60 protein-coding genes (2 of these 60 running past the window's edge) are annotated in these 57,671 nt (G+C 40.9%); 57 read left to right on the forward strand and 3 right to left on the reverse strand.

Annotated elements, in window-relative coordinates; genetic code table 11:
• From galT to ACWPVL_RS10795, 35 genes are all read left to right on the forward strand, one after another.
• Positions 1 to 690, forward strand: partial view of a UDP-glucose--hexose-1-phosphate uridylyltransferase gene (gene galT / locus ACWPVL_RS10625; RefSeq protein WP_454388835.1) — the final stretch only. The gene continues 795 nt to the left of window position 1, outside the view; 690 of the gene's 1,485 nt are visible here — the last part of the coding sequence; its start codon lies beyond the left edge, outside the window; its stop codon occupies positions 688 to 690.
• Positions 691 to 767: 77 nt separating this feature from the next.
• Positions 768 to 1,769, forward strand: a complete 1,002-nt coding sequence (gene galE / locus ACWPVL_RS10630) for a UDP-glucose 4-epimerase GalE (protein WP_454388837.1) — start codon at positions 768 to 770, stop codon at positions 1,767 to 1,769.
• Positions 1,770 to 1,902: 133 nt separating this feature from the next.
• Positions 1,903 to 2,826 (forward strand): bifunctional riboflavin kinase/FAD synthetase, encoded by a 924-nt coding sequence (locus tag ACWPVL_RS10635; RefSeq protein ID WP_454389032.1) that lies wholly within the window; start codon positions 1,903 to 1,905, stop codon positions 2,824 to 2,826.
• A gap of 119 nt (positions 2,827 to 2,945) precedes the next feature.
• A complete protein-coding gene (locus ACWPVL_RS10640) occupies positions 2,946 to 3,344 on the forward strand; it encodes a Spx/MgsR family RNA polymerase-binding regulatory protein (protein ID WP_005590248.1) in 399 nt (132 codons plus the stop codon).
• A gap of 3 nt (positions 3,345 to 3,347) precedes the next feature.
• Positions 3,348 to 3,626, forward strand: a complete 279-nt coding sequence (locus ACWPVL_RS10645; RefSeq protein WP_045497230.1) for a UPF0223 family protein — start codon at positions 3,348 to 3,350, stop codon at positions 3,624 to 3,626.
• Entirely contained in the window at positions 3,616 to 4,386 is a 771-nt protein-coding gene (locus ACWPVL_RS10650) for an inositol monophosphatase family protein (protein WP_454388840.1), read from the forward strand. Before ACWPVL_RS10645 ends, ACWPVL_RS10650 begins: the two co-directional genes overlap by 11 nt.
• A gap of 1 nt (position 4,387) precedes the next feature.
• The gene (locus tag ACWPVL_RS10655) at positions 4,388 to 5,701 is read left to right on the forward strand and encodes an RsmF rRNA methyltransferase first C-terminal domain-containing protein (protein WP_454388842.1); all 1,314 of its coding nucleotides are present in this window, start codon (positions 4,388 to 4,390) and stop codon (positions 5,699 to 5,701) included.
• Between the two features lie 96 nt (positions 5,702 to 5,797).
• A complete protein-coding gene (locus tag ACWPVL_RS10660) occupies positions 5,798 to 6,682 on the forward strand; it encodes a phosphate ABC transporter substrate-binding protein PstS family protein (RefSeq protein WP_454388844.1) in 885 nt (294 codons plus the stop codon).
• Positions 6,679 to 7,596 carry a phosphate ABC transporter permease subunit PstC gene (gene pstC / locus ACWPVL_RS10665; protein WP_454388846.1) on the forward strand — a complete coding sequence of 306 codons (918 nt, stop codon included), beginning with the start codon at positions 6,679 to 6,681 and terminating at the stop codon, positions 7,594 to 7,596. The genes ACWPVL_RS10660 and pstC overlap by 4 nt, the downstream gene beginning before the upstream one ends.
• Entirely contained in the window at positions 7,586 to 8,470 is an 885-nt protein-coding gene (pstA, locus tag ACWPVL_RS10670) for a phosphate ABC transporter permease PstA (protein WP_454388848.1), read from the forward strand. Before pstC ends, pstA begins: the two co-directional genes overlap by 11 nt.
• Before the next feature lie 10 nt (positions 8,471 to 8,480).
• On the forward strand, positions 8,481 to 9,284 hold the full coding sequence (gene pstB / locus ACWPVL_RS10675; RefSeq protein ID WP_061909075.1) for a phosphate ABC transporter ATP-binding protein PstB: 804 nt from the start codon (positions 8,481 to 8,483) through the stop codon (positions 9,282 to 9,284).
• Positions 9,285 to 9,311: 27 nt separating this feature from the next.
• On the forward strand, positions 9,312 to 10,070 hold the full coding sequence (gene pstB, locus ACWPVL_RS10680; RefSeq protein WP_048763927.1) for a phosphate ABC transporter ATP-binding protein PstB: 759 nt from the start codon (positions 9,312 to 9,314) through the stop codon (positions 10,068 to 10,070).
• Positions 10,071 to 10,081: 11 nt separating this feature from the next.
• The gene (gene phoU / locus ACWPVL_RS10685) at positions 10,082 to 10,735 is read left to right on the forward strand and encodes a phosphate signaling complex protein PhoU (protein ID WP_005591940.1); all 654 of its coding nucleotides are present in this window, start codon (positions 10,082 to 10,084) and stop codon (positions 10,733 to 10,735) included.
• Between the two features lie 299 nt (positions 10,736 to 11,034).
• Entirely contained in the window at positions 11,035 to 11,703 is a 669-nt protein-coding gene (locus tag ACWPVL_RS10690) for a hypothetical protein (RefSeq protein ID WP_454388850.1), read from the forward strand.
• A 122-nt stretch (positions 11,704 to 11,825) separates the two neighbouring features.
• Positions 11,826 to 12,389, forward strand: a complete 564-nt coding sequence (locus tag ACWPVL_RS10695) for a hypothetical protein (protein ID WP_454388852.1) — start codon at positions 11,826 to 11,828, stop codon at positions 12,387 to 12,389.
• A 266-nt stretch (positions 12,390 to 12,655) separates the two neighbouring features.
• Complete coding sequence (locus tag ACWPVL_RS10700) at positions 12,656 to 13,246, forward strand: hypothetical protein (RefSeq protein WP_454388854.1); 591 nt, start codon at positions 12,656 to 12,658, stop codon at positions 13,244 to 13,246.
• Between the two features lie 159 nt (positions 13,247 to 13,405).
• Positions 13,406 to 14,014 (forward strand): hypothetical protein, encoded by a 609-nt coding sequence (locus ACWPVL_RS10705; RefSeq protein ID WP_454388856.1) that lies wholly within the window; start codon positions 13,406 to 13,408, stop codon positions 14,012 to 14,014.
• Entirely contained in the window at positions 14,001 to 15,401 is a 1,401-nt protein-coding gene (locus ACWPVL_RS10710) for a hypothetical protein (protein WP_454388858.1), read from the forward strand. The genes ACWPVL_RS10705 and ACWPVL_RS10710 overlap by 14 nt, the downstream gene beginning before the upstream one ends.
• A gap of 10 nt (positions 15,402 to 15,411) precedes the next feature.
• Positions 15,412 to 15,708: a hypothetical protein gene (locus ACWPVL_RS10715; RefSeq protein ID WP_125379524.1), complete on the forward strand. Its 297-nt coding sequence runs from the start codon at positions 15,412 to 15,414 to the stop codon at positions 15,706 to 15,708.
• A gap of 8 nt (positions 15,709 to 15,716) precedes the next feature.
• A complete protein-coding gene (locus ACWPVL_RS10720) occupies positions 15,717 to 16,043 on the forward strand; it encodes a hypothetical protein (RefSeq protein WP_454388860.1) in 327 nt (108 codons plus the stop codon).
• 241 nt (positions 16,044 to 16,284) lie between these two features.
• Entirely contained in the window at positions 16,285 to 18,825 is a 2,541-nt protein-coding gene (locus ACWPVL_RS10725; protein ID WP_454388862.1) for a M1 family metallopeptidase, read from the forward strand.
• Positions 18,826 to 19,420: 595 nt separating this feature from the next.
• Positions 19,421 to 19,567: a CRISPR-associated endoribonuclease Cas6 gene (locus tag ACWPVL_RS10730; protein ID WP_149555552.1), complete on the forward strand. Its 147-nt coding sequence runs from the start codon at positions 19,421 to 19,423 to the stop codon at positions 19,565 to 19,567.
• Entirely contained in the window at positions 19,564 to 21,087 is a 1,524-nt protein-coding gene (locus tag ACWPVL_RS10735) for a hypothetical protein (RefSeq protein WP_454388864.1), read from the forward strand. The genes ACWPVL_RS10730 and ACWPVL_RS10735 overlap by 4 nt, the downstream gene beginning before the upstream one ends.
• 12 nt (positions 21,088 to 21,099) lie before the next feature.
• Positions 21,100 to 22,053 (forward strand): FRG domain-containing protein, encoded by a 954-nt coding sequence (locus ACWPVL_RS10740; RefSeq protein ID WP_454388866.1) that lies wholly within the window; start codon positions 21,100 to 21,102, stop codon positions 22,051 to 22,053.
• Positions 22,044 to 22,295, forward strand: coding sequence for a hypothetical protein (locus ACWPVL_RS10745; protein WP_454388868.1), 252 nt, complete (start codon positions 22,044 to 22,046; stop codon positions 22,293 to 22,295). The genes ACWPVL_RS10740 and ACWPVL_RS10745 overlap by 10 nt, the downstream gene beginning before the upstream one ends.
• Before the next feature lies 1 nt (position 22,296).
• A complete protein-coding gene (locus tag ACWPVL_RS10750) occupies positions 22,297 to 23,880 on the forward strand; it encodes a Cas10/Cmr2 second palm domain-containing protein (RefSeq protein WP_454388870.1) in 1,584 nt (527 codons plus the stop codon).
• Complete coding sequence (locus ACWPVL_RS10755) at positions 23,881 to 25,977, forward strand: RAMP superfamily CRISPR-associated protein (RefSeq protein WP_045497267.1); 2,097 nt, start codon at positions 23,881 to 23,883, stop codon at positions 25,975 to 25,977.
• A 1-nt stretch (position 25,978) separates the two neighbouring features.
• On the forward strand, positions 25,979 to 27,343 hold the full coding sequence (locus ACWPVL_RS10760; protein ID WP_045497270.1) for an RAMP superfamily CRISPR-associated protein: 1,365 nt from the start codon (positions 25,979 to 25,981) through the stop codon (positions 27,341 to 27,343).
• Positions 27,315 to 27,860, forward strand: coding sequence for a type III-D CRISPR-associated protein Csx19 (csx19, locus tag ACWPVL_RS10765; RefSeq protein WP_045497272.1), 546 nt, complete (start codon positions 27,315 to 27,317; stop codon positions 27,858 to 27,860). Before ACWPVL_RS10760 ends, csx19 begins: the two co-directional genes overlap by 29 nt.
• The gene (locus tag ACWPVL_RS10770; protein WP_454388873.1) at positions 27,850 to 29,628 is read left to right on the forward strand and encodes a hypothetical protein; all 1,779 of its coding nucleotides are present in this window, start codon (positions 27,850 to 27,852) and stop codon (positions 29,626 to 29,628) included. Before csx19 ends, ACWPVL_RS10770 begins: the two co-directional genes overlap by 11 nt.
• A 353-nt stretch (positions 29,629 to 29,981) precedes the next feature.
• Positions 29,982 to 30,419 (forward strand): hypothetical protein, encoded by a 438-nt coding sequence (locus ACWPVL_RS10775; RefSeq protein ID WP_454388875.1) that lies wholly within the window; start codon positions 29,982 to 29,984, stop codon positions 30,417 to 30,419.
• A 120-nt stretch (positions 30,420 to 30,539) separates the two neighbouring features.
• A complete protein-coding gene (locus tag ACWPVL_RS10780; RefSeq protein WP_045497279.1) occupies positions 30,540 to 31,214 on the forward strand; it encodes a response regulator transcription factor in 675 nt (224 codons plus the stop codon).
• Complete coding sequence (locus ACWPVL_RS10785; protein WP_454388878.1) at positions 31,204 to 32,583, forward strand: sensor histidine kinase; 1,380 nt, start codon at positions 31,204 to 31,206, stop codon at positions 32,581 to 32,583. Before ACWPVL_RS10780 ends, ACWPVL_RS10785 begins: the two co-directional genes overlap by 11 nt.
• 74 nt (positions 32,584 to 32,657) lie before the next feature.
• Positions 32,658 to 33,044 (forward strand): lactoylglutathione lyase, encoded by a 387-nt coding sequence (gene gloA, locus ACWPVL_RS10790; RefSeq protein ID WP_149555542.1) that lies wholly within the window; start codon positions 32,658 to 32,660, stop codon positions 33,042 to 33,044.
• An 89-nt stretch (positions 33,045 to 33,133) separates the two neighbouring features.
• Complete coding sequence (locus ACWPVL_RS10795; RefSeq protein WP_454388880.1) at positions 33,134 to 34,531, forward strand: polysaccharide deacetylase family protein; 1,398 nt, start codon at positions 33,134 to 33,136, stop codon at positions 34,529 to 34,531.
• Positions 34,532 to 34,613: 82 nt separating this feature from the next.
• On the opposite strand, the gene ACWPVL_RS10800 is transcribed toward ACWPVL_RS10795, so the two are convergent.
• Both ACWPVL_RS10800 and ACWPVL_RS10805 read right to left on the reverse strand, forming a co-directional pair.
• On the reverse strand, positions 34,614 to 35,702 hold the full coding sequence (locus ACWPVL_RS10800; protein ID WP_454389035.1) for a DEAD/DEAH box helicase: 1,089 nt from the start codon (positions 35,700 to 35,702) through the stop codon (positions 34,614 to 34,616).
• The gene (locus tag ACWPVL_RS10805) at positions 35,695 to 36,675 is read right to left on the reverse strand and encodes a Gfo/Idh/MocA family protein (protein WP_454388882.1); all 981 of its coding nucleotides are present in this window, start codon (positions 36,673 to 36,675) and stop codon (positions 35,695 to 35,697) included. Before ACWPVL_RS10805 ends, ACWPVL_RS10800 begins: the two co-directional genes overlap by 8 nt.
• 104 nt (positions 36,676 to 36,779) lie before the next feature.
• Between ACWPVL_RS10805 and udk the strand changes: the two genes are divergently transcribed.
• The 19 genes from udk to ACWPVL_RS10900 all read left to right on the forward strand — a co-directional run bounded on the left by udk (position 36,780) and on the right by ACWPVL_RS10900 (position 53,775).
• Complete coding sequence (udk, locus tag ACWPVL_RS10810) at positions 36,780 to 37,415, forward strand: uridine kinase (RefSeq protein WP_005591973.1); 636 nt, start codon at positions 36,780 to 36,782, stop codon at positions 37,413 to 37,415.
• Between the two features lie 40 nt (positions 37,416 to 37,455).
• Positions 37,456 to 38,124: a YoaK family protein gene (locus ACWPVL_RS10815; RefSeq protein ID WP_454388885.1), complete on the forward strand. Its 669-nt coding sequence runs from the start codon at positions 37,456 to 37,458 to the stop codon at positions 38,122 to 38,124.
• A 505-nt stretch (positions 38,125 to 38,629) separates the two neighbouring features.
• Positions 38,630 to 40,195, forward strand: a complete 1,566-nt coding sequence (locus ACWPVL_RS10820; RefSeq protein ID WP_454388887.1) for a 2-isopropylmalate synthase — start codon at positions 38,630 to 38,632, stop codon at positions 40,193 to 40,195.
• Positions 40,196 to 40,207: 12 nt separating this feature from the next.
• Positions 40,208 to 41,245 (forward strand): 3-isopropylmalate dehydrogenase, encoded by a 1,038-nt coding sequence (gene leuB, locus ACWPVL_RS10825; protein ID WP_454388889.1) that lies wholly within the window; start codon positions 40,208 to 40,210, stop codon positions 41,243 to 41,245.
• The gene (locus ACWPVL_RS10830; RefSeq protein WP_454388891.1) at positions 41,242 to 41,508 is read left to right on the forward strand and encodes a DUF1294 domain-containing protein; all 267 of its coding nucleotides are present in this window, start codon (positions 41,242 to 41,244) and stop codon (positions 41,506 to 41,508) included. Before leuB ends, ACWPVL_RS10830 begins: the two co-directional genes overlap by 4 nt.
• 1 nt (position 41,509) lies before the next feature.
• The gene (gene leuC, locus ACWPVL_RS10835; RefSeq protein WP_454388893.1) at positions 41,510 to 42,892 is read left to right on the forward strand and encodes a 3-isopropylmalate dehydratase large subunit; all 1,383 of its coding nucleotides are present in this window, start codon (positions 41,510 to 41,512) and stop codon (positions 42,890 to 42,892) included.
• Between the two features lie 9 nt (positions 42,893 to 42,901).
• Positions 42,902 to 43,492: a 3-isopropylmalate dehydratase small subunit gene (leuD, locus tag ACWPVL_RS10840; protein WP_454388895.1), complete on the forward strand. Its 591-nt coding sequence runs from the start codon at positions 42,902 to 42,904 to the stop codon at positions 43,490 to 43,492.
• A 99-nt stretch (positions 43,493 to 43,591) separates the two neighbouring features.
• Positions 43,592 to 44,371, forward strand: a complete 780-nt coding sequence (locus ACWPVL_RS10845) for an L-threonylcarbamoyladenylate synthase (protein ID WP_454388897.1) — start codon at positions 43,592 to 43,594, stop codon at positions 44,369 to 44,371.
• Between the two features lie 188 nt (positions 44,372 to 44,559).
• Entirely contained in the window at positions 44,560 to 45,003 is a 444-nt protein-coding gene (locus ACWPVL_RS10850) for a MarR family winged helix-turn-helix transcriptional regulator (protein WP_454388899.1), read from the forward strand.
• A 3-nt stretch (positions 45,004 to 45,006) separates the two neighbouring features.
• Complete coding sequence (locus ACWPVL_RS10855) at positions 45,007 to 45,771, forward strand: nuclear transport factor 2 family protein (RefSeq protein ID WP_454388901.1); 765 nt, start codon at positions 45,007 to 45,009, stop codon at positions 45,769 to 45,771.
• 14 nt (positions 45,772 to 45,785) lie between these two features.
• Complete coding sequence (locus tag ACWPVL_RS10860; RefSeq protein WP_454388903.1) at positions 45,786 to 46,748, forward strand: zinc-binding dehydrogenase; 963 nt, start codon at positions 45,786 to 45,788, stop codon at positions 46,746 to 46,748.
• A complete protein-coding gene (locus tag ACWPVL_RS10865; RefSeq protein ID WP_454388905.1) occupies positions 46,745 to 47,473 on the forward strand; it encodes an ABC transporter ATP-binding protein in 729 nt (242 codons plus the stop codon). The genes ACWPVL_RS10860 and ACWPVL_RS10865 overlap by 4 nt, the downstream gene beginning before the upstream one ends.
• Positions 47,466 to 48,986: an ABC transporter permease/substrate-binding protein gene (locus ACWPVL_RS10870; RefSeq protein WP_454388907.1), complete on the forward strand. Its 1,521-nt coding sequence runs from the start codon at positions 47,466 to 47,468 to the stop codon at positions 48,984 to 48,986. The genes ACWPVL_RS10865 and ACWPVL_RS10870 overlap by 8 nt, the downstream gene beginning before the upstream one ends.
• A gap of 137 nt (positions 48,987 to 49,123) precedes the next feature.
• Positions 49,124 to 49,441 (forward strand): TfoX/Sxy family protein, encoded by a 318-nt coding sequence (locus tag ACWPVL_RS10875; RefSeq protein WP_454388909.1) that lies wholly within the window; start codon positions 49,124 to 49,126, stop codon positions 49,439 to 49,441.
• Between the two features lie 96 nt (positions 49,442 to 49,537).
• Positions 49,538 to 50,203: a SatD family protein gene (locus tag ACWPVL_RS10880; protein ID WP_454388911.1), complete on the forward strand. Its 666-nt coding sequence runs from the start codon at positions 49,538 to 49,540 to the stop codon at positions 50,201 to 50,203.
• Positions 50,200 to 50,937 carry a DUF3307 domain-containing protein gene (locus ACWPVL_RS10885; protein WP_454388913.1) on the forward strand — a complete coding sequence of 246 codons (738 nt, stop codon included), beginning with the start codon at positions 50,200 to 50,202 and terminating at the stop codon, positions 50,935 to 50,937. Before ACWPVL_RS10880 ends, ACWPVL_RS10885 begins: the two co-directional genes overlap by 4 nt.
• Before the next feature lie 74 nt (positions 50,938 to 51,011).
• Positions 51,012 to 51,593: a GrpB family protein gene (locus ACWPVL_RS10890; protein WP_454388915.1), complete on the forward strand. Its 582-nt coding sequence runs from the start codon at positions 51,012 to 51,014 to the stop codon at positions 51,591 to 51,593.
• A 180-nt stretch (positions 51,594 to 51,773) separates the two neighbouring features.
• Positions 51,774 to 52,625 carry an alpha/beta hydrolase gene (locus ACWPVL_RS10895; RefSeq protein WP_454388917.1) on the forward strand — a complete coding sequence of 284 codons (852 nt, stop codon included), beginning with the start codon at positions 51,774 to 51,776 and terminating at the stop codon, positions 52,623 to 52,625.
• Positions 52,626 to 52,794: 169 nt separating this feature from the next.
• Positions 52,795 to 53,775 carry a DUF1002 domain-containing protein gene (locus ACWPVL_RS10900; protein ID WP_454388919.1) on the forward strand — a complete coding sequence of 327 codons (981 nt, stop codon included), beginning with the start codon at positions 52,795 to 52,797 and terminating at the stop codon, positions 53,773 to 53,775.
• Between the two features lie 59 nt (positions 53,776 to 53,834).
• Here ACWPVL_RS10900 and guaA read toward each other — a convergent pair whose 3' ends face one another.
• Positions 53,835 to 55,394 (reverse strand): glutamine-hydrolyzing GMP synthase, encoded by a 1,560-nt coding sequence (gene guaA / locus ACWPVL_RS10905; protein WP_125379498.1) that lies wholly within the window; start codon positions 55,392 to 55,394, stop codon positions 53,835 to 53,837.
• A 240-nt stretch (positions 55,395 to 55,634) separates the two neighbouring features.
• Here guaA and ACWPVL_RS10910 point away from each other — a divergent pair, with 240 nt between their 5' ends.
• The 3 genes from ACWPVL_RS10910 to ffh all read left to right on the forward strand — a co-directional run.
• On the forward strand, positions 55,635 to 56,333 hold the full coding sequence (locus ACWPVL_RS10910; protein ID WP_454388921.1) for a GntR family transcriptional regulator: 699 nt from the start codon (positions 55,635 to 55,637) through the stop codon (positions 56,331 to 56,333).
• A gap of 116 nt (positions 56,334 to 56,449) precedes the next feature.
• Entirely contained in the window at positions 56,450 to 56,782 is a 333-nt protein-coding gene (locus tag ACWPVL_RS10915) for a putative DNA-binding protein (RefSeq protein ID WP_005590307.1), read from the forward strand.
• Between the two features lie 55 nt (positions 56,783 to 56,837).
• Positions 56,838 to 57,671 carry the 5' portion of a signal recognition particle protein gene (gene ffh / locus ACWPVL_RS10920; protein ID WP_454388923.1) on the forward strand. The gene runs 735 nt beyond the window's last position, so only the first 834 of its 1,569 coding nucleotides appear in the window; it begins with the start codon at positions 56,838 to 56,840; the stop codon falls past the right edge of the window.

Here is a 57,671-nt window from a genome sequence, read left to right on the forward strand (position 1 = left end):
GACCACTATCAGGGCGGACGGCATACTTTTCCTATGGAAATAGCAGAGCTGGATTGCAGTTTTGCTTTTAGCGGATTTGAAGAGGTAGAGGCAGGCATTGTCAAGTGGCCTATGTCGGTCATTCGTCTGAAGTCTGATAAGAAGGAACAGTTGATTGAGTTGGCTGACAAGATCTTGCAAGCTTGGCGGACTTATTCTGATCTAAGTGTGCAGGTGTTGGCAGAGTCTGAGGGTGAGCCTCACCATACCATCACACCGATTGCCCGCAAAAAAGATGGATGTTTTGAGCTAGACTTGGTCTTGCGGGACAATCAAACTTCCACGGAACATCCAGACGGCATTTACCATCCTCATAGGGATGTGCAGCATATTAAGAAAGAAAATATCGGCCTAATTGAGGTTATGGGGCTGGCTATTCTGCCGCCTCGGCTCAAGGAAGAACTCAAGCAGGTGGAACTTTTTTTGCGGGGAGAAGACTGTCAGGTCGATGCCTATCATCAGGAGTGGGCCAATCAACTCAAAGACCAAAATCCAAATGTTTCTGCTGAAACGGTGGAAGGAGTAGTTCAGGCTTCAGTTGGACAAATTTTCAGCCGTGTGCTGGAAGACGCGGGAGTTTACAAGCGAACAGAGGAAGGGAAGGATGCTTTCATGCGCTTTGTACGATCTGTTGGTTTGAAAGAGGAATAATTGCAGTGAGAGTTTTCATTTGTCCTTATTTTTGATAAAATAGTTAAAGTATAAATCAAGACAAGAAAGAGAGAAACATGGCAATTTTAGTATTAGGTGGAGCTGGTTATATCGGCTCGCACATGGTAGATCGTCTGGTAGCAGCAGGCAAGGAAGAGGTAGTCGTCGTTGATAATTTGGTGACTGGTCATCGGGCAGCCGTTCATCCGCAGGCAGTCTTTTATGAGGGGGATTTGGCGGATAAGGATTTTATGCGTGATGTCTTTACCAAACATCCATCTATCGATGCAGTCATTCACTTTGCTGCTTTTTCACTGGTTGCAGAGTCTATGGCGGACCCGCTCAAGTATTTTGATAATAACACAGCTGGCATGGTTTCTCTTTTGGAGGTCATGCAGGAATGCGGCGTTAAAAACATTGTCTTTTCTTCGACTGCGGCGACTTATGGCATTCCTGAGGAAGTGCCGATTCTGGAAACAACTCCGCAAAAGCCGATCAATCCGTATGGTGAGAGCAAGCTTATGATGGAGACCATTATGCGCTGGGCAGACCAGGCCTATGGTATCAAGTTTGTAGCCCTGCGTTATTTCAATGTGGCCGGTGCCAAACCTGACGGTTCAATTGGTGAGGACCACGGTCCAGAGACACATCTCCTTCCTATTGTGCTTCAGGTGGCTCAGGGCAAGCGCGGGAAGATTTCTGTCTTTGGCGACGATTACGATACTCCAGACGGGACTAATGTTCGCGATTATGTCCATCCTTTCGACTTGGCTGATGCCCATATTCTGGCTGTTGAACACTTGCGTGCTGGACAACCTTCGGATGCCTTTAACCTTGGCTCTTCGACTGGTTTTTCCAACCTGCAGATTGTAGAAGCAGCACGCAAAGTGACCGGACATCCTATTCCTTTGGAAATAGCAGAGCGACGCCCAGGGGATCCAGATACGCTGATTGCTTCCTCTGAGAAAGCAAGAGAAGTTTTGGGCTGGCAGCCGAAATTTGACAATATCGAAACCATTATCGAAACTGCTTGGAAATGGCATTCCAGTCATCCAAACGGCTATGATGATCGCCAGTAACCAGTGTAGTTTTAAATATTTACAGAGACACTTTGTTAGAGATAGCAAGGTGTTTTCTTGGAGCGATAGAAGTTCTTTTCATGGGATTTAATTTGTTGTAAAAAAAGCGTATACATAGTAAAATAGAAAAATGATGAAAATAAGACGAATAAATAATGAATTAGAGATAAATCAGGAAGAAGATACAGTCTTGGTTCTGGGCTATTTTGACGGCCTGCATAAAGGGCATCAGACACTTTTTAAGGAAGCTAGGAAAATAGCGACTGAGCAAGGACTGAAGATTGCTGTCCTTACCTTTCCTGAGTCGCCTAAATTGGCTTTTGTTCGCTATCAGCCAGAGTTGATGTTGCATTTGAATCATCCAGAGGAACGCGCTGCTCACTTAGAAAATTTGGGTGTGGACTACCTTTACTTGATTGACTTTACTAGCCATTTTTCTAAAAATACGGCCCAAGAATTTTTTGATAAGTACGTTGCTGCGCTTAAAGCAAAGGCAGTTGTAGCAGGTTTTGATTACCATTTTGGATCTGACAAGAGAAAGGCAGAGGAGCTTGCAGACTATTTCGATGGTCAGATTGTCATCGTCTCATCAGTCAATCAAGATGAGGAAAAAATCTCTTCTACTCGGATTAGAGAAACCATCCAAAATGGTGATGTTGCCAAGACGCATCAGCTATTAGGCTATCCTCTCTCTACTCGGGGCATTGTGGTTCATGGCAATGCTAGAGGGCGTACCATTGGCTATCCAACGGCTAATCTAGCTCCTTTGGATCGCGTGATTTTGCCAGCAGATGGCGTCTATGTAGTAGATGTTGAGCACAATGGTAAGATTTATCGAGGTATGGCTAGTGTCGGAAAAAATGTAACCTTTGAAGGAGATGAGCTTCGTTTTGAAGCCAATCTATTTGACTTTGCGGAGGAAATTTATGGCGATACGATTCGGATTATCTGGCTGGACAAGATTCGTGATATGGTCAAATTTGATGGTATTGAAGAACTGGTTGGTCAGTTAAAGAGTGATGAAGAAGTGGCAAGAAATTGGGAATGTTCGGAATAAATGTCAGTTTTTGATATTTTTCTTAGTATTTCAGGCCGATTCTCAAAAATATCTAGTCAAGATAGATAAAATTTAGTATAATAGAGTTAGTTACTATATAAAAATAAGAAGAGAACAGCATGATTACATTATTTTTATCGCCTAGCTGCACTTCCTGTCGCAAGGCGCGTGCTTGGTTGATTGGTCATGAAGTTCCATTTACGGAGCATAATATCATGACGAGCCCTCTGTCTGCTCCAGAATTGCAACATATTCTTTCATTGACAGAAAATGGCACTGATGACATCATCTCAACCCGCTCAAAAATTTTTCAAAAACTAGATTTAGACGTAGAGGATTTATCGATTTCAACGCTTATTAAGCTGATTGAGGAAAATCCTAGTCTTTTGCGTCGCCCAATTATACTTGATGGTAAACGAATGCAAATCGGCTTCAATGAAGATGAAATTCGTGCTTTTTTGCCTAGAGGTTATCGGAAAGAAGAACTCAGAGCCGCAACTATGCGTGCTGATATTTAAAATATGGAAAAAAATTATAGTTACCCACTAGACTTATCGTGGAGCACTGAAGAGCTTGCTTCAGTGCTTTCTTTTTTTAATGATGTAGAGCAAGCCTATGAACAGAAGATTCAAGCGGAGAAACTGCTTCAGTCCTATACAGTCTTCAAGAAAGTTGTTCCCAGCAAGGGAGAAGAGAAGCGACTTGGCCGTGAGTTTGAGACGGTCAGTGGCTATTCTCTTTATCGCGCTGTTCAGGAGGCAAAAAGAAAAGGGAAAGGAATGATTTCTCTTGGAAAATAAATTTCATTTTGCAAAAGAAATAGTGTATCAGGCAGGTGCTTTTTTAAGAGACCATCTCTATGATGATTTGGATGTCCTACAAAAGAGCAGTCCGACTGACTTGGTGACTCAAATGGACCGGCTCATCCAGGATGACTTGGTTGGGAAAATTTTAGCTCGGTATCCGAACGATGCGATTTTGGCTGAGGAAAATGACCTGCGACACGACATCGCGGATGGTAATGTCTGGGTGATTGATCCCATTGATGGCACCAATAATTTCATCACCCAGCGGGCTGATTTTGCTATTATGTTGGCTTATTTTGAGAATGGTCAAGGCAAGTTCGGCTTGATTTATGATGTGACAAGGGACCAGCTTTTTCATGGAGGCGGGGCTTTTGATGTTTATTGCAATGACAGAAAGTTGTCTGCTTTTATCGATAAACCCTTGCAGCAATATCTGATAGCTTCAAATGCTAGTATGCTGGAGCATAATCACTGGGGAGTGGCTGACTTATCTCGTGCTTGCCTAGGCGTGCGTGTCTATGGCAGCGCTGGGATTAGTTTTGGCAAGGCTCTGGCGGGTGGTTTGGCGGCCTATTTCTCTTATAATTGGCCTTGGGACTACGCAGCTGCTTATGTGATGGCTGACAAACTGGGCTTTGTCATTCAGACCCTAGATGGCAATCAGCCGAATTTTCAGACTCAAGAGCCGATTATGATTGCACCAAAGTGTAAATTAGACGAATTACAAGAGTATTTACGAAAGGGAAAAGGCTAATATGGACTTTCCAGTAGGTTTTAAGGAAAAGTATGATAAGCTTTTGGGGCAGGAAGCAGAGGCTTTTTTTGCGACTTTTGATCAAGATCCGATTTCAGCCTTTCGCAGTAATCCTTTAAAAGAGAATCAGAAAAATTTTACAGATGCGATTCCAAATACAGACTGGGGTTATTACGGAAAAGTGTCTGGGAAGTCAGTGGAACATGTCACGGGGCTGGTTTATTCTCAGGAGTCTGCAGCACAAATGGTTGCCCAAGTTGCAGCACCGCAAAAGGGCATGAAAGTTCTGGACTTGGCCGCCGCACCAGGCGGGAAGTCTACCCATTTACTCTCTTATTTAGATAATACAGGTGTGCTGGTTTCTAACGAAATCAATGCCAAACGTAGTAAAATTTTAGTAGAAAACATTGAGCGTTTTGGAGCGCGAAATGTTCTTGTTACAAATGAATCTGCGGATCGATTGGCTAAGGTCTTTCAGGGCTATTTTGATCTCATTGTTCTGGATGCTCCTTGCTCTGGCGAAGGAATGTTTCGCAAGCAGCCAGATGCTACTCAATATTGGAGTCCGGAATATCCTGCCCGGTGCGCGCGTCTGCAACGAGAAATTTTAGAGGACGCTGTCAAGATGTTGGCGACAGGCGGGCAGTTGGTTTATTCAACTTGCACTTGGGCGCCAGAAGAAAATGAAGAAATTGTTGCTTGGCTTTTAGAGAATTTTTCTTTGGAATTGCTGGAAATACCAAAAATCAATGGCATGGTGGCAGGGATTGATTTCCAAGAAACAGCTCGTATGTATCCCCACCATTTCAAAGGAGAGGGGCAATTTGTAGCGAAATTTCGCTTTACAGGCAGTCAGTCTGCTAAAAAAATCAAGGCGACCAAAAATAAATTGACAGCTGAGCAAAGAAAACTCTGGCAAGATTTCCAGAAAAAGCATCTAAAAATTGAGCTAGAAGGACATTTAGATACTTTTGGGGACAATCTTTATCTGCTGCCAGCTGGACTGCCAGATGTCTCCAAGCTGAAAATTGCTCGCAATGGCTTGCATCTGGGTGAATTTAAGAAAAATCGCTTTGAGCCGAGCTTTGCCTTAGGTTTAGCCTTGAGGCCTAGTGAAGTCGTCTCAGTCCTTGAGATTGATGATGAGGCCTTTAGCAAATATGTAGCAGGAGAGACGGTTCAACTCTCACAAAACTATCCAAATGGCTGGTATCAAGTGCTTGCCCAAGGCAACGGTTTGGGTTTTGCAAAAATTACTGGAAATACCTTGAAAAATTATTTCCCAAAGGGGCTTCGCTTTCGTTCAAAAGACTAGGCAAAGCCCTCTTTCTATGTTATAGTGGATACAGTGGGATTTTCAGATTCTTACGACAGACCTCCCACTATTATTCTCAAGATTTCGAGGAGAAAAATGGTAAAGAAAAAATATAAGCTGATTTTGTCAGCAGTTCTAGTGCTATTTGCAGTTAACCTTTCTGCTTGCTCCAGCTGGATTGACCGAGGGGAGTCCATGACTGCCGTTGGTTCGACAGCCCTTCAGCCACTCGTTGAAGCTGCAGCGGATGAGTTTAGTTCAACCAACATTGGAAAAACGGTTAATGTTCAAGGTGGCGGATCAGGTACTGGCTTGTCCCAGGTTCAGTCTGGTGCGGTGGAAATTGGCAACTCAGATGTATTTGCTGAGGAAAAAGAAGGGATTAATGCTTCAGCCCTTGTTGACCACAAAGTAGCCGTCGCTGGAATTGCCGTGATTGTCAATAAAGAAGTATCCGTCGATAATTTAACGGCAGAGCAGCTGCAGAAGATTTTTACTGGTGAAGTGACCAACTGGAAGCAGCTGGGTGGGAAAAATCTAGAGATTTCCATCATCAACCGTGCGGCAAGCTCTGGTTCCCGAGCTACTTTTGACAGTGTCATCATGAATGGTAAATCAGCCGTTCAAAGTCAGGAGCAGGATTCAAATGGGATGGTTAAGTCCATTGTTTCTCAAACACCGGGAGCCATTTCTTATCTGGCCTTTGCTTATGTGGATGATTCGGTCAAGACTTTGAAGCTCAATGGCTACGAGCCTACGGCTAAGAATGTTGCGACCAATGCTTGGCCACTTTGGTCTTATGAGCATATGTATACATTGGGTAAGCCGACTGGTCTTGCAGCAGAGTTTTTGGACTACATGCTGTCAGACGAAGTTCAGGATGGGATTGTCTCAGGAATGGGCTATATTTCCATCAAGGAAATGCAGGTCAGCAAGGATGCTGATGGAAATGTTACGAGCTTAAAAGGAGATAGCAAATGAGAAATGAAGAATTAGCAAAAACATTACTATCCCCTTCGAAAAACTCTCGTCTGGAAAAATTTGGTAAATATATCTCCTTTGCTTGCCTGTCTTTAATCGTACTGATTGTAGCCATGATTTTAATCTTCGTAGCACAAAAAGGGCTGTCGACTTTCTTTGTAAACGGAGTCAATGTGTTTGAATTTTTATTTGGCTCCACTTGGAATCCGTCAGGTAAGGAATTCGGTGCCCTGCCCATGATCTTGGGGTCTTTCATTGTTACCATCTTGTCAGCACTGATTGCAACGCCATTTGCTATTGGGGCAGCTGTCTTTATGACTGAAGTGTCGCCTAAAGGGGCCAAGATTCTTCAGCCTGCGATTGAGCTCTTGGTTGGGATTCCGTCTGTTGTGTATGGATTTATCGGCTTGCAGGTTGTGGTTCCTTTTGTTCGGACTGTTTTTGGCGGTACCGGATTTGGGATTCTGTCTGGTATTTTCGTACTTTTTGTCATGATTTTGCCGACGGTGACTTTTATGACGACAGATAGCCTTCGTGCTGTACCTCGTCACTACCGTGAAGCTAGTTTAGCTATGGGTGCAACACGCTGGCAAACTATTTGGCGGGTAACACTCAAGGCTGCTCGCTCGGGTATCTTTACAGCGGTGGTCTTTGGAATGGCACGTGCCTTCGGTGAAGCCTTGGCTATCCAAATGGTTGTCGGTAACTCTGCGGTGATACCAACCTCTTTGACAACACCTGCGGCGACGCTGACTTCCGTTTTGACCATGGGAATCGGAAATACCGTTATGGGAACAGTGGATAATAACGTTCTTTGGTCTCTGGCTCTGGTGCTCTTGATGATGAGCTTAGCCTTTAACAGTGTCATTAAACTGATTACAAAAGAAAGAGGTAAGAAAAACTATGCACGCTAAGAAATTAGATAAATTGGCGACTGGTGTTCTCTACACAATAGCGAGTATCATTGTTGCCATCCTTGCCTCTCTCATCCTCTATATCTTAGTTAGAGGTCTGCCTCATGTTTCCTGGTCTTTCTTGACAGGGAAATCCTCTTCTTACCAAGCTGGCGGTGGTATCGGGATTCAGCTATACAATTCCTTCTTCCTGCTGGTAATTACTCTGATTATCTCTGTGCCTCTTTCTATGGGGGCTGGGGTTTATCTGTCAGAATATGCTAAGAAAGGCCCAGTGACCAACTTTGTCCGTACCTGTATTGAAATTCTGTCTTCACTGCCTTCGGTAGTAGTCGGACTTTTTGGTTATTTGATTTTTGTTGTACAGTTTGAGTATGGCTTCTCAATCATTTCTGGTGCTTTGGCGCTGACTGTCTTCAATCTGCCTCAGATGACTCGTAACGTCGAGGATAGCTTACGCCATGTTCACCATACACAGCGTGAAGCAGGACTGGCACTCGGAATTTCCCGCTGGGAAACAGTGTTGCATGTGGTCATTCCAGAGGCTCTGCCAGGGATTGTGACAGGGATTGTCCTTGCTTCTGGTCGGATTTTCGGTGAAGCTGCTGCCTTGATCTATACTGCGGGTCAATCTGCGCCGGCTCTGGATTGGTCTAACTGGAACATTTTCAGCATTACCAGCCCGATTTCGATTTTCCGGCAGGCGGAGACACTTGCTGTCCATATCTGGAAGGTCAATAGTGAGGGAACCATTCCTGATGGCACTGTGGTGTCAGCAGGATCAGCAGCGGTGCTTCTGATTTTTATCTTGATTTTCAACTTTGGAGCCCGCCAACTCGGTTCTTACTTGCACAAGAAATTAACCTCTGCATAAAGGAGAAGCAATGACAGAATATAATTGGAATGAAAAACATATCATTACTTTTCCTGAAGAAAAGGTAGCCCTTTCGACCAAGGATTTGCATGTTTACTACGGTAAAAAGGAATCCATCAAGGGCATTGATATGCAATTTGAAAAGAATAAAATCACAGCTCTGATTGGTCCGTCTGGCTCAGGGAAATCGACCTATCTCCGCAGTCTTAATCGTATGAATGATACGATTGATATTGCTAAGGTAACAGGGCAAATTCTTTACCAAGGAATAGACGTCAATCGTCCTGATATCAACGTTTACGAGATGCGTAAGCACATCGGCATGGTCTTTCAACGGCCTAATCCATTTGCTAAGTCTATTTATCGCAACATTACCTTTGCCCATGAACGTGCTGGTGTAAAAGATAAAAAGATTTTGGATGAGCTTGTTGAAACTTCGCTCAAGCAAGCCGCGCTTTGGGACCAAGTAAAGGATGATCTTCATAAATCAGCCTTGACCTTGTCAGGCGGCCAGCAGCAGCGGCTCTGTATTGCCCGAGCTATTTCGGTCAAGCCTGATATCTTGCTTATGGACGAGCCGGCTTCTGCGCTGGATCCGATTGCGACCATGCAGCTAGAAGAAACCATGTTTGAGCTCAAGAAGGACTATACGATCATCATCGTGACGCACAATATGCAGCAGGCTGCCCGGGCCAGTGACTATACCGGCTTCTTTTATCTGGGGGATTTGATTGAGTACGACAAGACCGCCAATATCTTCCAAAATGCCAAACTGCAGTCTACCAATGACTATGTTTCTGGTCATTTTGGTTAGAGGTGAAGAAACTAAAGGAATGAATTTATGACAGAACCTATTTTGCAAGTCAAGGACTTGTCGGTTTATTATAATAAAAAGAAAGCACTCAATAGTGTCTCCTTGGACTTTATGCCTAATGAAATCACTGCCTTGATTGGACCGTCAGGTTCAGGGAAATCCACCTTGCTCAAGGCTATTAACCGTATGGGTGATTTGAATCCAGAAGTAACAACAACAGGCACGGTCATCTACAACGGACACAATATCTACAGTCCTCGGACAGATACGGTGGAGTTGCGCAAAGAGATTGGCATGGTGTTCCAGCAGCCTAATCCCTTCCCCATGACCATTTATGAAAATGTTGTCTACGGACTGCGCATCAACGGTGTCAAGGATAAACAAGTTTTAGATGAAGCGGTGGAGCGTTCCTTGATTGGGGCTTCTATTTGGAACGAAGTGAAAGACCGTTTACATGATTCGGCTATTGGTCTCTCTGGTGGTCAACAGCAGCGGATTTGTGTAGCACGCGTTTTGGCTACCAGCCCGAAAATTATCCTCTTGGATGAGCCAACGTCAGCGCTAGATCCAATCTCTGCGGGTAAGATTGAGGAAACTCTCTATGGACTTAAGGACACCTATACCATGCTCTTGGTGACGCGCTCCATGCAGCAGGCTTCCCGGCTTTCGGATAAAACAGGCTTCTTCTTGGGTGGTGATTTGATGGAGTTTAATGATACTAAGGAGATGTTCCTCAACCCACAAAATAAGGAAACAGAAGATTATATTACAGGAAAATTTGGATAAGGAGTTGAATGATGTTACGATCTCAATTTGAAGAAGATTTGGAGAAATTGCACAATCAGTTCTACGCAATGGGACAAGAAGTGCTCTCACAAATCAACCGCACCGTGCGTGCTTTTGTCACACATGACCGTGACTTGGCAAAGGAAGTCATCGAAGATGATGCAGAAGTAAATGAATATGAAGTGAAATTGGAAAAGAAATCATTTGAAATGATTGCCCTCCAGCAACCTGTTTCTCAAGACCTTCGTACAGTCTTGACTGTTCTCAAGGCTGTTTCAGACTTAGAGCGTATGGGAGACCATGCGGTATCCATTGCAAAAGCGGCTATTCGTATGAAAGGTGAGCAGCGTATTCCAGCTGTTGAGGACGAAATTAAAAAGATGGGTCGCGATGTGAAAAATTTCGTTGAAGCTGCCCTTGATCTCTACCTGAATGGTTCTGTAGATCAGGCCTATGAAGTAGCAGCTATGGATGAAAAAATCAATCATTATTTTGATAGCATTCGTGACCTGGCTACGGAAGAAATCAAGAAAAATCCTGAAGCCATCGTTACAGGCCGTGATTATTTCCAGGTTATTTCTTTCTTAGAACGTATCGGCGATTATGCCAAAAACATCTGCGAGTGGGTCGTTTACTTTGAAACGGGTAAAATTATCGAATTATAATATATGTTAAAAAGACAGGCTAAGCTTGTCTTTTTGTGTTTTTGGGAGGAGAAAAGATGAGATGAGACGAATTTAAAAGATAGATATTTAGACTTCATGTAGATAACAGGCAAATTGGGATTTCAATGGATTAAAAGGTCTAAAACAAAAAGATAATTTATCGATATGACCTAAGTACTCCCCTTTTGGTTGAAATGATTGAAAAAGAAATGGAGGATAATGCTAAAAATTATGCTACAATGTAGGAAAGTGATAGCTGAAAGTCTTGTTTTATAGAATACTGTAATGGAGGTATAATCATGAGAAAAAAGGTTATTGTCGTTCTGGCAATTTTGTTCGTTCTAGTTTCAGGAGGGGGATACTGTATGACAAAATGGATTGAATATCAAAACTCACCGTATAATGTTAGTGACGTTTTAGACGATAAAGAAGTAAAACTTTACAAACGCGGATTTCGTTTGTTGGAAGAACAGTTGTCAACTTATATCAAAGAGCACTATTCAGGAGTCAGTAAAATAGAGTTTTCGCCAATTTTTGTTCAAGGTGGGGATGGACAGACAATGTTTGATGCTAGTATAATCGCAGCTATAACTGATTCAAATGGAAATAAAACTTATTTAGGGAAAAAAATAGGAGACACTACCTATGCTGCCTATGGTGATTCGTGGGATTTGCTTCTAGGATTTGATGGAGCGACTGGTGAAGAAGCCATTGACCTGAGGGTTGATGAAAATACAACAGTAGAAGTGTCTAATCATAAACATTTGCCTGAATTTGCTAAATTGTCTTCCCTACCTAAATTGGATAAGAATATTGAGGTGCTTATCCAGAACGGTCAGTTGAAAGGTGTAAAGAAGAGTGAAAGTGGTAGTCCAAAAGCAAAGATAGAGTATAATCTTGAAATCAGAAGAGGAAACTACTCAGAATGGGAATGTTCCTTGATTAAACAGGGAAATTTATTCTTATAGATAATATGACAGAAAAAAATTGAACCGTTTTCATGTAGATATAGGGGTGACAGGTAATGAAGAAAAAACAACTTGCAATTATAGCTGTAATAATAATCTTAGTTTTAGGAGGGGGCTACTGTATGACAAAATGGATTGAACATCAAAACTCGCCGTATAATGTCAGTGACGTTTTAGACGATAAAGGAGCAAAACTTTACAAACGAGGATTTCGTTTGTTGGAAGAACAGTTGTCAACTTATATCAAGGAGCACTATTCAGGAGTCAGTAAAATAGAGTTTTCGCCAATTTTTGTTCAAGGTGGGGATGGGCAGACTATGTTCGATGCTAATATCGTTCCCGTAATTTATGACAATCATGGGAATAAGGCTTATTTAGGGCGGAAAGTTGGTAAGCATGGATATGCAAGCTACGGTCTTTTAGGAGATCTACGGTTAGATTTTAATGGATTTGATGAGGAAGTGATTGAAATTGATGTAGATGGTAAATTTCTTGACATAACGAATTACAAAAGCTTGCCTCCAAAAGCTAAATTAACAATCAACCCCTCAATAGATGAAAATATTGAAGCGCTTGTCAATGCTGGTCACCTAAAAGATGTGGTTAAAAGTGAAATTGGCAGTCCAGATGCAGAAGTTGTCTATAATACAGAAATTAGGAAAGGAGACTATTTGGAATGGCGTTGACAGAATGACATTGTTTATATTAATAACATTTAGTAAGGCTAAAAGACGTTAAGAAATCAGATGTAGGAAGTCCGAATGCTGAAATAGACTACAACTTATAAATTAAAAGAGGGAGTTATTCAGAATGGGAATAATCTTTGATTAAATGGGGAGGTTTCTGTTTATGAATAATATGACAGAAATACTCGGCAAAAAATACAATATTGTGATATGCTATAAGCAGAAAAAATGGATTCGTTTTCATATAGATGTGAGGAGGTATACTTGTGAAAAAAAAGATTATTACGGGTTTAATAATTCTATTCGTTGTAATTTCGGGAGGTATCTATATGTATAACAAATTAACAAAACCCAACCTTAGCCCCAAAACAGCTAAACTCTATCAGCATGGCTTTCGACTTCTGGAAGAGCAACTAGGAACTTATATAAAAGAGCATTACTCAGGGGTTGAAAAGATTGAGTTTTCCCCAATCTACATTACTGAGGAAGGGTCAACTTTCTCAAATGCCTATGTACGTCCGACAATTTATGATAAATATGGGAATAAAGCCACTCTTGGCACTAAAGTTAATAATGTGTATCCAAGTAGCTTTGGTATCGTCTCACATATAATTCTTAATTTTGATGGAGGTGGAAATGAAGCTATAGATTTAAAGGACTCAAACGGGAATAACATTGATGTTTCTAACGCGCAACATTTACCTGATGAAGCTAAACTCACAAGAGCTAAAGGGATTGATTTGAATATGGAATTATTAGTTGAATACGGTCAGTTAAAGGATGTTATTAAGGATGAAAAAGGAAGCCCAAAAGCTGAAATCATTTACAATGTTAAGCTAAGTAAAGAGGAAGGATGATATTACATTAACTCATTAAGGAATGAAACTTTTATCGATGTAACAGAGTATTTTTAGCGGAAGTGATAAAAAATTTTATATTACAAAGGCGAGACACTATGATAAACTGTTAGAAAAACATGTGAGCATTTTTACGGATCGGTGTAAGGGGGTATACTTGTGAAAAAAAAGATTATAATCGTCTTAACAATTTTATTCGTTGTAATATCAGGAGGAATCTATATGTACAATAAACTTACAAAACCGAACTTTGGCCCTAAAACAACCAAGCTTTATCAGCATGGATTTCAACTTCTTGAAGAGCAAATTGGAACCTACATCAAAGAACATTATAAAGGAATTAAAAGAATTGAATTTTCTCCCATTTATGTTACAGGGGATGACGGATCTTCTATGTTGAATGCGGAAATTGTTCCAATTGTTTATGACTCTCACGGAAATAAAGCGAAATTTGGAGGATTATATAAAAACTTTCAACATCCTGCTTATGGTACTATAGGTTATTTACGTCTGAGTTTTGATTATTCAGGGAATCCTTATATCGAATTAAGCACAGACTCAGGAGAATTTAAAGATGTGACTTACGGACAATCATTGCCAGAAGAAATAAAAGGGAAGAAAATAAAGGATATTGATTTTAATTTTGAAACCTTAATAAAAGAAGGGAGGCTAAAAGGTGTTGAAAAATCAGATGTTGGAAGCTCAAATGCTGAAGTTATTTATAATCTAGAACTAAAAAAGGGGGTACTTCCGCATGACACTGAATGATAAGGAAATTCAAGAATTGCAAGGGATGATTAAAAAAGAACTAGGAGCTACTGAGGGTACGGTATTTCAAATACCTAATCAAGACAAGTACTACCAAATTGTTTATCGACAAAATAGTACAACTCAAGCAATGGCAGTTGTACCTGTCGATAATGAAAAAGGGGAGAATCCTAATTACCAAGAAACAGCTATTGTAGTAGCAGGGACTCAAGTTCCAGGTGAAAATTTTAAAGATTTTGGGAATCAACCCTATTACTGGAAGAAAAATCGAGATATTGTTGATTCAAGTGAAAAAGCATTCTTTGCTAGTGGGTCATTTGGAATATTTCCTGGAATGCTGACTCCCCAATCAGATGATATTGATGTGTTTTATCAAATTACTGAAGAAAAGATAAAATCCCATAACGGAATTATTTCTAATATGTCTGGGCACAGTCAAGCTGGGCCTGGTGTAGCTTATACAGCCTCAAAGTACGGCCTTAAACAGAACCGTACAATCAAAGTGACAAATTTTATGGATTTTGCGGCTAAAAAAGCTGTTGATACAGGCGGTATTTCAAAAGAACAAGTAGCTTATCTTAATAAAAACGCCACTATCTATAGAGATAGTCGAGGCGATGTTGTTTTCTTAGACGGGAATAGTGGTTATGTTCCCTATGGACAAACTATGAGATTTGAAGTTCTTGAAGGGGAAGACGGACATTCACCAAGAACTCCAGTAATGAAGGGAAACAAGTTAGATGTAGATTATTATTATAAAAGAAATCTATTCGCTACTGGCATGACAGAAAAACAGGTCCGAAAGATTGCTGAATATAAAGCAAAAACGTACAAAGTAAATGTAGCAATCGCAAATTATGGTTTAGAGATGGACAAGGTGACTCCTGAATACTATGTTCGTGAGTATTTAAAGGAATATGGAGACTTTGCTCCAGAACCTTCTAAGCAAGAATTACTCACTCTAAAGAGACGACGCATTGATGAACTGCACGCTTCTTTGAAAACGACTACAGGCAGTCAAATGATTAGATTGAGAGAGGAACTTGTTCGTACAAGTGCGCAAACGGCTCAGTTACAAGCTGAAGTATATGAGCAGGCGATCAAAGATAAACTTGCAAATGCCAAGGAAAGTGTCTCTCAGCATATAACAGAACTACGATCAGCAGCGTATACGCTGGCTCATAACCTTTCTGGTGGAGAGATAGAGGGTTTACTGTCTGAGTTGAGCTTTGAGCTAGCTTGGAATACTGGAATAGAAGCAGCAACTCTTTCTTCGGCCAACTCATATCAGAAGGAAATGACAAGTATAGCAGGTAAATTAAACAAGGCAGCTGATAGAATTGTAGAAATCGACCAAAAAGGTAGCCAGATTTTTGGGGAATTATAGGAGGAAGCGTATGATTGAACCAATGATAGAGGATCGAGCGGAAGCAGAACGTATCAAAAAAGAGTATCTGAGGATACAGGAACGTCTGGCTATTCGAGGTTTAATCTCAGCTAAAAGAGCCACTCTCCTTGAAGAAAGTCGCCTATTGCAAGAATGGCTCACCAATCAGGCTGAGACAATGAAATCATTCTCATCAGTTCAGGTTCCTGCCGATTTGGAAGGTGCTTTTTCAGGATTAGCAGCCGAATCTATCAAGAATGTCTTAAATGAAGTCTCAACGCCTAATTTGATAAGTCCAATTCTGTAGGAGGGATTATGGATACAAAAAAGCAGATAGCACAATTAGATGATGAACATCTAGCATTTCGTAGAAAAGCCAGTGAATTGGAATGGGATTATCACGATATGAAACGGGAGGCTAGAAATTTTTCGGAAGAAATGAGCAATTGGGTTATATCATTCTGTCGTCACAGTTCGCCTGCTGATTCATCTTATATATTACACCAAATTGAGGAAAATCGAGAAGATTGCGAGCGGAAAATAAGGCGTTACGAAGATCGACTGAATGAAGCCTGTCAAGAAGAAAATCGCTTATACAATAAAAAATTGAACGAACTGAAGAAAGAAACAAAGCAAACATGAACTTCACTTTTCCTTCGGACGAATCCATCAGACAGGCTAAGCTTGTCTTTTTTGTTTTGAGGAAGAGAAAAGCTAATGACAGGATGGCTTTAAAATGATTACTTTATGTTTGAAGTCAAAAATCAATTTTGGGTCAGTTGGAATGAGTATAAAGTCACTAAATATGGTAGAATAGTAAGAGATGAATCTTGAATGGAGGTTGGTTTAATACCAGCCCCTTCAATTAGATGAGGAGAAAAACATGCAAGCAGTTGCACATTTTATTGATACTTTTGTTCCAGAGCACTATGATCTCTTTTTGGATTTGAATCGTGCGGATAAGACTTTCTCAGGGAAAGTTACCATTACCGGTGAAGCTAAAATGGAGAAAATTTCCTTGCACCAAAAGGATTTGACGATTGAGGCAGTAGAAGTGGCTGGACAAGCTCGTCCCTTCACTCTTGATAATGACAATGAAGCTCTTTATGTTGAATTGGCATCAGCAGGTCCTGTGGAAGTGACCTTGACCTATACAGGTAAGATTACAGACAATATGACGGGGATTTACCCATCTTACTATACTGTAGATGGAGTGAAAAAAGAGATCATTTCCACGCAATTTGAGAGCCATTTTGCCCGTGAAGCCTTTCCAAGTGTAGATGAGCCAGAAGCTAAAGCGACTTTTGATTTGGCATTGAAATTTGACCAAGCAGAAGGCGAACTAGCTTTGTCTAATATGCCTGAAATCGACGTTGAAAATCGGAAAGCGACTGGCATTTGGAAGTTTGAAAGAACACCTCGCATGTCTTCCTATCTATTGGCCTTTGCTGCTGGGGATATGCAAGGTATTACTGCTAAAACTAAAAACGGTACTTTGGTTGGTGTTTATGCAACTAAGGCTCATCCAGCCAGCAATTTAGAATTTGCTTTGGACATTGCGGTTCGCTCGATTGAATTTTACGAAGAATATTATGGTGTCAAATATCCGATTCCTCAGTCGCTGCACGTAGCCCTGCCAGACTTTTCATCTGGTGCTATGGAAAACTGGGGTCTGGTGACCTACCGTGAGATTTATCTCTTAGTAGATGAAAATTCTACGGTATCCAGCCGTCAAGATGTAGCACTTGTCGTTGCTCATGAGTTGGCTCACCAATGGTTTGGAAACTTGGTCACTATGAAGTGGTGGGATGACCTTTGGCTCAACGAAAGTTTTGCCAACATGATGGAGTATGTCTGTGTAAATGCGATTGAACCAAGCTGGAATATCTTTGAGAATTTCCAAACAACAGGTGTGCCTTTGGCGCTTAAGCGCGATGCGACAGACGGAGTTCAGTCTGTCCATGTGGAAGTGAAGCACCCTGACGAAATCAATACCTTGTTTGATCCGGCTATCGTTTATGCTAAGGGAAGCCGCCTTATGCACATGCTTCGTCGTTGGTTGGGTGATGAGGCCTTTGCTAAAGGATTGAACGCTTACTTTGCTAAACACCAGTATGGAAATACCATCGGTCGTGACCTTTGGAATGCCTTGGGAGCTGCTTCTGGTCGTGATGTAGCAGCCTTTATGGACTCTTGGTTGGAACAGCCAGGCTACCCTGTTTTGACAGCTACAGTAGAAAATGATACGCTCAAACTCTCTCAAAAACAATTCTTTATTGGGGAGTACGAAGATAAGAAACGCACTTGGGTCTTGCCTCTAAATAGCAACTGGAAAGGTTTGCCAGATACACTGGAAACAGAAACGCTGGAAATTCCAAATTACTCTACCTTGGCTGCTCAAAACCAAGGTGCCCTGCGCTTTAATACTGAAAATACAGCTCACTATATCACGGACTATCAAGGTGTCTTGCTTGAGCAGATTTTAGATACCATTACAGACTTGGATAGCACCAGCAAGCTTCAAGTGGTGCAAGAGCGCCGTCTCTTGGCTGAAGCAGGCAGTATTTCATTTGCTGATTTGGTTCCAGTTATTGAAAAACTGACAGAAGAAACCTCCTATTTGGTTGTTTCAGGAGTTAAAGCCGTTCTGAATGGCCTCAAGCTCTTTGTGGACGAAGGAAGCGAGTGCGAGAAAGCATATAACGAATTGGTTGTTAAACTTATCAAATTCAACTTTGATCGTCTAGGCTTTGAAGCAAAAGAAGGGGAAAGTGATGAAGATGAGCTGGTTCGTCAGATCGTTGTAGGAAGTCTGATTGCAGCCGATGATCAAGCAGCAAGTCAAGAAGCAAGTCGTCTTTTTGCTGCTCATCAAGAAGACTTGGAGAAATTGCCTGCAGCTATTCGCTTGCATATTCTCATCAACCAAATCAAGCATTATGAGAGCAAAGAATTGGCCGACCAATACTTGAATGATTATGTTTCAACAGTCGACGGTAGCTTCAAACGCCAATTGGCAGCTGCTTTGGCTTACACTAAGGACGCAGAAACTCTTGCTCGTATCTTGGAATCTTTGAAAAACAAGGATATCGTAAAACCACAAGATTTGGCAATGAGCTGGTATTTCCCTCTCTTGAATCATCAATTTACTCAAGCTACTGCTTGGACTTGGGCGCGTGAGAATTGGGATTGGATTAAGGCTGCTCTGGGTGGCGACATGAGCTTCGACAAATTCGTCATTTATCCAGCTAATGCTTTCAAGACAGAAGAAAGACTAGCAGAATACAAGGCTTTCTTTGAGCCGCAGCTGGACGATATGGCTATCAGCCGTAATATCAGCATGGGAATCAAAGAAATCGCAGCGCGTGTTGACTTGATTGCCCGTGAAAAAGCAGCGGTTGAGAAAGCTATTCAAGAAAGATAATAAATAATTAGGGAACTATATAGTTATAAAAGACGAATATCTGCTCATCCTGAGTACTAGATATTCGTCTTTTTCTTATTCTCAAAACATATTTAAATTGGAAACGCTAACATTTTGTGCTATAATATAACTAAAAATAATTTAATTTATTTGTATAATAATATCGGAAGGAGTTTTAGAATAGATGTTAGATGGAGTGCCAAGTCCCTATTCCTACTTTAATATTAGTAAAACTAAATTTTAGAAATGTAGTTAAGGAAACATATCGTTAGATAGCAGGTATTAGGAAGTTTTATGTTTCATCTTCAGTTGTTTATTGGGATATTTTAGTATCCATAGTTCAAGTCAGATTATAATTTTTTGAAACTTATATTTTTACGTTTTTAATCCCAATGAGCGATTGAGATATATTCTTAAGAAGAGTTTACTATATGGTGTTCTCTTTTATGAAGAAAGATTTACATGTCAGCTGAGTTTATAGAAGGAGGGTTGGCTCCTGTAAGATCAGTCAAAATAAGATTAGATAACAATTGAGGTTATAAGCTTTATGCAAGTTATATATCACTATTTCCTAAGAATTAAAAGAATAAACTAATTGTATAAGAAAACTTCTATCAAAGCTTATATGAGAAACCTTCACCTGTTTGCCAATCCTGAACCTATGCACTTGCTTTACAATATTAGTCTTGGTGAAAAGAATTCTCAAGATTTTGGAATATTTAGAATTGAGGAAATGAAATGACAGAAGGAATTTTAGTTGCTTTTTTAGGTGCGATTAGACCTACAGAAGATCAAATTAAAGATGAAGACTCTATTAAAGACAATAAGTTCGGTTACACTAAAACGAATTATTATGACCCTATCTCAAAAAACGAAGTGATATCAAAATTTACTTATGAATACTATCTCACAAATCAGACTGAAATCAATGTCAGTAAGGTTTTGTTGGTTGGAACTGCTACATCTTCTTGGGAAGAGATATATAGACATTTTGCTATAAAAAATGGATCTTTTTCAATGAAGGATTATCAGGATTTTCGAAATGAGTTCTCCGATACCAATAAAGTCAGTCTAAAGGAAGATTTACTAAAAAAAGCTATTGAACCAGCAACTTACTATTTCACAAAGTTAAGAGATAACTCAGTCACATTTCATCCTGTTATAATAACTCTTGGTTCAACTAACCAAGAGTTAAAGCAAACATTTGAAGACATTAAAACAAAGTTAGTTAAGGAGGCAGCTAATCTTTTCGATAATAAGCAAAAAAACAAAATTATTTGTGATATTACAAATGGATTTCGTTCGTTTCCTATCTTTACCTATATGTTGTCAAACTATGTATCTAAGGTCTTGAATTGGAAGGCGGAGTTTGAAGTATTTTATGGTATGTTTGAGGATAAAACATACCCAGATAAGACACCGATCGTCAATCTTAATAGCGTAGATAATCTAATGGCATGGATCAATGCAGCTAATGAATTTCGTTCCTATGCAAGTGTCAAAACTCTTCTGGAACTATTAGATAAAAGGACTAATGATCCGAACTACGAAAACCTAAGAGAAAGCTTCAACCAGTTTGAGTATGGAACAAATCGTAATGATCTTTACCATTTGCACCAAGCAATTACACGCTTAGTGGAAGATACTAATCTTTTACAAGGAATTGAGGATCCAGCAGTAACATTTATAAGGGATGAAATTGCGAAAGATTTAGGAGTGCATTTCAAGGAATCTTTATCTATTTCAAAAGATGAAGAAAAAATGAAACGCCTTGCCTACTTTCAATTTGAACTAGGAAAATGGTACGCTAGACAAGGACGTATTGGTCAAGCAGCTGTGACAACACAAGAAGCTTTAGTAACACTATTAATCTGGTTAGTAAATAATGATATCAAAGAAGATGATTTATTTAAACATAAGTTTAGAAATTATTTTAAAAATACTGTCATAGGAGAAATGGAATCCGAAATTTATGAACCGATAAAAAAAGCTGAAGAAAGTGTTAGAACAAAAATCCGCAATACCTTTTCTCATTGTAATTTCAACATATCTGGAGATATAGACAATTTACAGGAAAAAATAACACAGCAAGAGAGTTATTTACTTAAGCTTCAAGAAGAGATTGAGAAGCTACTAAGCCACGATGAATCTATCAAAAATATTGTAGCTGATATTAAAAAGCGTCTAGCAAGACTGTTTTCAAATAATAAGAGATCTACAAAATTTTTTGAAGCACTAAATTTTACTTCTAGAGATGATTGAGAGGATTAAGAAATGCCAAATGAAATTAGAATTACAAACTTCAGAGATTTTGTCGAAAAAGTTCAAATGCTAGAAGCGGATACCTATCGTCATCGATATGTTTTTCGTGGAGAAGGAAAATATCCTGGCTTTGAAAAATGGAAGCTCACTCCCAAGATTTTTCGTCAGATGAAAGATAGTTGCGGAGATAAACAAATTTATCGGGAAAGTGATCTAATTGATGCTGTTATAAGTCGCTATCCAAATATTTTTAAAGAATGTAAAAGTAATCTAGAAATTTTACTCCTCATGCAACACTATGGTTTGCCAACAAGACTCTTAGATATTAGTTTTAATCCCTATATCGCTTTATTTTTTGCCTTGTCTGGGGACTCCAGCATAAAGGAACACTATGTCTATGTTATTGATACAGAAAAGATTAATGAAGAGAATAATAAATCTGAATCTAAGCTGGGAGCAAGACAGAATAAAGGCTGGGATGCTCAAAAAAGTGTTTTTGACAATACCGTTGCTGTTATAGCTGCATTATCCAGATTATCTACAGCAGAACAGGATGAAATTAAAAATTTAAAAAATAACTATGAATCTATGAAGAAAGAACTTCAAAAATTTGTAGAGGGTGATTCATCAATCAAACCAAGCACTTATATGAATTTGATGAACTTTATAAACAGCAAAAGAAATAATATAGATCCAATTCCTTATATTAATAATTATAAAAATATGCAAGCGGCCTTTAATGCTAAAACATTAAATAAAGAAGCGTGGGATTTAATCCTCATAGATGTCCTAAATTCTGTTATTGAGAATTATGATGTTATGAAAAATCTAGCTAATAAAACCAAGTATTATAATCCTGGATTTGATCAAAAGATAAAATTTGAAGATTTAGATAATGATTACATTATTCGTCCTCATTTTTCGAATGATCGCATTAAAAATCAAAATGGGGATTTTTGCTATTAAATGCTCTAGATAAATCAAACAATAATAATGTACCAGAGAAATACATAGATACTGTTTGGATAATAGATTTGGAAAAAGGAGATGATGATAAAGCTTCCGAAGTATCTCGTCAGGAATTTTTAGAGCAGTTACGCTACATGGGGATTGATCAGAGTTTTGTTTATCCCGAATTAGAAAATTTTATTTGTACAGATTATCTTGAAGTAGTAGATAGTACTTTAAACAATGTAAAAGGAGAGTAGTATGACACAGTGTATTGCAATTTATGATATTAGTGGTATTCAGAGCTTCATATTCTCGACAAATAAGTTACGTGAAATGGTAGGCGGATCGAAAATTGTACACAAGATATTGTTTGAACTACTACCTAAAAAATTAGGATATGGAAACAATAATTGGGAAGATGAAGATTTTTCAAAAGACATTCCTCAAGGACGTTCTGGAAATGTTATTTACATTGGTGGTGGTAATGCTCTTGTACTGTACGAGAATGAAGAAAGTTATAAATCAGTAACTATTGAATTACAAAAAGAAGTTTTTGAACTTTCTGGTGGAGGTATCCGTCTTTGCCATGCCAAAATTGAAATAGACCATTTAGATCAAAAGGGAAGCTTTGTAGAAAAAATTCAAAAACCATTAATGCAAGCTCTAACAACCTACAAACAAAACACAGCTCCAATTCAGACTGCTCGCGGTTTTTCATTTGGTGCACAGGATAATGAAACCAAAGAGCCGATAGTATTAGTCCCAACATTGAAAGATAGTCCTTGCAAGTATGCTAGTTATGGTCGATTTAAAAAAAATGAAATTTTTTATTCAGCGAGAGATGAAGAAAAAAGCAGCGAGGAAATTAGCCAATATTATGCGGATAATTTTGAGCAGTTTCGAGACGAGGAGGAAAAAAGTTTTGTTGCTGTGATCCACATTGATGGAAACACAATGGGAAAACAGATAATTGATTTTGCAAATAAAAATCAAGAAGAAGAAGAGACATTATTTGAACAACTGAAAGCAATGCGTGAGCTCTCTAAAGAAATTAGCAAAATATACAGAGATACTTTAGATAGCACGGTTAATGAGATATTCAAAAAAGAAATTAAAACTGAAAAAGCTTACAGGGCAGCTCAGCAATTGACTAAGAATATACCTTATCGAGAAATTATAGCAGATGGAGATGATATTACTGTTATAATAAAATCACAGAAGGCCTTACAATTTTGTGATTTATTTGTGAAAACATTAGAAAAGGAAAAAGAAGGTGGAAACTATTCTCATCTCAAAGATTTTCATATTTCTGTTGGGATAGGTATTGCCTTTGTTCACGATAAATTCCCTTTCAGCACGGCTTATGACATAGCAGAACAGCTATGTAAGAATGCTAAAAAACGAGGATTAGAATATCCATTTAGTAAAAATAATATAGATGTTACTCATTCGAGCATGGATTTTCAAATTATCAAAAGTGGTATGCCTACAGACATAAAAAATTTCCGTGCCTCTAATTACTATTTGGACAAAAATAATCAAAAGCCCAAATGCTTATTAAGAAGGCCATATTTGTATATAAAAGAAAATGATAAAAATATTCCTAAAGAATATACTTATACAAATTTTATAGATACCTATGAGGAATTAGTCAATCTCGGAATTGCTAATAATAAGCTTAAAGCTTTGCAACACGCCTACGCAACGAGCGAGATGGAAATTGATTATGTGATACAAATGATTAAGGCTAGGAAAAAGTGTGAGTTGCAACCTTGGATGGGAAATAAAGCGACATATTTTGATATATTGGATGTTTGGGATTATTTAAAAGGGGGCAAATAGATGAAAATCTTACAACTGACGATTGAGTTAAAATCTGATATGTGCTGTGGTACAGGTACAGGTGATGGTGTCCAATTTGATACAGTTTCTGCTTATAATGATTATGGATTGCCCTACATTCCGGCTAAACGTCTGAAGGGGTTGCTGCGAGAACAAGCAGAATTTCTGATAGCTTGTGATCCTGAAAATAAGAATTTTGTTGAAATATTGTTTGGAAAAGGAGAACAGGCTGGTGCTCTCATCGTCAATAACGCAGAGATTAAAGATGTGAGCAATCTAAAAGAGGATTTAGATAAGCTTTTTAAGAGTCAGCCGTCCTTATATAATCCGTCCGCGGTTGCTGAGTATTATACAGTAGCTAGACACGCTACTCAAATGAAAAATGGTGTTGCTAAACCCAAATCTTTACGAACAATTGGAGCTGTACCAAGTGGCACAATATTTGAAGCGACACTATACTTAGATGATAGTTCAAGTAGTGAAAAAGTAGAATTTTTGAGAAAATGTGCCAAGCTTCTTCGACATATCGGACTCAATCGTACAAGAGGTTATGGGGAAGTCGTTTGTACTTTAGAGGAACAGGAAAATGCTTTGAAGGAATATACCAATGATTCATATGGAGAACGTCAAACATCTACTATTTTTCGTTATAATATTAGCTTGGAGACAGATTTAGTCTCAGAGAAAGATTATATTACAGGTACAGCTTTGCAAGGCTGGTTTGCCGGTAGAATTGAACAGGAAAATATTCAAGAGTTACTTACTAAAGTAAAATTTAGTAACGCTTATCCTTGCATAGATGACAAGTTTTTTTACCCAATGCTTTTAAGTTATATCAATGTGAAGAATGAAGAGGAAATTTACTCTCAAGCAGATGGTTATAGAAGATGTGAAGGGAAGCAATACACCCAAAAAACAGGTTTTGCTTATTTTGGCTATGAAAAGTCCAAAGAGGGTACGAACATTCTGTCTTATGATTCTTATGAAATGCAAAAGAGCATTAGTTACCATGTCACAACAAAAGGAGATAATGACCTTTTCACTCTTCCTTTATTGAAAGCTGGACAGTCTTTCGCAGGCTTTATTGAAGGCGATCAGAGCATATTAAATAAATTGAAAGAGATTCTTGCCAAATATAACGGAGAAATCCGTCTGGGAGGCTCAGCTAATATTCAGTTTGGAAAATGTGTTTTGACGCTTGTACCTAACAGAAATATGGAAGGTGACTTGAATAATAACACTAGTAAGGATGCTAGCCCATCAGGCGAAGAAACACACGTTTATATTGTCAATCTCTTATCAGATACCATTCTCTGTGATGAATATGGCTTAAATTCTGTCTCGCTAGATGTTCTAAAAAGATCCGTTGAAAAATTGTTTAATATAGATGAGGGAACTGAACCTAATAAAAGTAAGAAACCAATCATTGGTGACATCTATACAGGCACAACAACGACAGGAGGCTATAATGGTAAATGGAAGATGCCACGCCGTCGGTTTAGTGCCTTTTCAATGGGAACACAAATATGTGTTGAATCAAAGATTGAGCCCAAGCGTTCTGAAGGCTTTATGGGTTTACTTCAGGCAGAAGGCTACGGACAGTACCGTATACAAAAAGTTAATCCTGAGTTGTCCAATATAGGATTTAAAAAGTCTGAAAACCAAGAAAAAAATGTAGAAGGTGAAGTTGGATTTGAACTCACTTCAGCTGGTAAAGACTTAAAAGATCAGATTGATTTCAATCATCTGCTTAAAGAGCTGGAAAAGTCAGCCTATGAGATAATAGAAACACAGTCCTTCCTTTTGAAAAAAACGAGTAGTTCGTCACTCATGCGACTCAATGCCGTCTATCAAAACTTAAATAGAGAGGGTGGTGAAGCTACACTTGAAGTTTTAGGCTCTGTTTTTAAAAACAGCAATGATAAAAATAACAACGAACAGAAGATTTGTGAGGCAATTCTTAAAAGGTTTAAAGAGTTTAAAATGGATGACATTGTTGACACAGACAAAAAGGTCAGAGCTTCTCTACACTATTTGCAATATATTCTAACAGCTATCAAGTTCTGGTATAAAAATAATAAGGGGAGGGAGAACTAATATGGGCGATAGTATCTATTTGTTTAAGGGGATCTTGAAAGCTGAAACTCCTTTTATGATTGGTAATGGTGACGATACTTATTCTGATATGGATTTGCTGAGGAATCATAAAAAAGAACCTTTTATACCTGGTACGGCTTTAGCAGGAGTTTGTAGAGCCTACTTGGAAAAAGATGATAACTTTAAAGATAAGGTGAAGAGCTATTTTGGTGAAGGTAAGAAGGGACATGAATCAACGAAATATAGGCAGAGTCAAGTCATTGTCTACGATGGACAATTAGAGGGAGCTGAGAAACCGCCCACTCGTATTCGTGACTCTGTAAAGTTGGAAAATAAAGTAGCAGTTGATGAAAGTAAGTTTGATTTTGAGATTGTTGAAGCAGGAGCTGCCTTTTCCTTCCGACTAGAATTTAAAGTAGATAAGGGAAAAAGGGATGAAGTAGAGAACCTTGTAAGAGCCTTGATTGCAGGTTTTCATCATGGAGAGATTCGAATCGGTGGAAAAAGCAATCGAGGATATGGCTATTTTAAACTCCTTCCCTCTCTAGATTCAGATACAGCGGGAGTAAAAAGCAAATATTTTAATTTAACACAGCAAGATGATTTGGAGGAGTATATTATTTGGAAATGGTCTGATACTGAATTTACAGAAAAACTGCTGTTAGGACCACAAAATGATGACTTTTTGAAGACACTGCTTCAGTTGCATAGTTTTCTTTTCATTCGTGACTATGCTCACAATGAGCAGTATGATGAGGGAACAATTGATGCAGTCCCTCTTAAAAACAGTAAAGACGAAGTAGTGATTCCAGGTACAACTTGGGCAGGAGTCTTCCGACACCATATGGAGCGAATATTAAATCAGTTAGATAGGGAAGTAATTGGTGATATTTTTCCTAAATGTGACATCAATAAAGAATCTTGGCCTAAAGCGCTTATAGACTATTTATTTGGCTATGTTCATGAGAAAAAAAGTGATAAGAATGACGGGCCTCAGGCTTCTAATAATCAGGCTTCACATATTTTTTTCAAAGAGAGTCATTTTGAAAAGGGAAACGTTTCAGAAATATTAAGAACCCGAACAGCTATAGATCGCTTTACTGGTGGAGCTTCAAAAGGTTTGTTATTTAATAACAAACTAGCATATACTCAGGGGGATAGATCTAGTTGCTGTTTAGAGATCGTCCTATCGCAAGAGTTGAAAGATGAACAAGAACAGTATGATTTTGTAAAATCCTTACTTGATGTCTGTTTTGAGGATTTACAGGAGGGATATCTAGCTGTTGGTGGTCAAACTGCAGTCGGAGGGGGAATTTTTAGAAAAGGAGAGGTGAAAGATGACGAAGTTTCAAACGATAAAGAGTAAGATAACGCCTTTAACCCAGTTTGATAGCCTATCCCTATCAGGCTATACTTATGCTGTCTATTATTGGAGTGATGGAGTCGAAATAAAGGAATGCTCTTCGGAGAACAAGATCGAAACGAGTAGAACGGGAGCCTATCTTCTAGAGCTGCGTGCTTTTAATGAAAATAAAGAACTCTATCTTATCCGAGTGGAAGATGGTGAACATGCTTATCAAGGTCGTATCAGACAAGATAAGACGGGGGATGATATTCTTATTTTCGATGAAGAACATAAGATTTGGGGAGATCCAGAGAAAAACTGTAGCGAAAATGGTAGTACCACTCTAAAAGAAGACCGTGGCATTGAAGTTACTCTGCCTATTCCTGTTGACAAAGGAGAGACTGCCTTTATCACTGTACGGAATTATTTCAATACCGCTGATGGAGACTTACAGTCAGTCGACTGGCGTTTTGTTGCTTTTAGTACAAAAGAAGCAACTCCTTACCTATCAGAAGTTAAAGGAGAAAATGATGCCTGACAATACATATAAATTTATCAATCCCTATACTTTCTTGTCTATCAAAGATGAAGCTCCTAATCGAACCAATCTGCGAAAAGGCTCCCTATCAGGAAGGATTCACTGTAAACTAAGCATAGAGTCTCCGACTTTTATTCCTAATACCAGTAAGACTTTTGAAGAAAAATTCGACAAAGATACTTTAAAAGGGCAAGATTTCTTTTCTTACCAAGACTTGAGCCAAGAAAGTAAATTCCCTTTAAAAGCTCCAGAACAACCCCGGATTCCAGGGAGCGAAATCCGAGGCATGATTCGCAATGTCTACGAACAATTAACCAATTCGTGTCTATCAGTTATTGATGAAAAAATGCAGGTAATCATTTCTAAGCAACCAGGCTTATGGAATAGAAAAACGAATATCGTAATGCCTTGTGATAGAGCTGAAATCTCTCAAAAAATAATAGAAAGAAAGAAATATAAGAATCTAAAAGATTATTGTCGTCCTGAAGCCTCCTATGCTACTGGCTATGTGGTATTTGAAGAGGATTCTCCACGAACGGAGTCAGAATCTTTTTTCTATTTTAAAAAGAATTATCAGGAGTTTAAACAAAATGGTAAGATAATAAATCTATACAGAGCCGGCACTCAGCAAATAGAAGATATACAAAAAGAGAATTCATTACCATTCTTTTTTGTACAAACGGATGATATGCTAATGTTTAAAAAGGTGTTGGAAGAATACGGAAAGACAAATGAACCTGCACATGTGGAATATAAGGCAGCATACCATAATATCAATGAGTATCCATTATTACCTGTATACTATGCTCACGTTGATAATGCTCTCTATATGTCCCCTGCCTGTATCACGAGTGAAGTTTTTTATCATACTTTTTCCAATATACTCCGAGAAAATCATTCTGGGCACCAGCCTTGTGATGGAGCTGGCGATCAGTGGTGTCCAGCTTGTTGTCTGTTTGGTAAGATAGGGCAAGATGGAGAAGGACATGCTCTGGCTTCACGTTTGCGTTTTTGTGATAGCGAGCCTATCAGGAAAGCGGAACTTGAAGCCCCCTTGGTTTTACCGATACTTGGTGAGCCCCACTATTCTGCGACCGAATTTTATTTACAAGCTCCTAAAGATAAAGATGTCCTTGTTTGGAATTATGAACACTATATTGAAGTGGAAGCTTCTGATGCAACTGAGGTACGGCAGTTATATACTCCTCGCTTAGCGGGACGTAAGGTTTATTGGCTCGGCCAGGATACACATGCCAAGGATAAAGATAATAAAAACAATTACAAAATGCGCAATAAGGTTCGTTGTTTAACAAAAGGGAATTGTGAATTTGACATTTTTTTTGAGGATGTGACCGAAGAAGAGCTGAAGCTCTTACTCTGGTGTATAAGACTTGAACCTGATTCCGATTGCTTCCATAGGATTGGGCGTGGTAAACCATTCGGTATGGGGAAGGTTAAGATAATTGTTGAAGGGCTGGACGAAATCACTTATAGCTTAGATGAGAATCATAAATTAAAAAGAAACACTCGCGATATTAAGTCGGATTATGAAGGAATAAGCTACTCCGACGAACAAAAGGCTATCATGAAGCATCTTTCTAGCTATATGAAAGTGATTAATGACACCATTGACTATCCAAGGCTTGAGGAAAACGGACCAATTTACGAATGGTTTGCTAACAATAAAGGTAAGAACTTAGGAAAAGTCTATATTCGAGAAATTTTGGCTCCATATCCTGAAACGGGGGTTGTTAGTCGAGATAACTAGCTACAATAAACTGATCTTAGGTAGTCGTGAGCTATCCATGATTGGTTCTTGTTTGAATAAAAAAAGACGAATTGCATCAGCAATCGTCTTTTTCGTTCTCTTGCTAATGCACTACCGTTTATTCCTATTAGTTTCCCTTCTAGCGAAACCTATTATTTAGCCGGAGCACTCTCGAGTGTATTTACCCCTCCATAGTTTCAGTCTTCTTTAAGAAAAGATTCAGTCCCGTTTAAGCAAAACTCCCTATAATAACTCTAGCACGTGAAAAGATGTGAACTTGTGTAATCAAAATTTATATTGCTTCATAGTGTTAAAATCCATGAAATACAAAATTTAGAAAGAGGAAAACTTTAATGGATATGGAAAAAATGATTGTAGTTAAAAAGAGTACCAAATGGTGGATGACAGCAGTAGCTAGTGCCTCCTTAGCTGTCGGAGCAATTGGTGGCTATGGAATTGGTACTTTGACCCAGAAAAGCCCGCAACAGAGCTCATTGCAAGCCACTATGCCTCAGCAAAACAAGCAAGATGGCAGGATGCCAGGTCAAGGTGGACAAGCTCCTCAAGGTCAGGGGCAGGGAAATGAAAATGGTATGCCACCACAGATGGGGGGACAAAACGGTCAAGATGGCCAAGGAGGTCGTGGAGGTGGAGGTCAGCCACCACAAGGAAATGGTCAGCCAGGAGGACCGCAAGAAGGAAATCAATCAAAAAAGAAGCCATCAAACGCTGACGGCACAACAAAAGATGATAAGAATAGCGAAAATAACTCGAAAACAACAAATTCTTAAAGCATTTTCGACAAGTCATGATATAATAGAAAAAGATAAGTGAAGATAGAATGAGAAGTGTTTGCCATGTCTTTATTTAAACTACACAGCATAAGCTTTTTCTAGAAAGGGAGGAACAGGATGATTAAGATTCTATTAGTGGAGGATGACCTCGGTCTGTCAAATTCAGTATTTGATTTTTTAGATGATTTTGCAGATGTTATGCAGGTCTTTGATGGCGAAGAAGGTTTATACGAAGCAGAAAGCGGCGTGTATGACCTGATTCTACTGGACTTGATGCTTCCTGAAAAGGACGGCTTCCAAGTACTCAAAGAATTGCGTGAAAAAGGGGTGAGCACTCCTGTCCTCATCATGACTGCCAAGGAAAGTATCGATGATAAAGGCCATGGTTTTGAACTCGGTGCTGACGATTACTTGACTAAGCCTTTTTATCTGGAAGAGCTGAAGATGCGGATTCAGGCCTTGCTCAAACGTTCTGGTAAGTTTAATGAAAATACCCTTTCCTATGGCGATGTGACGGTTAATCTTTCGACCAATTCGACCTTGGTAGATGGAAAAGAAGTCGAGCTACTGGGTAAAGAGTTTGATTTGTTGGTCTACTTCCTTCAGAATCAAAATGTTATTTTGCCCAAGACACAGATTTTCGATCGTTTGTGGGGCTTTGATAGCGATACAACGATTTCTGTGGTGGAAGTCTATGTATCTAAGATTCGGAAAAAATTGAAAGGAACGGCTTTTGCGAATAATCTTCAAACCCTTCGCAGTGTCGGTTACATTTTAAAGAATGCTGAATAAACTCAAAAAAGCCTTATATGCGGATGATTTTTCTTATTTCATTCGCTATTTTGGTGTATTCACCCTGATTTTCTCGGCCATGACGCTCATTATTATTCAAGTCATGCGCTCTAGCCTTTACACGACCGTTGATGATAATCTTAAAAGTCTCAGTCAAAATCCCGCCTGGGTGGCCAATCTAGCCTATCGGACGACGGGCCGGCAATACCAAGAGCCAGAGAACAAGGATTCAGAGCACAAAGATTCAGAGTCTGTGCAAGCTCATGATATCAAGATTGAGGAACCGGGTAGGGTAAATGTTAGCGCCAATACTTCAGCTATTCTTTTGAATGATGATTATCAGAATGTATCAGCCAAAAATAGCTTTTTAAACTTTGATGCGATTAAATTTAATAAACGCTTTCTTAATCAAATCAAGCAAATACAACTAACTAATAGCTATGGACAGGTCGAGAGTTATCGAGCTTACATGTTTGACATTGATCCAGATGATGAAATTGAAAATGTCAAATACGCAGTTGTCATGACCAGTATCAGCCAGCTGGAGCAGACTAGCGAAAAGCATGAAAAGCTGATTGCCATTGTCATGATTAGTTTTTGGGGTATTTCCTTGATTGCCAGTATCTATCTGGCGCGGATGAGTGTCAAGCCTCTTTTGGACAGCATGCAGAAGCAGAAGTCTTTTGTTGAGAATGCCAGCCATGAATTGAGAACGCCCTTGGCCGTGTTGCAAAATCGTCTGGAATCTCTCTTCCGTAAGCCTGAGGCCACGATTATGGAGTCTAGTGAGAGTATCGCATCTAGTTTAGAGGAAGTGCGAAATATGCGTCTGTTGACGACCAACTTACTTAACCTAGCTCGGCGCGATGACGGTATCAAGCCAGAATACGGTGAAGTCACACCAGACTTCTTCACGACAGCTTTTTCTAACTATGCTATTATTGCAGAGGAAAGCGACAAGGTCTTTGATTTTAAAAATCTGGTTTCAAAATCAATCACGACAGACAAGGTCTTGCTTAAGCAGGTTATGACCATCCTTTTTGATAATGCCATCAAATACACGGAAGAAGATGGAGAGATCTATTTCGTGGCCTCCACCAATGATCGGAGCTTGACCTTGCGAATTTCTGACAATGGTCCAGGGATTGCGGGTGACGATAAGAAAAAAGTCTTCGATCGTTTTTATCGGGTGGACAAGGCTCGGACTCGGCAAAAGGGTGGTTTTGGACTAGGACTATCCTTGGCGAAACAAATCGTCGACGCCTTAAAAGGAACCATCACAGTCAAAGACAACAAACCGCGTGGAACCATTTTTGAAATCAAAGTTCCCCTTAGGTCAGATATTAGAAAACGAATCAGCAAAAACTGAAAAACTTTTCATATTATTTCAAATTTGACTGCTTTTGCGGTATAATAAAAGAAAGAAATGAGAGAGGTACAACTATGACATCAAAAATGTTGCATACTTGTTTACGAGTGGAAAATTTAGAGGCTTCGATTGCCTTTTATGAAGACGCGTTTGGTTTTAAGGAATTGCGCCGCAAGGACTTTCCAGAGTATGCTTTTACCATTGTTTATCTTGGTTTGGATGGCGATGATTATGAGCTTGAATTGACTTATAATTATGACCACGGACCTTATGTAATCGGTGATGGCTTTGCTCATATTGCTCTTAGCACGCCTGATTTGGAAGGTTTGCACGCTGAGCATGCTGCTAAGGGCTATGAAGTGACTGAGCCAAAAGGGCTGCCTGGAAATCCACCGAATTATTATTTCATCAAAGATCCTGATGGCTATAAGGTCGAAGTGATTCGAGAAAAAAGTCTTTAAAAATAGGTGAAACTTGTATTTTAGCACTTGTAAGATACAAGTTTTTTAACATTAGAATCATTTTAGGACAATAGCTTAGGGGATAATAGATGAAAAGACAACATAAAAGGAAGCATAGACGAAAATACAGACTGATTCTCAGTCTTCTGAATCTGCTTCTTTTAGGATTTCTTATTTTTGGTGGCCTGCGAATCTATGAAATGTTTCAGGAAAGGGAATTCCAGAAAAAGGTTACAGAAGTGATTGCCAAGGAAGAGCAAGATCATGCTGGCAATGCCGAAAAGCAGTCTGGTAGGATTGGTAGCCATTACGTGGCAGCTTTTTATCCTCTGATGAAGGGGCAGCCTCTTCAAAGTGTCAAAGATAAAATGTTGCAGGATAGTCGGAGCATTTCTGATGACAAAAAGCAGAAGGAAAACTTGACGGCTTTGACCTTTTACTACACGGAAGAAAAGTCAACTAGTCTGGCCAATACCAAGGAAGTAGTCATTCAGCGAAAAGATTACAGCATCTCAAAAAGAGACATCAAGTCTGAGGAGGCAAGAGAGGTAGCCTCGACTTATATCAATCAGGAAGGTGCAGCGGTGACTTTGGACAAGCTGTTTCAAAATCCAGAAGCTGCCAAGGAAATTTTCTTGAAGGAGTTGACCAGTCAGCTAACCTTTAGGCAGGTGGAGGAAAGTCAGCAAACAGCAGCTTTAAATGACCTTAGAGAAATAGAACTGAGCCAGTGGAATTTTCATTACGAGGATAGTTTATTTTCCATTCGTCTGACCAAAGAAATCAACGGTGTGTCGAGCGTGACAGTGCCTCTGTCTAGTTTTTATGATCTAATCCGTTCGGAATATTTACAGGGGGCTGATTTGGAAGCTTACCAGCAGTATGAAACCAAGCGGCATGAGAAAATGGTTGCCCTGACCTTTGATGACGGTCCCGACAGTAAAACGACTCCTCAGGCCTTGGAAATTCTGAAACGCTACAATGCTAAAGCAACCTTCTTTATGGTGGGACAAAATGTTGCTGCTAATCCAGAACTGGCTAAACGTGTCCTTGATGAAGGCCATCAAATCGGAATCCATACATGGAGCCATCCGGATTTGACCAAGTTACCTCTGAATCAATCCAAAAAGGAAATCTTAGACACTCAGGAAGCCATTTATAAGGCGACTGGTATACGACCTATGATCACAAGACCGCCTTACGGAGCCATCAACTCTACGGTTCAAAATGCTGTAGATCAGTCCTTTATTATGTGGAGCGTGGACAGTCTCGATTGGAAAACACGTAATACAAAGGCTATTATGCAGGAGATCGTGAAGACCCAGCCGGGATCTATTATCCTCATGCACGATATCCATCAGACGTCCATCGATGCTCTGCCAAGCGTTCTTGACTATCTGAAGAACAACGGCTATACTCTGGTGACAGTTGATGAACTATTAGAAAATCAGCTTCAACCACATCAGATTTACTACAGCAGAAATTAAAAAAAGCATTGGAAATTTAATATTTCCAATGCTTTTTGCTTTGCCATCATCAAATAAGAATATTGATTACCGTAATTCTCGCTTAAGGACACACATACAGTTCTTGTTTTTTCAAGATGATTTCGCGGACAGAGGCATATTTTTTGAGAGCTTTTAATTCTTCTGGGTGGCTGATGAAGGTGATGACATAGCCTTCCTTGCCCATGCGACCCGTCCGGCCAGAACGGTGAGTGTAGGTTTCCAAATCACGCGGCACTTCGTAGTTGACTACGCACTCTAGAGAATCAATATCAATGCCACGCGCAACTATGTCAGTCGCCAGTAAGAGTGTGATATCGTAATCTTTAAATTTCTCAAGAATGACCTTGCGGAATTTTACATTAACATCGCTGGCTAGAGAGACTGCGCTAGCTCCTCGGTACTGAAGCTTTTCTTCGGCGCTGCCCAAATCTGACAAGCTGTTGAAAAAGACTAGACCACGAAATTCTTCTACATTGGATAGCTTGCGCAAGAGTTCAACCTTGTCACGCTTTTCCACCTGCATATAGAAGTGCTGGATATTGTCCAAAGTCTGGTCGTCAATGCTGATGCGCAGAGTATTTTCAGCGATCTTCTCTTGGTCAAATTTAGCTGTAGCACTCATGTAAATCAGCTGGTGGTCACGCGGTGCATAATGCAGAATCTTATCAACAAACGCATACTGGGAATCACTGAGAAGTTGATCAAATTCATCTAGGATAATAGTGTCAACACTCATCATCTTGATTTTCTTGAGCTTAATGAGCTCAAAAATCCGACCAGGTGTACCAATTAGGATCTCCGGCCCTTTTTTGAGCCGCTCAATCTGCCTTTTCTGGCTATTACCAGAGAGGAGGAGTTGACTGCTCAAGCCCAAAGGCTCCGCCCAAGACTTACAAACATCAAAAATCTGTCCCGCCAGCTCTGTATTTGGAGCTAAAATTAAAAGCTGCTGCGCTTTTTTAGGCTTCAATTTCAATAAGCTAGGAAAGAGATAGGCCAATGTCTTGCCCGTACCGGTCGGACTGATGCCTAGCACCGTTTCTCCCTGGGAAATGGGCTGGAATATTTTTTCTTGGATGGCAGTCAGTTCAGCAAAACCGAGCTGATTTAGCTTTTCCTGCCAGACTGTTGGGAATATTTCTTTAATCATGGTCAACCTCAAATCTAATACCAGCATCTTTTCTCATGGCAAACAGACACTCATGCACAGCAGTAGCAGCCTGCAGGTAGTCGCTATAAAGCTCTTTCTGGTCGCCTTTAAGCACACGAGCAAAAGCCTGAGCCTCTTCCAGCATTTGGTGCTCTGCTTGGTGAATAGCTAGACTTTCCGACTCTCCATTCAGCTTTTGGAAAATGGCAGAGCGGATAAACTCGATACCATCTAGGGTCAGAGTGCCTTGGTCCGTATAGATTTCAGCTGGCAACTGGCTATGAATATTTTTTCCAGCTTGGATACGAACCTGAAAATCAGGATAAATCAGACTGCCTGAACCGTTAAGATCAACGCTATTTGGCAGTTGTTGAGCTGTATAGCAGACGCTTTGTGGGGCACCAAACAGTCGGACAGCCGCATAAAGTGTATAAACTCCCAAATCCATTAGAGCACCGCCTGAGAATTTAGCAGAAAAAACATTGGGTTCTTGTCCACTCAGCAGGGCTTCCATCTTTGAGGAATATTTAGCATAGGTGAAATTAGCTCCCCAGATTTTCTTGTCTTTTAGGAAGTCACGAATGACTGCAAAAGCTGCTTCGTGGTAGTTTCTGGCTGCCTCAAAGATATAAACCTGATGTTCAGCTGCCAGCTTGACCAATTCTCGCCATTCTTCAGGTCTTGATACAGCCGGCTTTTCAACAATGACATGTTTTCGAGCCAAAATGGCTACCTTGGCATGGTTGAAGTGGAGGCTATTGGGACTGGCAATGTAAACCACATCTAGGTCGGCAGATAAGAATTCAATCATATCGGTGTAGAGTGCGACGTTTTTATAAGCTTGCGCAAAACGCTCCGCGGCACTCAAGGTTCGCGAGTAAACAGCTGTAAACGCATACTCACCACTTAGTTGAGCTGCTTTGATAAACTCGTGGGAAATGGTTCCTGTACCGATGATACCGAGTTGTAACATACTTTCTCCTTTAAAATGATTTTCCTGAATTTTTCTTGATTCACCCTTTCATTATATCATGAATTAAGGTAAAATAGATAAGATAACAAGTAATGGAGAAAACAATGCAAAACAGACCTATTATTATTGGTGTTACAGGTGGATCTGGTGGGGGAAAAACCAGTGTATCTCGGGCTATTTTAGATCATTTTCCTAATGAAAAGATTTCCATGATTGAACATGATTCTTACTACAAGGATCAGTCTCATTTGACCTTTGAGGAGCGGGTTAAGACCAACTATGACCATCCTTTTGCTTTTGATACAGACCTCATGATTGAGCAGATCAAGGAGCTTTTGGCTGGCCGTCCAGTGGACATCCCGACCTACGATTATACGGAGCACACGCGCAGCAATAAAACCTATCGTCAGGAACCGCAGGATGTCTTCATTGTAGAGGGAATTTTGGTCTTGGAAGATCAACGCCTCCGCGATTTGATGGACATCAAGATTTTCGTCGATACTGATGATGATGTGCGGATTATTCGTCGGATTAAGCGGGACATGGAAGAGCGCGGACGCAGTTTGGATAGTGTCATTGAGCAGTATCTGGGTGTTGTAAAGCCTATGTACCATCAGTTTATCGAGCCAACTAAGCGCTATGCGGATGTCATCATTCCAGAGGGCGCTTCTAATAAAGTTGCGATTGATTTGATTACCACCAAGATTGAAAAGATTTTGGAGGAAGCTAGAGAAGGATAGAAAGGAAGTCTGGTGTTACACTGGACTTTTTGGGTAAATTATGAGAAAGTTCGTCAAAAGGGAATTCCATTCTCGATCAAAGTTTTTTGCCTGTTTGCTGACCTTTTGCGCAGGTTTCGTGGATGCTTACACTTTCATGGAGCGCGGGGGTACATTGGTTGCGGGCCAGACAGGAAACGTCGTCTTTTTGTCCGTTGAGCTGATTCATCACAAGACTGGAGAGATTGAAGTCAAACTGGCTACCATGCTAGCCTTTATGCTGGGAATTTTTCTGATAACAGTTTTCCGTCCCTTTTTTGAGAAGTCAATATGGCGAGTAAGTAGCATTTCACCAATGGTGCTCATCTGTACTCTAGTTGGCTTTATGCCAAGTACCGTGCCTAATATGCTGATCGTTCCCCCGATTGCTTTCTGTATGGGAGTCGTTGCGACAGCCTTTGGAGAAGTAGATGGCATAGTCTACAATAATTCCTTTATGACAGGAAATATCAAGAAAACGATGGTGGCTTTTGGAAATTTTGTGCGAACGCAGGAAAAACCATACTTGAAAGAGGGTATTTTCTTTGTTGCTTTGTTAGGAAGCTTTGTCATAGGAGCCATTATTTCGACTTATCTGCTCCAATTTTATGCCTTACGAACCATTTGGATCGTTGCAGGAATTCTATTTACCTTCATGATGTTCCGCTTGGTTCAGTATGTACGAAGATAAAGACGAGGCGGCTTAGGAATGAAGAAGCCTGATTAGTAAATTATAAAAAAAGAGAAATGTGAGAAATAATATAATACTAGAAGGAGGAGCTGGCCTGCTTCTTGTTCTTTTTCTCATTTATAGTAATAAGACCACAAAATAATCCAGCATATTAAAAATTTTCAGAAAATATCGAATTATCTGTTGACAGCCGAATGATACTGTGCTAAAATACTAATCAATAACATTTCAAAAGGAGTCAGTCAAACATGAAGTCAACTCAATATTCAAACTTTGCTTTGTTGTTGCGTTACTCGGGCTAGTGCGAAAGCATTAGTCCTGTTTGGCTTACCAAGCGGGAGTAAATCAACATCTCGCTTGGCTTCCAGCGAGATGTTTTTATTTTATTCTTCACGAAAATCTTTGCTAGGATATACTGAGAAAAGCGAACTAAAAGTTCATTTCTTAGTTGTATCTCTCATTGATTTTTATAGCTGTTTTAAACGATAAAGAAAGAGGAAAGTCTATGCAAAAAGTTGAGTTTCTTGATACCAGCCTTCGGGATGGTGAGCAGACACCGGGAGTGAATTTTTCTATTAAGGAAAAGGTTGCCATTGCTAAACAACTAGAAAAATGGGGAATTTCTGCTATTGAGGCTGGTTTTCCAGCTGCTAGCCCAGATTCATTTGCGGCAGTGCAAGAGATTGCTAAAGTCATCACTAAAGCTTCTGTCACTGGCTTGGCACGTTCGGTTAAGTCTGATATCGACGCCTGCTACGAGGCACTCAAGAATGCCAAACATCCGCAGATTCATGTCTTTATTGCGACCAGCCCCATTCACAGAGAGTTCAAGCTGAAAAAGTCAAAGGAAGAGATTTTAGCAGCCATTAAGGAGCATGTTTCTTATGCTCGTTCTAAGTTTGAGATTGTCGAGTTTTCACCTGAGGACGCAACACGGACAGAGCTTGATTTTCTGCTTCAAGTTGTCCAGACAGCAGTTGATGCAGGTGCTAGCTACATCAACATTCCAGACACAGTCGGCTTTACTACGCCAGAAGAGTTTGGCAATATCTTCAAGTATTTGATAGACAATGTACAAACGGAACGTGAGATTATCTACAGTCCTCACTGTCACGATGATTTGGGAATGGCGGTAGCTAACAGCCTGTCTGCGGTCAAATACGGAGCTAGACGGGTGGAAGGCACTATTAACGGTATTGGTGAGCGTGCTGGTAATGCTGCGCTGGAAGAAGTAGCGGTTGCCTTGGAAATTCGCAAGGATTATTACCAAGTTGAAACAGATATTGTCCTTAATGAAACCATCAACACTTCTGAGCTGGTGTCCCGCTTCTCAGGTATTCCAGTGCCTAAGAACAAGGCGGTTGTTGGTGGCAATGCCTTCTCTCATGAGTCTGGTATCCATCAGGATGGTGTTCTTAAGAATCCACTGACCTATGAAATCATCACACCTGAGCTGGTTGGAGTCAAGAGTAATTCACTGCCGCTTGGCAAGCTGTCTGGTCGCCACGCCTTTGTCGAAAAGCTCAAAGAACTGTCTCTGGACTTTGAAGAATCTGAAATTAATGAGCTCTTTGCTAAGTTTAAGGTCTTGGCTGATAAGAAAAACGAAGTCACGGACGCTGACATTCGGGCTCTGATTGCTGGAACGACAGTTGAAAATCCAGAAGGCTTCCACTTTAATGATTTGCAGTTGACAACCAATGACGATCATACTATCACAGCAGATGTGCAGCTGGTTAATGGCGACGGCGAGACAGTCAACTGTGTGGCGGAAGGAAAGGGAAGTGTTGAAGCCATCTTTAATGCTATTGACCAATTCTTTAACCAATCTGTCCAGCTCTTAGCCTATAACATTGAGGCCGTGACGGACGGAATTGACTCTCAGGCTCGTGTTTTGGTAGCCGTTGAAAATACGGACACAGATACGATTTTCAACTCCTCTGGTATTGACTTTGATGTTCTTAAGGCCAGCGCCATTGCCTATATCCATGCCAATACCTTTGTACAAAAGGAAAATGCAGGTGAAATCGGTCATCAGGTATCTTACCGCGATCTGCCTGCAAATAATTAGAAGGAAGCGACTATGACAAAAGAAATTGTAGCTCTGGCGGGTGATGGTATCGGCCCAGAAATCATGGAAGCAGGTCTCCAAGTACTGGCTGCTGTTGCGGACAAGTTTGGCTTTATTTATCATGTCACAGAGAAAGCTTTTGGAGGTGCTGGTATTGATGCGGAAGGTCATCCTCTGCCTCAGTCAACTCTAGAAGCGGCCAAGGAGGCGGATGTTATTCTCCTAGCAGCTATCGGCAGTCCCCAGTATGATAATGCTCCAGTTCGTCCTGAGCAAGGCTTGCTCGCTCTGCGGAAGGAGCTTGAACTCTATGCTAATATTCGTCCGGTTAAGATTTTCGATGCTCTTAAGCATTTGTCGCCTTTGAAGGCGGAGCGAATTGCTGGTGTGGATTTCGTGGTCGTGCGTGAGCTGACTGGTGGGATTTACTTTGGTGAGCATATTTTGGAGGACAGATCTGCGCGTGATATTAACGACTACAGCTATGAAGAGGTAGAGCGGATTGTACGTAAGGCCTTTGACATTGCGCGTGGTCGCAGAAAGCGCGTGACCAGTATTGATAAGCAAAATGTGCTAGCGACCTCCAAACTCTGGCGCAGAGTAGCAGATGAGGTGGCCAAGGATTATCCAGATGTGACCTTGGAGCACCAGCTGGTGGACAGCGCTGCTATGCTCATGATTACCAATCCTGCTAAGTTTGATGTTGTAGTAACAGAAAATCTCTTCGGAGATATTCTATCCGACGAGTCCAGTGTCTTGTCAGGAACGCTGGGAGTTATGCCATCAGCCAGTCATTCAGCTGCTGGACCAAGTCTTTACGAGCCAATTCATGGTTCGGCTCCAGATATTGCAGGGCAAGGCATTGCCAACCCTATCAGTATGATCCTTTCTGTAGCCATGATGCTGCGGGATAGTTTTGCAGAGCTTGAATCTGCAGAGGCGATTGAAGCAGCAGTGGAGAAGACTTTGGCTCAGGGGATTTTAACCCGAGATCTTGGCGGTCAGGCGACAACAGCTCAAATGACGGAGGCCATTATCAATAACTTATGAAATGGATATTAACAGGTATTTGCCTGCTATGGAACCTTATCGTTTTCCTGCTTTATGGTTGGGATAAGCGAAAGGCTAAGAAAAATCACTACCGCATTCCAGAGAAGACTTTGCTGCTGTCAGCTTTGGTAGCCGGAGGTTTGGGCGCTTTATTAGGCGGTCGCCTCTTTCATCACAAGACCAGAAAATGGTATTTCTGGTTGGCTTGGATTGGCGGAATAATAGTGGAAATTGGAATTTTGTATTACATATGGAGAAGCTAGTATGGCTGGAAAATCAATTTTTGATAAGATTTGGGAAAGACACGTAATAACAGGCCAAGAAGGTCAACCCCAGCTTATGTATGTGGATCAGCATTATATTCATGAAGTAACCAGCCCTCAGGCTTTTCAAGGACTTCGAGATGCAGGTCGCAAGGTTAGACGACCGGACTTGACCTTTGGAACTTTTGACCATAATGTTCCTACGGTCAATATTTATGATATTCGGGATGTGATTTCCAAGGCTCAGATAGATAAACTTTCTGAGAATGTCAAGGATTTTGGCATCGAGCATGCGGCTCACGGATCAGAACTGCAGGGGATTGTTCATATGGTTGGCCCAGAAACGGGCAAGACTCAGCCGGGCAAATTTATCGTCTGTGGCGATAGTCACACGGCTACTCACGGAGCTTTTGGAGCTATTGCTTTTGGAATTGGTACTTCAGAGGTGGAGCACGTCTTTGCCACGCAGACCATTTGGCAGGTCAAACCCAAGAAAATGCTGGTCAAATTTACCGGAGTGCCACCTAAAGGTGTTTATTCCAAGGACTTCATCCTCGCTTTGATTGCCAAATACGGTGTAGCTGCGGGTGTTGGCTATGTGGTCGAGTATGCCGGTGATGCCATTGACCATCTGACTATGGAAGAGCGTATGACTATCTGCAATATGTCCATAGAGTTTGGCTCAAAGATGGGCATTATGAATCCCGACCAGAAGACTTATGATTACGTTCAAGGGCGGCCGGGCGCTCCCAAGGACTTTGAGGTGGCGGTGGCTGATTGGAAGACTCTGGTCAGTGATCCCGATGCTGTCTATGATAAGGTCATTGAGATGGATGTTTCCCAGTTGGCACCTATGGTGACTTGGGGGACCAATCCTTCTATGGGAGTAGAGTTTGGCGCGGCTTTCCCAGAAATCCGTGACATGAACGACGAGCGGGCCTATAATTACATGGACCTCTCACCAGGTAAGAAAGCAGAAGATATTGACCTAGGTTATATCTTTATCGGCTCCTGTACCAATGCCAGGCTCAGTGACTTGCAGCTGGCAGCTAAGTTTGTCGCTGGTAAGCACATTGCTCCCAATCTGACAGCTATCGTCGTACCAGGCTCTCGTCCGGTCAAGCGGGCTGCTGAAAAGATGGGACTGGATAAAATTTTCATGGATGCAGGCTTTGAGTGGCGCGATCCGGGTTGTTCTATGTGCCTGGGGATGAATCCCGACAAGGTGCCAGACGGAGTTCACTGTGCCTCGACCAGCAATCGGAACTTTGAGGATCGGCAGGGATTTGGAGCAAAGACCCATCTTTGCAGTCCTGCTATGGCCGCAGCGGCAGCCATTGCTGGGCGATTTGTAGACGTCCGTCAGCTACCGGAGGTCCAGTAAGGAAGTTTTATGGAAAAATTTACAATCTACACGGGGACAACAGTTTCTCTCATGAACGATAATATTGACACGGACCAAATTTTGCCCAAGCAGTTTCTCAAGTTGATTGATAAAAAAGGCTTTGGCAAGTACCTCATGTACGCGTGGCGCTATCTGGACAATCAGTACACGGAAGATCCTGATTTTGTCTTTAATAGACCGGAGTACCGTAAGGCGACTATTCTGGTTACAGGGGACAATTTCGGAGCGGGTTCCTCTCGGGAGCACGCTGCCTGGGCCTTGGCTGACTATGGCTTTAAGGTAGTCATTGCCGGATCTTTCGGGGATATTCACTACAATAACGAGCTTAATAACGGTATGCTGCCTATCGTCCAGCCACTAGAAGTGAGGCAAGCCTTGGCTAATCTGAAGCCGACGGATGAAGTGACGGTGGATTTGGAGCAGCAGAAGATTTTTTCACCGGTGGGAGAATTCTCCTTTGACATTGATGGTGAATGGAAGCACAAGCTCCTCAACGGTCTGGATGACATCGGTATTACCCTGCAGTATGAGGATTTGATTGCAGAATATGAAAAAAATCGTCCATCTTATTGGCAGTAAAATTGTTTTCGATATATTGAGAAAATTCTGAAAACATCTTGTCTCCGATAAAAATATATGGTAAAATAAATCTTAATTTAATAGAAAAGGAAGAAACTTATGACAAAACACATTCAATGGAACGGAACTCTTTCACAAGAAGGTTATGACATCCTGAAAGGCGATGGCGGATGTATCGTTTGCCCGACCAAGGTGGGTTACATCATTATGACCAGCGATAAGGATGGCTTGGAGCGTAAGTTCGAAGCTAAGGCTCGTAACCGTAATAAGCCAGGTGTTGTCCTCTGTGGCAGTATGGATGAGCTTCGTGCTTTGGCGCAGCTAAATCCGGAAATTGAAGCTTTTTATCAAAAGCATTGGGATGAAGACATCCTCTTGGGATGTATCCTTCCATGGAAGCCAGAAGCTTTTGAAAATCTCAAAGCTTATGGTGATGGTCGGGAAGAGCTGATGACAGATGTTCGTGGTACTAGCTGTTTTGTTATTAAGTTTGGTAAGGCGGGCGAGCAGCTGGCAGCTAAGCTTTGGGAAGAAGGCAAGATGGTTTATGCTTCCTCAGCCAACCCATCTGGTAAAGGAAACCGCGGCAAGGTCGAAGGAATTGGCGAGCGCATCGAAAACGCTGTTGACCTCGTCATTGAAGCAGATGATTATGTAGCTTCTATCCAGCCAGACAAGACTATCGAAACTCGCTATGAGCAAGGTGTTATGGTCTCTATGGTGGACAAGGATGGAAAACTGATTCCAGAACAAGGTGGGCAACGTTCCATCTCACCAGCACCAGTGGTCATCCGGAAAGGCTTGGACATCGACAAAATCATGATGCACCTGTCTGATACCTTTAACTCATGGGATTACCGTCAGGGTGAATATTACTAAGATAAAAAGAAGCTCAGTGCGAGAGGCAGATTTCCTCTTTACACTGAGTTTTTTGTTTGGAGTTTTTAGTTTAAAATCTTTATTCAGTTTAAAATTATTTCTAAATAGAACAAAATTCTTGACAAGTGTAATATCGGGTGTTACAATAAATGAAAAACAATTCGATATAGAAATAAACTGGAGGGAGCATGAAAGACAGTCATTTAGTTGCCCATCATATTCGTTTGTTGAATAGGCGGATTTTTCAAAAGTTACTGAGTCAGGATCCTGAGGCTCTTTATCGGAGTGAACAGGGAAAGATTCTAACTGTTTTATGGAATAGTGAGACAGGATGTGCTACGGCTACAGATATTGCGCTGGCGACAGGATTGGCCAATAATACGCTGACGACGATGCTGAAAAAGTTGGAAGAGCAAGATTTGGTGACTTTTAGTCAGTGTGGTTTAGACAAGCGAAAAAAATATGTCAAGTTGACAGAGCGAGGTTGGTCTCAGAAAGAAGTTGGGTATCGTGTTAGTCAAAAGTTGGATGCGATTTTTTACAAAGGTTTCTCAGAAGATGAAATTCGCCAGTTTGAAAATTATCAGGAACGCATTTTAGCCAATCTGAAAGAGAAAGCAAATGAGGCATAAATCATGTCAAAACAAGTTGAAAATGTGCAAAATCTATATATTCGTGCCATTCAAGACGGGTGTGTTGCTGAGGCTCAAGCTCAGTCTGTAGGGGATACTTATATCCAACACTCGACAGGTGTGCCAGATGGGAAAGAAGGGTTTGCGGCTTTCTTTGCAAATTTCTTTGAGCGTCATCCCGAGCGTGAGATGAAAATTGTCCGCACCATTGAGGATGGCAATCTAGTCTTTGTCCATGTCCATCAATATCTCAATGGCGGGGAAGCGCAATGGGTGACGACAGATACTTTCCGTTCTGATGAGAATGGACGTATCGTGGAGCATTGGGATGTCATTGACTACTATCGCGCTCCAGAAAATGGCCAATTAGATCAGATTTTTGGTGATTTTGAAATCACGGATTTGGATAAGACAGCAGAAAATAAAAAAATCGTTCGTCGTTTCTTGACAGAAATTTTCCAAAATGGCGAACTAGAGCAGTGGAGTGATTATGTGGCAGAAGATTTGATTCAGCATAATCATGAGATTGGCCAAGGAAGTGCTGCTTATAAAAACTATGTGGCTGAACACGGGGTTACTTTTGACTTTGTTTTCCAGCTTTTGGGACAAGGAAACTATGTGGTTAGCTATGGTCAGACTCAGATCGATGGTGTGGCCTATGCCCAGTATGACATCTTCCGTTTGGAGAATGGCTTGATTGTGGAGCATTGGGACAATAAAGAAGTCATGCCTAAGGTAGAAGACTTGACCAACCGAGGGAAGTTTTAAAAGGAGATACTAAGATGAAAGCTGTGCTTGTTAAGGAAGCTGGAGGACCAGAAGTTCTGCAGGTTGTGGAAGTTCCAAAACCTACTGTTAAAGAAGGTTGGACCTTGGTCAAAGTACAAGGATTTGGAATCAACCATAGTGAGATTTTTACTCGTCAAGGACTATCGCCGTCCGTTCAATTCCCACGGATTTTAGGGATTGAATGTGTGGGACTTGTAGAGGAGACCAATCGTCCCGATTTGCAGGTCGGGCAGCAAGTCATCTCCATCATGGGAGAAATGGGGCGTACTTTTGATGGTGGTTATGCTGAGTATGTTTTGCTACCAGATGAACAGGTTTATCCTGTGAGGACAAAGCTTGCTTTGGAAAGTTTAATCGCTCTGCCTGAAACCTACTACACGGCATTTGGCTCTTATCTCAATCTCAAGATTGAGGAGGGAGACCGAGTTCTGGTTCGGGCGGCGACTAGTGGTGTTGGGATTGCTTTTGCAAAGCTTCTCAAAGGGCAATTTCCAAATGTCTATTTAGCGGGAAGTAGCCGTAGTCTAGCTAAGGAAGAACAGCTAAAAGAAGTAGGATTTGACCAGGTGATTTTGGACAAGGATGGCGTCTTGCAAACTGAAGAGCAGTTTGACAAGGTCTTGGATCTTGTCGGTCCGAGTGCCATTCTTGATACATTTGCTCGGACGGCAGATGGTGGTATCATCTGCTCTTGTGGCTTGCTGGGCGGTCAATGGACTATTCCAGATTTTGACCCTATTGAAATGCTTTACCGCAATCTCTACTTGACAACCTTTGCTTCTGGTAATGTGTCTCAAGACAAGCTTCAAGCTTTGTTGGACTTTGTGGAGCGTTATCGGGTAGATGTACGACCTGAAAAAGTATTTTCTATTGAACAAATCCAGGATGCGCATGCTTATCTGGAAAGTAGCCAGTCTTTTGGCAAGGTTATCGTAATAAATAAGGAGAAGAAATGATTGAATATAAAAATGTAGCGCTACGCTATACAGAAAAAAATGTCTTGAGAAATGTTAATTTAAGGATTGAGAACGGAGAGTTCATGGTTTTAGTTGGGCCTTCTGGGTCAGGTAAGACAACCATGCTCAAGATGATCAACCGCCTCTTGGAACCCACAGATGGCGATGTTTACATGGATGGCAAGCGCATCAAAGACTATGATGAGCGTGATCTGCGCCTTTCTACAGGATATGTCTTACAGGCGATTGCCCTCTTTCCAAACCTAACTGTGGCTGAAAATATTGCTCTCATTCCTGAAATGAAAGGATGGAGCAAGTCAGATATTGAGCAGAAGACCGATGAATTGCTAGAGCTGGTAGGCTTGCCTGCTGAAGACTATGCTCAGCGTATGCCGAGCGAGCTATCTGGTGGAGAACAGCAGCGGGTGGGCATTGTCCGTGCCATTATTGCCCAACCCAAAATCCTGCTGATGGACGAGCCTTTTTCTGCTCTTGATGCTATCTCGCGTAAGCAATTGCAGAGCTTAACCAAGAGTATCCATGACCAGTTTGGGATGACGACAATCTTTGTGACCCATGATACGGATGAGGCCTTGAAATTGGGGAATCGGATTGCTGTTCTGCAGGATGGGGAGATTCGTCAAGTGGCGACACCTGAGGAAATCTTATCTGCACCTGCAACCAGCTTCGTAGCAGATTTGTTTGGAGGTGTTCAACATGGCTAATTTGTTTTCTACCTTTCAGGAGCGCTTTGGCGAATGGTTGGCAGCCTTAGGGCAACACCTCCAGCTGTCTCTTCTGACCTTACTAGTGGCCATCTTCCTGACCATTCCACTCGCTATTTATCTCAATAGTCATAAAAAAGTAGCCAATTGGGTGCTGCAAATTGCGGGAATCTTTCAAACCATTCCTTCAATGGCCTTGCTGGGACTCTTTATCCCTCTTATGGGGATTGGTACACTGCCAGCACTGACTGCTCTGGTGATTTACGCTATTTTTCCGATTTTAGAAAATACTGTCACGGCTTTGAATGGGATTGATCCTAGTTTAGAAGAAGCTGGAGTCGCCTTTGGGATGACCAAGTGGGAGCGACTCAAAAAGTTTGAACTGCCTCTAGCTATGCCCGTCATCGTATCAGGAATTCGGACGGCAACGGTAATGATTATCGGAACATCAACTCTAGCAGCCCTTGTTGGAGCTGGCGGACTAGGTTCCTTTATCCTTCTTGGAATTGATCGTCGCAATGCCAGTCTGATCTTGATTGGAGCAATTTCATCCGCAGTTTTGGCTATTCTTTTCAACAGTCTCCTTAAATGGATGGAAAAGGCTAATCTTCGGACGGTATTTACAGCTTTTGCGGTCTTAATCCTCGGACTAGGCGCTTCTTACACGCCAAGCTTGCTACCAAAACAAAGCAAGGATCATCTGGTTATTGCTGGGAAATTAGGTCCTGAGCCAGAAATTCTTATGAATATGTACAAGCTTCTCATCGAGGAAAATACGGATATGACTGTGACAGTCAAACCTAATTTTGGGAAGACTGACTTCCTTTATCAAGCACTGAAAAAAGGTGATATTGATATCTATCCTGAGTTTACCGGTACGATTACTGGAACTCTCTTGCAGCCTGCTCCAAAGGTCAGCAATGATGCTGAAGAAGTTTTTGAAGCAGCACGCGATGGCATTAAGAAACAGGACAATCTAGTCTTGCTCAATCACATGGCTTATCAAAATACCTATGCGATTGCAGTGCCTAAGAGTGTTGCTAAAGAATACAATCTTAAAACCATCTCTGATCTTAAAGCAGTCCAAGACAAGCTTAAAGCAGGTTTTACCCTAGAATTTAACGACCGTGAAGATGGGAATAAGGGGCTTCAGTCGGTCTATGGACTGAATCTCAATGTATCAACTATGGAGCCAGCCCTTCGCTATGATGCGATTAAATCAGGTGATATTCAGATTATGGAAGTCTACTCGACTGATCCTGAAATTGAGCGCTATCAACTTCAGATTTTAGAAGACGATAAACATCTTTTCCCTCCTTATCAAGGGGCACCTCTCATGAAGGCTGAATTGTTAGAAAAACATCCAGAATTGGAAGGTGTTCTCAATAAGCTGGCTGGTAAAATTACGGAAAGCCAGATGAGCCAGATGAATTATCAAGTTGGCATTGAAGGTAAAAAGGCCGAAGACGTTGCGCGTGACTTTCTGGTCAAGGAAGGACTTTTAAAAAAATAAGAAGTAAAAGAGTTAGACTTGTTAGGTCTAGCTTTTTTGCTTACCCGAGGATAGACAGACTACGGATTGAAGAAGATACATCAGCAATCTTCATCCATTTTTGGTATAATAAAGTAACAATTCATGGAGGTGTTCCAATGGCATCTAGTCAAGAATATTTAGATTTTATCCTGAAGCAGCTGCAGGGCTTAGGTCAAGAAATCAGCTTTCGTAAGATGATGGGGGAATATTTGCTCTATTATCAAGGCCGCTTATTCGGCGGGATTTATGACAATCGCCTGCTGCTCAAGCCAGTCCAGCCTGCTCTGACTCTCTTAGAGAATCCAGTCTATGAACTCCCTTATCCAGGTGCAAAGCCAATGCTTCATATAGAAGAAGTAGAAGATGCTGCCTTTCTCTGTAATCTGATTGAAGCTGCCTATCCTGCCTTGCCAGCACCTAAAAAGAAAAAATAGTCTTTCCGTTCTAATGGATATTTCTAAAATTTTCCGTTGTAATAGACATTTTAAGAATTTTCCTTTATAATGGACTTAAAGGAGGTTTGGTCAGCTATGCTTTATATTGCTCTTATTGGAGATTTGATTGAGTCCAAACAGCTAAAAAACCGCAAGCAGGCGCAGCAAGAGTTGCAGGAATTGATGGCGGTGCTAAATCAGGATTATCGAGATTATCTGGTGTCGCCTTTTACAGTAACGACTGGAGACGAGTTTCAGGCTTTGCTGCGGCCTAATCCTGAGATCATGCAGCTCCTTGATCAGATTGCCTTGGGCTTTCCTCATCCGATTCGCTTCGGGCTTGGCCTGGGGGAGATTGTGACGGATATCAATCGGGAGCAGAGTATTGGTGCCGACGGTCCGGCCTACTGGAGGGCACGCGCAGCCATTGAGGCTATTCACGAGAAGAACGACTACGGCAGCAGCCGTATAGCTGTATCCTTGGGAGATGAAGAGCTCAGTCAGGCGGTCAATACGGTGCTGGCAGCTACTTCATTTATCCAGAGTAAGTGGAATAGCAGTCAGAGAGAGGTTCTCGAGCGGATGCTCACAGAATACATCTATGATGAGAATTTTTCTCACGGGGAAATAGCAGAGCTTCTGCAGATTAGTCCCAGTGCGCTTAGTAAGCGGCTCAAGTCGTCTGGTTTAAAGGTTTATCTAAGAAATCGCCGTTTAGCTATGAAAATGATTTTACAGGCAGCAAAGGAGGCTGAAGAATGACAAATTTTATGGGATTTTCAGAATTTTTCATGCAGAATCCGATTCTTGTATTGACTTTGCTGGCCCATGTGCTAGCTGATTTTCAGCTTCAAAGTCAGAAAATGGCCGACCTAAAAAGCCGGCGGTTGAATTTTTTGATTCTCCACTTGGGAATTGTTCTCTTGCCTTTGTTGCTCTTGGGGCTCATCTTACCTAATTATCTGCTATATTTTGCCTTGGTCTGGTTCAGTCATGCGCTTATTGACCTCTTGAAGTATAAGCTGAATTCATCGATTGTCCGGCATCATGCTCAAAAGTTTGCCTTTATACTGGATCAGGTCTTGCATCTGATGAGCATTTTTACTCTTTATTTTCTCTTAGGACAGCAGCACATTCCAGCTCCTAATTGGCTGTCTGAACGTTATCTCATGTTGCAGGCTCTCTTTTTCTTCGCCCTTACTGGTAAGCCGGTCAATATCCTCTTTAAACTCTTCTTCAGCAAGTATCAGGCAGGAGAAGACAGCGGAGAGACTATCGCAGGAGCTGGTGCCATGATTGGGATTTTGGAGCGCTTGATTATGGGACTTTCCCTTATTTTCGGGCAGTTTACTGCCATTGGGCTAGTCTTTACGGCTAAGTCTATCGCTCGCTATAATAAAATTTCTGAAAGCCAATCCTTTGCAGAATACTATTTGATTGGCTCACTATTTAGCATGATCAGCGTTTTACTGACTTATGGCTTGCTTTATTGGTAATAAAAACTGAGGCTGGGATAGGATTCCCAGTCTTTACTCTAATTCTCATTTGATACAAGGTAAGGAGAAGTCACATGGCAAAAGTCCTAGAAGATATGTCTTTAGAAGAATTATGGCAGTTGTTCCCGATTTTCTTAGAGGAGCACAATAAGAACTGGGCAGCTTGGTATAAGGAGGAAAGCAGAAGAATACAAAGTTTTTTGCCAGAAAATCAGTTGTATAAATTGCATCATATTGGCTCCACATCTATTGAGGGGATATGGGCTAAGCCGATTATTGACATTCTTTTAGAAATTCCTCGAAGTGAAGATATGGGGAGCATCAAGAGAGAATTGCTGGAGCATGGCTACCTGCTTATGTCAGAGTCAGAAGGCCGAATGACTTTTAACAAGGGTTATACACTGCAAGGTTTTGCGGAGAGCATTTTTCACCTGCATCTGCGCTACTACGGAGACAATGATGAACTCTATTTCCGAGACTATCTGAAAGATCATCCAGATGTCGCTAAGGACTACGAGGAGTTAAAATTAATCTTATGGAAAAAGTACGAACACAATCGTAATTCCTATACAGAAGCTAAAACTGATTTCATCAGGCAGTACACGCAAAAAGCCCAAAAGCTTTATAAGAGAAGGTATGACGATAAAATTGAATAGCATGGTAGTTCTTGGTGCGATGATTATCTATCCAAGTTAATACGAATAAAAACAAACTCAATACGATTTAATACATATTAAATTCTCGTTAATTCTTTTTAAATAGAACATCGTCTTCTTTAGTTGTTTAAGGCTATTAGAAATGTTATAATACGATCCATACAAGATAGGAGGTGGAAAATGAGTAAACGGTTTATCATAGCACTCTCAACTTTTCTGTTTATTGCTCTTGTCACTTTATTTCTAGTGTCCAAGCTGCAAACAAGAGAGTTAAATAGTAGTGACTATATTCAGTCAAGGACTCCGACCTTATTTTTCCATGGTTATGGATCAAGCGCCAATGCTGAAAAGCATATGGTAGAGGCAGCCCGACAAGCTGGAGTTACTCAAACAATTGTCACTGCTACAGTTGATCGTCACGCTCAAGTAACTCTTAAAGGAGATATTCCGAAAGATGCCGTTAATCCAATTGTCATGGTTGAATTCAAAGACAATCGAAATGCCAATTATGCTCAGGACGGAGAATACGCAGCAGCAGTTGTTAGAGAGTTGCAATCAAGATATGGTTTTAAAAAGATGAATTTTGTTGCACATTCTATGGGAAATATGTCTATTTTATTTTACCTATTGGAGCATGCTCAAAATGAAGAACTTCCAAAGTTACAAAAGCAGGTAAATATCGCCAATCATGTCAATGGTTTGGAGGGCATGGATTTGCCGGCTAATTTGACCATTCTAGATTCCCAATTGGGGCAACCTAGCGCCATGAGTGATAGCTATCAAAAACTTCTGGGCTTGCGAGAAATTTATCCGCAAGATCAAGTGGATGTGCTTAATATCTATGGAGATTTTAAAAATCAATCAGATGGTTCCGTCTTAAACGTTTCTTCTCGCAGTCTCAAGTATCTTGTAATTGACAATGCCAAGTCCTATCAGGAAAAACGAGTGACTGGCCCTCTGGCTCAGCATAGCCAGCTGCATGAAAATCCAGAAGTAGATAGATTATTGATTGATTTTCTTTGGGGCAAATGATTTTAAGAATTGCAGGCTATTCTTTGTCTATAAGAAAACTTTAAGCATTTTATACTATTTTGTCCTATGGAAAGTTTTCCTTTCCTAATTTAATGTGACAGCGCAATCCGCTGATTATAATCGAAGCTTCTCTAAAAACTTATTGTTTAGAGATAGATTGAGGAGTTAAATGAAATTTAAGAAAACATTACTAACGGCAGGAGCTTTTCTAGCTACACTCTTTACCGTATCCACAGCAACTGCTGATACGAATGTCCAAAAAGTCATTGACGAAACCTATGTTCAGCCTGAGTATGTCTTGGGTTATTCCTTGGATGACAGTCAAAAAGAGCAAACGCTTCAGCTCTTAGGCTACAATGCATCGAGTGATTCTAAACCTTTGAAAACAATGACACCTGATGTCTATTCAAAGATTATGAATGTGGCAAATGATCCTAGTTTGCAGCTATATTCTTCTGTTAAAATCAAGAAGTTGGGTAACAAGAAGCCGCTTCAAGTCAAGATTGTCACGCCACAAAACATCACCAAGGTTACAGAGGATATGTATCGCAATGCGGCAGTCACCTTGGGTGTACAGCATGCAGAAATCACAGTAGCAGCACCTATCCCTGTAACTGGGGAAAGCGCCCTAGCTGGTATTTATTACTCGCTGGAGGAAAATGGAGCGAGCGTTCCTCAGGAAAATAAAGATCTGGCTCAGGAAGAATTATCCGCACTTTCAAATATCAATGCTGAGAACCAGGGCAAGGAAGGTTACGATGCTGATAAGCTGAATGTGGCCCTGACAGATATTAAAACAGCTGTTGCCAATGCTAAAAAGAATAACAACAATTTGACAGAAGCTGATGTCCGTAAAATTGTTGAAGAAACATTGAAAAACTACGGTCTCAGCAGTTCCGTCACAGCTGACCAAATCAATCTGATTATTAACTTTGCTGTCAATCTTTCAAACAGCGGAGTCATCACAAATTCTGATTTCACAAAAACTCTCACCGACTTGAAAAACAGTATTGTTTCAAAGGCTGGTGATACCTTCAATAATATCAACCTTAACTTTGATGCAAACGGACTTCTTGAAGATGGCGGTAATTTCTTCAGCAATATCTGGAATGCAATCGTCAATTTCTTTAAGGGACTGCTAGGTCAATAAGACTGTCTAAAAAATTGCAACTAAAAACCAGCTAAAATTTAGCTGGTTTTTGCATATTTTCATTCCCACTCAACGGTTGCAGGTGGTTTGCTGGTAATATCGTAGACGATACGGTTAACATGATCAACTTCATTGACGATACGAACAGAGATTTTTTGCAGAACATCCCAAGGAATCTTGGCAAAGTCAGCTGTCATCCCATCAATAGAGGTGATAGCGCGAATGGCAATTGTGTAGTCGTAAGTCCGACCGTCGCCCATAACACCGACTGAGCGAACGCCAGTGTTGACAGTGAAGTACTGCCAGATGTCGCGGTCAAGACCAGCTTTGGCGATTTCTTCACGGAGAATAGCGTCAGATTCGCGGACAGTTTCCAATTTTTCCTCTGTGATTTCACCCATGACACGGATAGCAAGGCCAGGACCTGGGAATGGCTGACGCCAGACAATTTCATCAGGCATACCAAGCTCTGTACCCAAAGCGCGCACTTCATCCTTGTAAAGTGTATTTAAAGGTTCAATCAGCTCAAACTGCATATCTTCTGGCAGACCACCAACATTGTGGTGAGACTTGATAGTTTGAGCAGTGTCAGTACCAGATTCGATAACGTCAGTATAAAGTGTACCCTGAGCCAAGAATTTCACATCTTTCAGTTTGCTGGCTTCATCGTCAAAGACGTAGACAAACTCGTTTCCGATGATTTTACGTTTTTGCTCTGGATCTGAGACACCGGCTAGTTTATCAAGGAAACGCTTCGCTGCGTCCGCTTTAACGATATTAAGACCAAACTTGCCACCCAGCATCTCCATAACTTGATCAGCTTCGCCTTTACGCAAAAGACCGTGATCTACAAAGATACAGATCAATTGATCGCCGATAGCTTTCTGCAAGAGGACACCTACAACAGAAGAGTCAACACCACCTGATAGGCCGAGCAGGACACGTTTGTCACCGACTGTTTCACGGATTTTTTGAATCTGCATATCGATGAAGTTATCCATAGACCAGTCGCCCTTAGCGCCACAGATATTGAGAGCAAAATTGCGCAGAATATCGTAACCGTACTCAGAATGACGAACCTCAGGGTGGAACTGGATTCCGTAGATTTTCTTGTCAGGATTTTCAATAGATGCAAAAGGACAGTCAGCAGATGTACCAGTGCGGACAAAGTCTGCAGGAATCTCTGTTACCGCATCACCGTGGCTCATCAGGACAAGCTGCTCATCCGGTGTGCCTTCAAAAAGAGGAGAAGTAGTACGAGTCAGCTTGGATTGACCATATTCACGATTGCCGGCATCACCTGCTGGCAATACTTTCCCGCCTAATTTATGAGTCAAAAGCTGCATACCGTAGCAAATTCCTAAAATTGGAATCCCCAACTCAAAAATCTCTGGGTCAATATCAAATGAACCTTCTTCATAAACTGAGTTAGGTCCACCTGAAAGGATAATCCCAACAGGACGGATAGCACGGACTTCATCCGCTGTGATCTTGTGGCTCTTAAGTTCAGAAAATACACCAATTTCACGGATACGACGCGAAATCAGCTGGTTGTACTGGCTGCCGTAATCAAGCACGATGATTTTTTCAACATCTTGCAATTCAGTTGTAGTTGTCATCTTTTCCCTTTCTTAAAAGAAGTAATCTTTTCCCCTCATTCTATCACAAAAATCGAATTTTTCCAAGGTAATAGGGCTAGCTGTAAGTAAAATAACTGAGAAATTAAAACATCTGTTCTAAAAAAAGATAAACAAATAGGATTTCCCTACATTGATTGATATTTAGTTTGACTTTTAAACTAATTGATAATACAATAAATGTATAAAAAAGCTGCTTAAAATCAGAAAAGAGGACCATGGATGTTACCTGCTTATGTGAAAATACATGATCAAATAAAAAAAGATATTGACGAGGGTATTTGGGATATTGGCGAGCGTTTACCAAGTGAACGTGATCTTGCTGAAACTTTCGAGGTCAGCAGAATGACCCTGCGCCAAGCTATTACTCTTCTGGTGGAGGAAGGAGTGCTAGAGCGTCGAGTCGGTAGCGGGACTTATGTAGCAAGTACACGCGTTCAGGAAAAAATGCGTGGAACAACTAGTTTTACAGAAATTATGAAGTCTCAAGGGAAAATACCGTCCAGCCAGCTGATTTCCTACCGTCGGACACTGCCTAGCGAGCGAGAAGTCGAAAAGCTGGGCATTCATAAGACAGAGAACATCATCCGCATGGAACGGGTTCGCTACGCTGACGATATCCCCGTTGTCTATGAAGTTGCCTCAATTCCAGAGAAATTTATAAAAAATTTCAAAAAAGAAGAAGTGACCAGCCATTTCTTTCAAACCCTGCAAGAGCACGGCTATAAAATTGGTAAGTCCCAACAGACCATTTACGCCCGTTTGGCCAAGGAGAAAATCGCTAAATACCTAGGAATTCCCCGTGGTCATGCTATTTTAGGCTTGACACAGGTTTCTTATTTTGATGATGGAACGGCCTTTGAGTATGTAAAAAGCCAGTATGTCGGCGAACGCTTTGAATTTTATTTAGAAAACAAATAATTACATAATTCAAATTATGTTACAAAACTGTCAGTCGGCAGTTTTTTTATAATTCTCCATTTTCAAACCTAGCGAAAGAGTGGAGTTTAAAGGGATTATTTGGTATAATGGTCTTTATGGAAATTGAAAAAACAAATCGAATGAATGCTCTGTTTGAGTTTTACGCGGCTTTGCTGACCGACAAGCAGATGAACTATATCGAACTCTACTATGCGGATGACTACAGCCTTGCTGAGATTGCCGAGGAGTTTAATGTGAGCCGCCAAGCTGTCTATGACAATATTAAGCGGACAGAGAAAATTCTGGAAGACTACGAAATGAAACTGCACATGTACTCTGACTATATCGTCAGAAGTCAGATTTTCGACCAGATTATGGAGAAATACCCTGATGATCCCTATTTGCAGGAGCAGCTTGCGGTTTTGTCCAGTATTGATAATCGAGAATAAGACGGATAGAAATCTGTCCATTTCCATCATTTGATAATTAAGAGGAGAAACATTTATGGCTTTTGAAAATTTAACTGAACGCTTACAGAACGTCTTTAAAAATCTACGCAGAAAGGGAAAAATTTCTGAGAGTGATATTCAGGAAGCGACCAAGGAGATCCGTCTTGCTCTCTTGGAGGCTGACGTTGCCCTGCCTGTTGTTAAAGACTTTATTAAAAAGATTCGTGAGCGAGCTATCGGACACGAAGTTATTGACACGCTCAATCCAGCTCAACAAATCATCAAAATCGTAGATGAAGAGCTAACAGCCATTCTAGGTTCTGATACTGCCGAGATTATCAAGTCACCAAAGATTCCGACTGTTATCATGATGGTCGGTTTGCAAGGGGCTGGTAAAACGACCTTTGCGGGTAAATTGGCCAATAAACTCAAGAAAGAAGAAAATGCTCGTCCTTTGATGATTGCGGCGGACATTTACCGTCCAGCGGCTATTGATCAGCTGAAAACACTAGGGCAACAGATTGATGTACCAGTCTTTGCCTTGGGTACCGAGTTTCCAGCAGTAGAGATTGTCCGTCAAGGTTTGGAGCAAGCCAAGGCTAATCACAATGACTATGTCTTGATTGATACGGCTGGTCGCCTACAAATTGATGAAAAACTCATGCAGGAGCTAGCTGATGTCAAGGCTTTAGCACAGCCAAATGAAATTCTGCTGGTTGTCGATGCCATGATCGGCCAGGAAGCAGCAAATGTAGCCCGTGAATTTAACAATCAACTCGAAGTAACTGGGGTTATCCTGACCAAGATTGATGGGGATACTCGTGGTGGTGCAGCTCTGTCAGTCCGTCAGATTACTGGCAAACCAATCAAGTTCACTGGTACCGGTGAA

The sequence above is a fragment of the Streptococcus sp. Marseille-Q8145 genome (assembly GCF_965112035.1).

Excerpts from the sequence above, each read along its gene's own strand:
- galE (WP_454388837.1), top strand. The coding sequence starts at position 768 with ATGGCAATTTTAGTATTAGGTGGAGCTGGTTATATCGGCTCGCACATG.
- ACWPVL_RS10635 (WP_454389032.1), top strand. The coding sequence starts at position 1,903 with ATGAAAATAAGACGAATAAATAATGAATTAGAGATAAATCAGGAAGAA.
- ACWPVL_RS10640 (WP_005590248.1), top strand. The coding sequence starts at position 2,946 with ATGATTACATTATTTTTATCGCCTAGCTGCACTTCCTGTCGCAAGGCG.
- ACWPVL_RS10645 (WP_045497230.1), top strand. The coding sequence starts at position 3,348 with ATGGAAAAAAATTATAGTTACCCACTAGACTTATCGTGGAGCACTGAA.
- ACWPVL_RS10655 (WP_454388842.1), top strand. The coding sequence starts at position 4,388 with ATGGACTTTCCAGTAGGTTTTAAGGAAAAGTATGATAAGCTTTTGGGG.
- ACWPVL_RS10660 (WP_454388844.1), top strand. The coding sequence starts at position 5,798 with ATGGTAAAGAAAAAATATAAGCTGATTTTGTCAGCAGTTCTAGTGCTA.
- pstC (WP_454388846.1), top strand. The coding sequence starts at position 6,679 with ATGAGAAATGAAGAATTAGCAAAAACATTACTATCCCCTTCGAAAAAC.
- pstA (WP_454388848.1), top strand. The coding sequence starts at position 7,586 with ATGCACGCTAAGAAATTAGATAAATTGGCGACTGGTGTTCTCTACACA.
- pstB (WP_061909075.1), top strand. The coding sequence starts at position 8,481 with ATGACAGAATATAATTGGAATGAAAAACATATCATTACTTTTCCTGAA.
- pstB (WP_048763927.1), top strand. The coding sequence starts at position 9,312 with ATGACAGAACCTATTTTGCAAGTCAAGGACTTGTCGGTTTATTATAAT.
- phoU (WP_005591940.1), top strand. The coding sequence starts at position 10,082 with ATGTTACGATCTCAATTTGAAGAAGATTTGGAGAAATTGCACAATCAG.
- ACWPVL_RS10690 (WP_454388850.1), top strand. The coding sequence starts at position 11,035 with ATGAGAAAAAAGGTTATTGTCGTTCTGGCAATTTTGTTCGTTCTAGTT.
- ACWPVL_RS10695 (WP_454388852.1), top strand. The coding sequence starts at position 11,826 with ATGACAAAATGGATTGAACATCAAAACTCGCCGTATAATGTCAGTGAC.
- ACWPVL_RS10710 (WP_454388858.1), top strand. The coding sequence starts at position 14,001 with ATGACACTGAATGATAAGGAAATTCAAGAATTGCAAGGGATGATTAAA.
- ACWPVL_RS10715 (WP_125379524.1), top strand. The coding sequence starts at position 15,412 with ATGATTGAACCAATGATAGAGGATCGAGCGGAAGCAGAACGTATCAAA.
- ACWPVL_RS10720 (WP_454388860.1), top strand. The coding sequence starts at position 15,717 with ATGGATACAAAAAAGCAGATAGCACAATTAGATGATGAACATCTAGCA.
- ACWPVL_RS10725 (WP_454388862.1), top strand. The coding sequence starts at position 16,285 with ATGCAAGCAGTTGCACATTTTATTGATACTTTTGTTCCAGAGCACTAT.
- ACWPVL_RS10735 (WP_454388864.1), top strand. The coding sequence starts at position 19,564 with ATGACAGAAGGAATTTTAGTTGCTTTTTTAGGTGCGATTAGACCTACA.
- ACWPVL_RS10740 (WP_454388866.1), top strand. The coding sequence starts at position 21,100 with ATGCCAAATGAAATTAGAATTACAAACTTCAGAGATTTTGTCGAAAAA.
- ACWPVL_RS10750 (WP_454388870.1), top strand. The coding sequence starts at position 22,297 with ATGACACAGTGTATTGCAATTTATGATATTAGTGGTATTCAGAGCTTC.
- ACWPVL_RS10755 (WP_045497267.1), top strand. The coding sequence starts at position 23,881 with ATGAAAATCTTACAACTGACGATTGAGTTAAAATCTGATATGTGCTGT.
- ACWPVL_RS10760 (WP_045497270.1), top strand. The coding sequence starts at position 25,979 with ATGGGCGATAGTATCTATTTGTTTAAGGGGATCTTGAAAGCTGAAACT.
- csx19 (WP_045497272.1), top strand. The coding sequence starts at position 27,315 with ATGACGAAGTTTCAAACGATAAAGAGTAAGATAACGCCTTTAACCCAG.
- ACWPVL_RS10770 (WP_454388873.1), top strand. The coding sequence starts at position 27,850 with ATGATGCCTGACAATACATATAAATTTATCAATCCCTATACTTTCTTG.
- ACWPVL_RS10775 (WP_454388875.1), top strand. The coding sequence starts at position 29,982 with ATGGATATGGAAAAAATGATTGTAGTTAAAAAGAGTACCAAATGGTGG.
- ACWPVL_RS10780 (WP_045497279.1), top strand. The coding sequence starts at position 30,540 with ATGATTAAGATTCTATTAGTGGAGGATGACCTCGGTCTGTCAAATTCA.
- ACWPVL_RS10785 (WP_454388878.1), top strand. The coding sequence starts at position 31,204 with ATGCTGAATAAACTCAAAAAAGCCTTATATGCGGATGATTTTTCTTAT.
- gloA (WP_149555542.1), top strand. The coding sequence starts at position 32,658 with ATGACATCAAAAATGTTGCATACTTGTTTACGAGTGGAAAATTTAGAG.
- ACWPVL_RS10795 (WP_454388880.1), top strand. The coding sequence starts at position 33,134 with ATGAAAAGACAACATAAAAGGAAGCATAGACGAAAATACAGACTGATT.
- ACWPVL_RS10800 (WP_454389035.1), bottom strand. The coding sequence starts at position 35,702 with ATGATTAAAGAAATATTCCCAACAGTCTGGCAGGAAAAGCTAAATCAG.
- ACWPVL_RS10805 (WP_454388882.1), bottom strand. The coding sequence starts at position 36,675 with ATGTTACAACTCGGTATCATCGGTACAGGAACCATTTCCCACGAGTTT.
- udk (WP_005591973.1), top strand. The coding sequence starts at position 36,780 with ATGCAAAACAGACCTATTATTATTGGTGTTACAGGTGGATCTGGTGGG.
- ACWPVL_RS10815 (WP_454388885.1), top strand. The coding sequence starts at position 37,456 with ATGAGAAAGTTCGTCAAAAGGGAATTCCATTCTCGATCAAAGTTTTTT.
- ACWPVL_RS10820 (WP_454388887.1), top strand. The coding sequence starts at position 38,630 with ATGCAAAAAGTTGAGTTTCTTGATACCAGCCTTCGGGATGGTGAGCAG.
- leuB (WP_454388889.1), top strand. The coding sequence starts at position 40,208 with ATGACAAAAGAAATTGTAGCTCTGGCGGGTGATGGTATCGGCCCAGAA.
- ACWPVL_RS10830 (WP_454388891.1), top strand. The coding sequence starts at position 41,242 with ATGAAATGGATATTAACAGGTATTTGCCTGCTATGGAACCTTATCGTT.
- leuC (WP_454388893.1), top strand. The coding sequence starts at position 41,510 with ATGGCTGGAAAATCAATTTTTGATAAGATTTGGGAAAGACACGTAATA.
- leuD (WP_454388895.1), top strand. The coding sequence starts at position 42,902 with ATGGAAAAATTTACAATCTACACGGGGACAACAGTTTCTCTCATGAAC.
- ACWPVL_RS10845 (WP_454388897.1), top strand. The coding sequence starts at position 43,592 with ATGACAAAACACATTCAATGGAACGGAACTCTTTCACAAGAAGGTTAT.
- ACWPVL_RS10850 (WP_454388899.1), top strand. The coding sequence starts at position 44,560 with ATGAAAGACAGTCATTTAGTTGCCCATCATATTCGTTTGTTGAATAGG.
- ACWPVL_RS10855 (WP_454388901.1), top strand. The coding sequence starts at position 45,007 with ATGTCAAAACAAGTTGAAAATGTGCAAAATCTATATATTCGTGCCATT.
- ACWPVL_RS10860 (WP_454388903.1), top strand. The coding sequence starts at position 45,786 with ATGAAAGCTGTGCTTGTTAAGGAAGCTGGAGGACCAGAAGTTCTGCAG.
- ACWPVL_RS10865 (WP_454388905.1), top strand. The coding sequence starts at position 46,745 with ATGATTGAATATAAAAATGTAGCGCTACGCTATACAGAAAAAAATGTC.
- ACWPVL_RS10870 (WP_454388907.1), top strand. The coding sequence starts at position 47,466 with ATGGCTAATTTGTTTTCTACCTTTCAGGAGCGCTTTGGCGAATGGTTG.
- ACWPVL_RS10875 (WP_454388909.1), top strand. The coding sequence starts at position 49,124 with ATGGCATCTAGTCAAGAATATTTAGATTTTATCCTGAAGCAGCTGCAG.
- ACWPVL_RS10880 (WP_454388911.1), top strand. The coding sequence starts at position 49,538 with ATGCTTTATATTGCTCTTATTGGAGATTTGATTGAGTCCAAACAGCTA.
- ACWPVL_RS10885 (WP_454388913.1), top strand. The coding sequence starts at position 50,200 with ATGACAAATTTTATGGGATTTTCAGAATTTTTCATGCAGAATCCGATT.
- ACWPVL_RS10890 (WP_454388915.1), top strand. The coding sequence starts at position 51,012 with ATGGCAAAAGTCCTAGAAGATATGTCTTTAGAAGAATTATGGCAGTTG.
- ACWPVL_RS10895 (WP_454388917.1), top strand. The coding sequence starts at position 51,774 with ATGAGTAAACGGTTTATCATAGCACTCTCAACTTTTCTGTTTATTGCT.
- ACWPVL_RS10900 (WP_454388919.1), top strand. The coding sequence starts at position 52,795 with ATGAAATTTAAGAAAACATTACTAACGGCAGGAGCTTTTCTAGCTACA.
- guaA (WP_125379498.1), bottom strand. The coding sequence starts at position 55,394 with ATGACAACTACAACTGAATTGCAAGATGTTGAAAAAATCATCGTGCTT.
- ACWPVL_RS10910 (WP_454388921.1), top strand. The coding sequence starts at position 55,635 with ATGTTACCTGCTTATGTGAAAATACATGATCAAATAAAAAAAGATATT.
- ACWPVL_RS10915 (WP_005590307.1), top strand. The coding sequence starts at position 56,450 with ATGGAAATTGAAAAAACAAATCGAATGAATGCTCTGTTTGAGTTTTAC.